50 protein-coding genes, 6 tRNA genes and 1 other RNA gene (2 of these 57 running past the window's edge) are annotated in these 55,580 nt (G+C 72.0%); 23 read left to right on the plus strand and 34 right to left on the minus strand.

Translation table 11 applies throughout. The features are described 5' to 3' along the window. Both ACIF6F_RS11215 and ACIF6F_RS11220 read right to left on the minus strand, forming a co-directional pair. Window positions 1-89 carry the start of an MDR family MFS transporter gene (locus ACIF6F_RS11215; RefSeq protein ID WP_399944407.1) on the minus strand. 1,504 nt of this gene lie to the left of the window's left edge, so 89 of the gene's 1,593 nt are visible here — the first part of the coding sequence; it begins with the start codon at window positions 87-89; its stop codon lies beyond the left edge, outside the window. A 26-nt stretch (window positions 90-115) separates the two neighbouring features. Beyond that, complete coding sequence (locus ACIF6F_RS11220) at window positions 116-535, minus strand: MarR family winged helix-turn-helix transcriptional regulator (RefSeq protein WP_399944409.1); 420 nt, start codon at window positions 533-535, stop codon at window positions 116-118. Window positions 536-689: 154 nt separating this feature from the next. Here ACIF6F_RS11220 and ACIF6F_RS11225 point away from each other — a divergent pair, with 154 nt between their 5' ends. Further along, entirely contained in the window at window positions 690-893 is a 204-nt protein-coding gene (locus ACIF6F_RS11225; protein WP_399944411.1) for a hypothetical protein, read from the plus strand. Window positions 894-926: 33 nt separating this feature from the next. On the opposite strand, the gene ACIF6F_RS11230 is transcribed toward ACIF6F_RS11225, so the two are convergent. The 9 genes from ACIF6F_RS11230 to ACIF6F_RS11270 all read right to left on the minus strand — a co-directional run bounded on the left by ACIF6F_RS11230 (window position 927) and on the right by ACIF6F_RS11270 (window position 6,692). Further along, entirely contained in the window at window positions 927-1,790 is an 864-nt protein-coding gene (locus ACIF6F_RS11230) for a hypothetical protein (protein ID WP_399944413.1), read from the minus strand. A gap of 60 nt (window positions 1,791-1,850) precedes the next feature. Beyond that, the gene (locus ACIF6F_RS11235) at window positions 1,851-2,690 is read right to left on the minus strand and encodes an RNA polymerase sigma factor SigF (RefSeq protein ID WP_399944415.1); all 840 of its coding nucleotides are present in this window, start codon (window positions 2,688-2,690) and stop codon (window positions 1,851-1,853) included. Window positions 2,691-2,910: 220 nt separating this feature from the next. Then, complete coding sequence (locus ACIF6F_RS11240; RefSeq protein ID WP_399944418.1) at window positions 2,911-3,744, minus strand: RNA polymerase sigma factor SigF; 834 nt, start codon at window positions 3,742-3,744, stop codon at window positions 2,911-2,913. A gap of 194 nt (window positions 3,745-3,938) precedes the next feature. Beyond that, window positions 3,939-4,100 (minus strand): hypothetical protein, encoded by a 162-nt coding sequence (locus tag ACIF6F_RS11245; protein ID WP_399944421.1) that lies wholly within the window; start codon window positions 4,098-4,100, stop codon window positions 3,939-3,941. A gap of 419 nt (window positions 4,101-4,519) precedes the next feature. Further along, a complete protein-coding gene (locus tag ACIF6F_RS11250) occupies window positions 4,520-4,798 on the minus strand; it encodes a hypothetical protein (RefSeq protein ID WP_399944424.1) in 279 nt (92 codons plus the stop codon). An 80-nt stretch (window positions 4,799-4,878) separates the two neighbouring features. After that, window positions 4,879-4,963, minus strand: a tRNA-Ser gene (locus tag ACIF6F_RS11255). A gap of 102 nt (window positions 4,964-5,065) precedes the next feature. Next, complete coding sequence (gene tadA / locus ACIF6F_RS11260; RefSeq protein ID WP_399944599.1) at window positions 5,066-5,494, minus strand: tRNA adenosine(34) deaminase TadA; 429 nt, start codon at window positions 5,492-5,494, stop codon at window positions 5,066-5,068. 53 nt (window positions 5,495-5,547) lie between these two features. After that, the gene (locus ACIF6F_RS11265; RefSeq protein ID WP_399944602.1) at window positions 5,548-6,096 is read right to left on the minus strand and encodes a hypothetical protein; all 549 of its coding nucleotides are present in this window, start codon (window positions 6,094-6,096) and stop codon (window positions 5,548-5,550) included. 395 nt (window positions 6,097-6,491) lie between these two features. Further along, window positions 6,492-6,692: a hypothetical protein gene (locus tag ACIF6F_RS11270; protein WP_399944427.1), complete on the minus strand. Its 201-nt coding sequence runs from the start codon at window positions 6,690-6,692 to the stop codon at window positions 6,492-6,494. Window positions 6,693-6,832: 140 nt separating this feature from the next. On the opposite strand from ACIF6F_RS11270, the gene upp reads away from it, so the two are divergent. Beyond that, a complete protein-coding gene (gene upp, locus ACIF6F_RS11275; protein WP_365042905.1) occupies window positions 6,833-7,468 on the plus strand; it encodes a uracil phosphoribosyltransferase in 636 nt (211 codons plus the stop codon). A 48-nt stretch (window positions 7,469-7,516) separates the two neighbouring features. Here upp and ACIF6F_RS11280 read toward each other — a convergent pair whose 3' ends face one another. Together ACIF6F_RS11280 and ACIF6F_RS11285 are read right to left on the minus strand one after the other, a co-directional pair. Further along, entirely contained in the window at window positions 7,517-8,155 is a 639-nt protein-coding gene (locus ACIF6F_RS11280; RefSeq protein ID WP_399944430.1) for a LytR C-terminal domain-containing protein, read from the minus strand. 134 nt (window positions 8,156-8,289) lie between these two features. Then, entirely contained in the window at window positions 8,290-8,586 is a 297-nt protein-coding gene (locus tag ACIF6F_RS11285; RefSeq protein WP_003955420.1) for a type II toxin-antitoxin system VapB family antitoxin, read from the minus strand. Window positions 8,587-8,674: 88 nt separating this feature from the next. Here ACIF6F_RS11285 and ACIF6F_RS11290 point away from each other — a divergent pair, with 88 nt between their 5' ends. Then, window positions 8,675-10,273, plus strand: a complete 1,599-nt coding sequence (locus ACIF6F_RS11290) for a helicase HerA-like domain-containing protein (RefSeq protein WP_399944432.1) — start codon at window positions 8,675-8,677, stop codon at window positions 10,271-10,273. A 160-nt stretch (window positions 10,274-10,433) separates the two neighbouring features. Here ACIF6F_RS11290 and opcA read toward each other — a convergent pair whose 3' ends face one another. Continuing rightward, window positions 10,434-11,354 (minus strand): glucose-6-phosphate dehydrogenase assembly protein OpcA, encoded by a 921-nt coding sequence (opcA, locus tag ACIF6F_RS11295; protein ID WP_399944436.1) that lies wholly within the window; start codon window positions 11,352-11,354, stop codon window positions 10,434-10,436. Between the two features lie 20 nt (window positions 11,355-11,374). After that, the gene (locus tag ACIF6F_RS11300; protein ID WP_399944438.1) at window positions 11,375-11,974 is read right to left on the minus strand and encodes an HhH-GPD-type base excision DNA repair protein; all 600 of its coding nucleotides are present in this window, start codon (window positions 11,972-11,974) and stop codon (window positions 11,375-11,377) included. Between the two features lie 112 nt (window positions 11,975-12,086). Here ACIF6F_RS11300 and ACIF6F_RS11305 point away from each other — a divergent pair, with 112 nt between their 5' ends. Then, window positions 12,087-12,887: a VOC family protein gene (locus ACIF6F_RS11305; protein ID WP_399944605.1), complete on the plus strand. Its 801-nt coding sequence runs from the start codon at window positions 12,087-12,089 to the stop codon at window positions 12,885-12,887. A gap of 92 nt (window positions 12,888-12,979) precedes the next feature. Here the strand turns inward: ACIF6F_RS11305 and ACIF6F_RS11310 are convergent, their stop codons facing one another. Beyond that, window positions 12,980-15,811: an NACHT domain-containing protein gene (locus tag ACIF6F_RS11310; protein ID WP_399944441.1), complete on the minus strand. Its 2,832-nt coding sequence runs from the start codon at window positions 15,809-15,811 to the stop codon at window positions 12,980-12,982. 171 nt (window positions 15,812-15,982) lie between these two features. Between ACIF6F_RS11310 and ACIF6F_RS11315 the strand changes: the two genes are divergently transcribed. After that, complete coding sequence (locus ACIF6F_RS11315) at window positions 15,983-16,267, plus strand: hypothetical protein (protein WP_399944443.1); 285 nt, start codon at window positions 15,983-15,985, stop codon at window positions 16,265-16,267. Here ACIF6F_RS11315 and ACIF6F_RS11320 read toward each other — a convergent pair. Next, window positions 16,260-17,243 (minus strand): DUF5937 family protein, encoded by a 984-nt coding sequence (locus ACIF6F_RS11320; protein WP_399944446.1) that lies wholly within the window; start codon window positions 17,241-17,243, stop codon window positions 16,260-16,262. The genes ACIF6F_RS11315 and ACIF6F_RS11320 overlap by 8 nt on opposite strands. Window positions 17,244-17,370: 127 nt before the next feature. Between ACIF6F_RS11320 and ACIF6F_RS11325 the strand changes: the two genes are divergently transcribed. Continuing rightward, complete coding sequence (locus ACIF6F_RS11325; RefSeq protein WP_399944449.1) at window positions 17,371-18,552, plus strand: MFS transporter; 1,182 nt, start codon at window positions 17,371-17,373, stop codon at window positions 18,550-18,552. 120 nt (window positions 18,553-18,672) lie between these two features. Here ACIF6F_RS11325 and ACIF6F_RS11330 read toward each other — a convergent pair whose 3' ends face one another. The 3 genes from ACIF6F_RS11330 to ACIF6F_RS11340 all read right to left on the minus strand — a co-directional run bounded on the left by ACIF6F_RS11330 (window position 18,673) and on the right by ACIF6F_RS11340 (window position 21,978). Beyond that, window positions 18,673-18,855, minus strand: a complete 183-nt coding sequence (locus ACIF6F_RS11330; RefSeq protein WP_399944451.1) for a hypothetical protein — start codon at window positions 18,853-18,855, stop codon at window positions 18,673-18,675. Between the two features lie 1,345 nt (window positions 18,856-20,200). Then, window positions 20,201-21,673, minus strand: a complete 1,473-nt coding sequence (locus ACIF6F_RS11335; protein WP_399944454.1) for an ATP-binding protein — start codon at window positions 21,671-21,673, stop codon at window positions 20,201-20,203. A gap of 220 nt (window positions 21,674-21,893) precedes the next feature. Beyond that, a tRNA-Ser gene (locus ACIF6F_RS11340) sits at window positions 21,894-21,978 on the minus strand. A gap of 108 nt (window positions 21,979-22,086) precedes the next feature. On the opposite strand from ACIF6F_RS11340, the gene ffs reads away from it, so the two are divergent. The 6 genes from ffs (at window position 22,087) to ACIF6F_RS11370 (ending at window position 30,682) form a co-directional block, all read left to right on the plus strand. Further along, window positions 22,087-22,185, plus strand: an RNA gene (gene ffs, locus ACIF6F_RS11345) — signal recognition particle sRNA small type. Window positions 22,186-22,320: 135 nt separating this feature from the next. Further along, window positions 22,321-24,570 carry a DNA polymerase III subunit gamma and tau gene (locus tag ACIF6F_RS11350; protein WP_399944456.1) on the plus strand — a complete coding sequence of 750 codons (2,250 nt, stop codon included), beginning with the start codon at window positions 22,321-22,323 and terminating at the stop codon, window positions 24,568-24,570. Window positions 24,571-24,629: 59 nt separating this feature from the next. Continuing rightward, window positions 24,630-25,883, plus strand: a complete 1,254-nt coding sequence (gene purD / locus ACIF6F_RS11355) for a phosphoribosylamine--glycine ligase (RefSeq protein WP_399944458.1) — start codon at window positions 24,630-24,632, stop codon at window positions 25,881-25,883. A 324-nt stretch (window positions 25,884-26,207) separates the two neighbouring features. Then, a complete protein-coding gene (locus ACIF6F_RS11360) occupies window positions 26,208-27,878 on the plus strand; it encodes a hypothetical protein (RefSeq protein ID WP_399944461.1) in 1,671 nt (556 codons plus the stop codon). Window positions 27,879-28,129: 251 nt separating this feature from the next. Next, the gene (locus tag ACIF6F_RS11365; protein WP_399944463.1) at window positions 28,130-29,623 is read left to right on the plus strand and encodes a N,N-dimethylformamidase beta subunit family domain-containing protein; all 1,494 of its coding nucleotides are present in this window, start codon (window positions 28,130-28,132) and stop codon (window positions 29,621-29,623) included. Between the two features lie 156 nt (window positions 29,624-29,779). After that, window positions 29,780-30,682 (plus strand): phosphoribosylaminoimidazolesuccinocarboxamide synthase, encoded by a 903-nt coding sequence (locus ACIF6F_RS11370; protein ID WP_399944465.1) that lies wholly within the window; start codon window positions 29,780-29,782, stop codon window positions 30,680-30,682. 130 nt (window positions 30,683-30,812) lie between these two features. On the opposite strand, the gene ACIF6F_RS11375 is transcribed toward ACIF6F_RS11370, so the two are convergent. The 8 genes from ACIF6F_RS11375 to ACIF6F_RS11410 all read right to left on the minus strand — a co-directional run bounded on the left by ACIF6F_RS11375 (window position 30,813) and on the right by ACIF6F_RS11410 (window position 35,593). Continuing rightward, window positions 30,813-30,885, minus strand: a tRNA-Gly gene (locus ACIF6F_RS11375). A gap of 22 nt (window positions 30,886-30,907) precedes the next feature. Next, window positions 30,908-31,519 carry a response regulator transcription factor gene (locus ACIF6F_RS11380; RefSeq protein WP_399944468.1) on the minus strand — a complete coding sequence of 204 codons (612 nt, stop codon included), beginning with the start codon at window positions 31,517-31,519 and terminating at the stop codon, window positions 30,908-30,910. Next, complete coding sequence (locus ACIF6F_RS11385; protein ID WP_399944471.1) at window positions 31,516-32,751, minus strand: sensor histidine kinase; 1,236 nt, start codon at window positions 32,749-32,751, stop codon at window positions 31,516-31,518. The genes ACIF6F_RS11380 and ACIF6F_RS11385 overlap by 4 nt, the downstream gene beginning before the upstream one ends. 59 nt (window positions 32,752-32,810) lie before the next feature. Next, window positions 32,811-33,758 (minus strand): ABC transporter permease, encoded by a 948-nt coding sequence (locus ACIF6F_RS11390; protein WP_399944474.1) that lies wholly within the window; start codon window positions 33,756-33,758, stop codon window positions 32,811-32,813. Next, window positions 33,755-34,696: an ABC transporter ATP-binding protein gene (locus ACIF6F_RS11395; protein WP_399944476.1), complete on the minus strand. Its 942-nt coding sequence runs from the start codon at window positions 34,694-34,696 to the stop codon at window positions 33,755-33,757. The genes ACIF6F_RS11390 and ACIF6F_RS11395 overlap by 4 nt, the downstream gene beginning before the upstream one ends. A gap of 199 nt (window positions 34,697-34,895) precedes the next feature. Next, window positions 34,896-34,968, minus strand: a tRNA-Gly gene (locus ACIF6F_RS11400). 94 nt (window positions 34,969-35,062) lie between these two features. Then, a tRNA-Gly gene (locus tag ACIF6F_RS11405) sits at window positions 35,063-35,134 on the minus strand. A 141-nt stretch (window positions 35,135-35,275) separates the two neighbouring features. After that, window positions 35,276-35,593: an Lsr2 family protein gene (locus tag ACIF6F_RS11410; RefSeq protein WP_399944607.1), complete on the minus strand. Its 318-nt coding sequence runs from the start codon at window positions 35,591-35,593 to the stop codon at window positions 35,276-35,278. A gap of 344 nt (window positions 35,594-35,937) precedes the next feature. Here ACIF6F_RS11410 and purS point away from each other — a divergent pair, with 344 nt between their 5' ends. The 6 genes from purS to ACIF6F_RS11440 all read left to right on the plus strand — a co-directional run bounded on the left by purS (window position 35,938) and on the right by ACIF6F_RS11440 (window position 42,230). Next, complete coding sequence (purS, locus tag ACIF6F_RS11415) at window positions 35,938-36,183, plus strand: phosphoribosylformylglycinamidine synthase subunit PurS (protein WP_352197884.1); 246 nt, start codon at window positions 35,938-35,940, stop codon at window positions 36,181-36,183. Between the two features lie 2 nt (window positions 36,184-36,185). Then, window positions 36,186-36,866, plus strand: coding sequence for a phosphoribosylformylglycinamidine synthase subunit PurQ (gene purQ, locus ACIF6F_RS11420; protein WP_399944479.1), 681 nt, complete (start codon window positions 36,186-36,188; stop codon window positions 36,864-36,866). Continuing rightward, window positions 36,863-39,112, plus strand: coding sequence for a phosphoribosylformylglycinamidine synthase subunit PurL (gene purL / locus ACIF6F_RS11425; RefSeq protein WP_399944481.1), 2,250 nt, complete (start codon window positions 36,863-36,865; stop codon window positions 39,110-39,112). Before purQ ends, purL begins: the two co-directional genes overlap by 4 nt. Window positions 39,113-39,208: 96 nt before the next feature. Beyond that, window positions 39,209-40,483 (plus strand): hypothetical protein, encoded by a 1,275-nt coding sequence (locus ACIF6F_RS11430; RefSeq protein WP_399944484.1) that lies wholly within the window; start codon window positions 39,209-39,211, stop codon window positions 40,481-40,483. An 18-nt stretch (window positions 40,484-40,501) separates the two neighbouring features. After that, window positions 40,502-41,281 (plus strand): sterol carrier family protein, encoded by a 780-nt coding sequence (locus tag ACIF6F_RS11435; RefSeq protein WP_399944487.1) that lies wholly within the window; start codon window positions 40,502-40,504, stop codon window positions 41,279-41,281. Window positions 41,282-41,426: 145 nt separating this feature from the next. Then, complete coding sequence (locus ACIF6F_RS11440) at window positions 41,427-42,230, plus strand: META domain-containing protein (RefSeq protein WP_399944489.1); 804 nt, start codon at window positions 41,427-41,429, stop codon at window positions 42,228-42,230. Window positions 42,231-42,307: 77 nt separating this feature from the next. Here the strand turns inward: ACIF6F_RS11440 and ACIF6F_RS11445 are convergent, their stop codons facing one another. Further along, window positions 42,308-43,744 (minus strand): sulfatase, encoded by a 1,437-nt coding sequence (locus ACIF6F_RS11445; protein ID WP_399944492.1) that lies wholly within the window; start codon window positions 43,742-43,744, stop codon window positions 42,308-42,310. Between the two features lie 115 nt (window positions 43,745-43,859). Next, entirely contained in the window at window positions 43,860-43,955 is a 96-nt protein-coding gene (locus ACIF6F_RS11450; RefSeq protein WP_399944495.1) for a putative leader peptide, read from the minus strand. A gap of 147 nt (window positions 43,956-44,102) precedes the next feature. Between ACIF6F_RS11450 and purF the strand changes: the two genes are divergently transcribed. Together purF and purM are read left to right on the plus strand one after the other, a co-directional pair. After that, entirely contained in the window at window positions 44,103-45,620 is a 1,518-nt protein-coding gene (gene purF / locus ACIF6F_RS11455) for an amidophosphoribosyltransferase (protein ID WP_399944497.1), read from the plus strand. Window positions 45,621-45,657: 37 nt separating this feature from the next. Next, entirely contained in the window at window positions 45,658-46,752 is a 1,095-nt protein-coding gene (purM, locus tag ACIF6F_RS11460; RefSeq protein WP_399944500.1) for a phosphoribosylformylglycinamidine cyclo-ligase, read from the plus strand. Window positions 46,753-46,843: 91 nt separating this feature from the next. Here the strand turns inward: purM and ACIF6F_RS11465 are convergent, their stop codons facing one another. Both ACIF6F_RS11465 and ACIF6F_RS11470 read right to left on the minus strand, forming a co-directional pair. Further along, window positions 46,844-47,104 carry a DUF3073 domain-containing protein gene (locus ACIF6F_RS11465; RefSeq protein WP_399944503.1) on the minus strand — a complete coding sequence of 87 codons (261 nt, stop codon included), beginning with the start codon at window positions 47,102-47,104 and terminating at the stop codon, window positions 46,844-46,846. Between the two features lie 294 nt (window positions 47,105-47,398). After that, complete coding sequence (locus tag ACIF6F_RS11470; protein ID WP_399944506.1) at window positions 47,399-48,490, minus strand: Leu/Phe/Val dehydrogenase; 1,092 nt, start codon at window positions 48,488-48,490, stop codon at window positions 47,399-47,401. Between the two features lie 166 nt (window positions 48,491-48,656). Between ACIF6F_RS11470 and ACIF6F_RS11475 the strand changes: the two genes are divergently transcribed. Next, window positions 48,657-49,511 carry a hypothetical protein gene (locus tag ACIF6F_RS11475; RefSeq protein ID WP_399944509.1) on the plus strand — a complete coding sequence of 285 codons (855 nt, stop codon included), beginning with the start codon at window positions 48,657-48,659 and terminating at the stop codon, window positions 49,509-49,511. Window positions 49,512-50,008: 497 nt separating this feature from the next. After that, a complete protein-coding gene (gene bldC / locus ACIF6F_RS11480; RefSeq protein ID WP_003949541.1) occupies window positions 50,009-50,215 on the plus strand; it encodes a developmental transcriptional regulator BldC in 207 nt (68 codons plus the stop codon). A 512-nt stretch (window positions 50,216-50,727) separates the two neighbouring features. Here bldC and ACIF6F_RS11485 read toward each other — a convergent pair. Then, window positions 50,728-50,801 (minus strand) — tRNA-Asp (locus ACIF6F_RS11485). Window positions 50,802-50,908: 107 nt separating this feature from the next. After that, window positions 50,909-54,856 (minus strand): ATP-dependent RNA helicase HrpA, encoded by a 3,948-nt coding sequence (gene hrpA / locus ACIF6F_RS11490; RefSeq protein WP_399944512.1) that lies wholly within the window; start codon window positions 54,854-54,856, stop codon window positions 50,909-50,911. A gap of 121 nt (window positions 54,857-54,977) precedes the next feature. Between hrpA and ACIF6F_RS11495 the strand changes: the two genes are divergently transcribed. After that, window positions 54,978-55,580, plus strand: partial view of a DsbA family protein gene (locus ACIF6F_RS11495; RefSeq protein WP_399944514.1) — the 5' portion only. Its footprint extends 255 nt past the window's final position; the window shows 603 of its 858 coding nt (coding positions 1-603); its start codon is at window positions 54,978-54,980; the stop codon falls past the right edge of the window.

The following is a 55,580-nucleotide window of genomic DNA, read 5'->3' on the forward strand; positions in this document are numbered from 1 at the left end:
AGCGCCTTCATGATCTGCGGATGGGTCATCGCGGGTGCGGTGGCGTCGGACTGGCCTCCCCGCACGTCCGGGGACGTGGTTGTCGCCATGCTCTTGGCTTTCCTTCTCTCGTGTCTCAGAAGCTCGACCGCAGCCGGGCCAGCAGGGTGTTGAGTACGTCGACCTGGTCGTCGGACCAGTCCGCCAGCGCGGTCTCCAGCGCGGCCGAGGCCCGCGCGGACAGCACGCCCAGCAGTTCGCGGCCGGCCGGGGTGAGCCGCAGGATGCGGCAGCGCCCGTCCGCGGGATCGGGCAGCCGGTCGAGCCAGCCGTGCTCGGCGGTGTGGGCCACATGGCGGCTGGTGACCGACATGTCGACACCCAGCAGCTCGGACATTCGGCTCAGCCGCATGTCGCCGTGCCGGTCGAGCACGGTGAGGACGGCGGCGGAACCGGGCGGGCAGTCGAAGGGGAGGGTGCGGGCGAGCCCGCGTTTGACCGCGCCGATCGCGGACAGCTGGCGGGCCAGTTCCTCGTACCGGGGCCGGGTGGCCATAGGGCGGCTCCCCCATCTTGTTGCTTAGAGCAACCATATGATCTGTTGGTTGCTACAGGCAAACGAATTCGGTGAGGAAGCGGTAAAGGGATCGGAAAGGTTGGCCCGGGACGGGCTTGGGCGGGGCGGTTCCGGTTCGCTAGGGTCCTTGCCCATGTCACACAACGCTCAGGGCCCCGACGCCCACTACGACCCGGCGGGCAACACCCAGATGTTCCGCGCGTTCGTCGACGAGGGCGAGCCGCACCGTCCGGCCGCCGCCGTGCAGGGCTCCTCCGGCCCCCGCGTGGGCCTGATCATCGGTGTCGTCGCCGTCATCGCGGTGCTGGCAGGGGTGGCCTGGCTCGCACTGGCCTGAGGCCGCGGGGGCGCCCGGCGCCCCCACCGGCCCTCACGTCCAGGTGGCGGTCACGTCCCTGGTCTCGACGTGCATGCCGAGCGGCACCCGCCAGGCCTCCACGCAGACCAGGTACGTCTTCTCCTTCGAGGACCCGGCCGCGACGGGAGCCGCCACCGGCTGCTGCGTCTCGATCGTGGCCCAGTCCACGCCGAGCGCGCCGATGATGTGCGTGTAGAAGGTCACGGTCCCCGAACGCACCGCCGTGCCGCCGCTGTTGCGGAAGGTGACGGTGACGTTCTCGCACCACCGGTCCTCCGCCGCGGAGCGCTCCGGCGCGCCGAGGGTGAGCCTGGCCGGGCTGACCGGGTCGGTGCTCCCGCCGGTGCTCCCGCCGCCGGTGCCGCCTCCGCCGGCGCTGCCCCCGCCCGTGGTGCCGCCCGTGCCGCCGGAGCCGCCCGATCCGCCGGATCCTCCGCCGGTGCCGGAGCCGCCCGAGCCCCCGGAGCCGCCTGACCCTCCTGAGCCGCCCGTGCTCCCGCCGGTGCCGCCCGAGCCGCCCGCGTCCCCCGCGCCCGCGCTCGTACCGCCGCTCCCGCCGCCCGCGTCACCGCCGGCCGAGCCGGCCCCGCCAGGCTGTCCTGCACCCCCGGCCGCCGTCCCGCCCGTGGTCCCCGTCGGGCTCGGTGCGGCGGGCGCGGTGGCGGACGCCGTCGGTCCCGGGGCGCCGGGCAGCGGCTGGAACTCCACCTTCCCCTTGGGCGCCACCGGTACGGACGACCCCGCGGCGTCGGACAGGGCGACGTACCCCGTACGCCCCTCGGAGCCGCAGCCGGCCAGCGCCGCGCACAGCACGGCCGCCGAGGCGAGCAGAGCGCCCCGGCGGCCGGTCATCCAGGCCTTCGGCATCGCTGACATCGCGCCAGTGTTGCTGACGGCCCGTCAATTGTGAAGCGTGCGGACGCGGTCAGGGTCGGGTCAGTCCCCGATCAGTCCCTGCCGCAGCTGCGCGAGCGTCCGGGTCAGCAGCCGGGAGACGTGCATCTGCGAGATCCCGACCTCCTCGCCGATCTGCGACTGGGTCATGTTCGCGAAGAAGCGCAGCATGATGATCTGCCGCTCCCTGGGCGGGAGTTTGGCCAGCAGCGGCTTCAGCGACTCGCGGTACTCGACGCCCTCCAGCGCCGTGTCCTCGTACCCCAGGCGGTCGGCCAGGGAGCCCTCGCCGCCGTCGTCCTCGGGCGAGGGCGAGTCCAGCGAGGACGCGGTGTACGCGTTCCCCACCGCGAGGCCGTCGACGACCTCCTCCTCCGACACCCCGAGGACGGCGGCCAGTTCGGTCACCGTCGGCGAGCGGTCGAGCTTCTGGGCCAGCTCGTCGCTCGCCTTGGTGAGGGCCAGCCGCAGCTCCTGGAGCCGCCGCGGGACGCGGACCGACCAGGAGGTGTCGCGGAAGAAGCGCTTGATCTCGCCCACGACGGTCGGCATCGCGAACGTCGGGAACTCCACGCCGCGTTCGCAGTCGAAGCGGTCGATGGCCTTGATCAGGCCGATCGTGCCGACCTGGACGATGTCCTCCATCGGCTCGTTCCGGCTGCGGAAGCGGGCCGCGGCGTACCGGACCAGCGGCAGGTTCAGTTCGATCAGGGTGTCGCGTACGTAGGCCCTTTCGGGGCTGTCCGCGTCGAGAACGGAGAGCCTCAGGAACAGGGAGCGGGAGAGGGTGCGGGTGTCGATGGCTTCCGAGCGGTCGAGCACTGCAGGAGCCTCGCTCTTGACGAGCGTAAGCACCTTGGAGCTGCCCTGTTCTGCGGACATGCCACCCCCTTGAGGTCGCGGACGGTCGCGTACGGCGCGCCCGTCGGAGGAACGCAGCCTCCACCTGAATACCGGAGGCGGGGCTGCGGCAAACGCGGTTCCAGCAGAATGTCACATGTCGGCAACACGCTGTAGCGCCAAGTCGACATATCTGTGCAGCAACAAAGGGGTATGTGCCGGAACTGTCGGAAAGACGTCCCGCGATCTCCACCCGTTCTGATTACGCTTCGATCCGGTTTGCGGATCTGAGCCGGGCGAAGCTCCGGGCGAGCAGCCGGGACACGTGCATCTGCGAGACGCCGAGCTCCGCGCTGATCTGGGACTGCGTCAGGTTGTTGTAGTAGCGCAGGAGCAGGATGCGCTGCTCGCGCTCCGGGAGCTGGACGAGCAGGTGCCGTACGAGGTCCCGGTGTTCCACGCCGGCCAGCTCCGGGTCCTCGTACCCCAGCCGGTCCAGCAGCCCGGGCAGCCCGTCGCCCTCCTGGGCGGCCTCCAGGGAGGTGGCGTGGTACGAGCGTCCCGCCTCGATGCAGGACAGCACCTCCTCCTCGGTGATCCGCAGCCGCTCGGCGATCTCCGGGGTCGTGGGGGTGCGCCCGTGGGCCGTGGTGAGGTCCTCGGTGGCCGCGTTGACCTGGACCCACAGCTCGTGGAGCCGGCGCGGCACGTGCACGGTGCGGACGTTGTCCCGGAAGTACCGCTTGATCTCGCCGACGACGGTCGGCATCGCGAAGGTGGGGAACTGCACGCCCCGGTCCGGGTCGAACCGGTCGATGGCGTTGATCAGGCCGATCGTGCCGACCTGGACCACGTCCTCCATCGGCTCGTTCCGGCTGCGGAAGCGGGCCGCCGCGTACCGGACCAGCGGGAGGTTCGCCTCGATGAGGGCCCCGCGCACCCGGTGGTGCTCGGAGGTGCCCGGTTCCAGGCATTTCAGCTGCCCGAAGAGCACCTGGGTGAGGGCCCTGGTGTCGGCGCCCCGGCTCTGGGTCCGCTCCCGGGTGGGGGGCTCGTCCTGCTGGGGCGGCACCTGAGGCGCTGTACTGGCCGGCACGGTCACGCCACCCCTTCATGTCCACTCATCGATCAAAAGCGGTCATAGCATCACAAGAGATGTGCACTGTGTGCAAGCACCGTATATAGCCGTGTTGAGGGCAAGTTGGACATATCGGGAAGGGGGTACGCGGAAAGGCCCCCCACCCGTCGGATGGGGGGCCCGAAGTCCGGAAACCGCTTCAGCGTACGGGTTCAGCGCACCAGTTCGGTCATGAACTCGCCGATGCCCTGGGCGGCGTCCGAGATGCCTTGGAAGCCTATTAGGACGAAATCGGCAGATTTGGCCGGCTGGGTGATGATCGTGTACAGCACGAAAACGACGAGGGCCCCCAAGATGATCTTCTTGGTGTCCATGATCGATTCGGCCTCCCCTGCCGCGCCCTGCAAAGTGGCGTGAGTCTATCGGGTCTGGTAACGGACCTCACCAGACCTTTAAGGACCAATGACCTGGCGGTCCAGGCCCTTTGCCGCCGCTTCTCGGGGTGTGGCAGGAGCAGGATTGTTGACGAGCCCCCCGGTTCTGGCAGGAAACCGGAGGGTGGAGGGACTGGGCCTCACTGCGGGGTCCGAGCCGCAAGCTTCCCCCCTGACTGCGGCCCGGACTGGCAGGTCCGTCCTCATCGGGGGGAGCGGCTTGTCCCCCCGATGCCGCTCCCCCCGCCCCCGCGCCAGAAGGCCCCGGCCCCCAGGTCGGGGCCTTCTGCACGTCTCGGGGAGGGACTGGAGGGGTGGGAGCGGCGGGGCGGGGAGGGCGGCCCGGGAGGGAGCGGCCGCTACTCGAAGGCGCCCAGCAGGTTGAGCACCGGCGCCACGGGCTCGACCACCGGCATCAGCTGGTCGGGGGCGCTCATCAGCTGGTTCAGCTCGTTGAGCTTGTTCAGCTGGCCGCCGATGTCCTGGACGGACGGCGAGGCCTCGGCCGGCATGTCGGGTGCCGAGGTGGGGAGGAGTTCCTCCACCGGCAGGGGCGAGGCCGAGGCGGCGGGGGCGGCGAGGCCCGCTGCGGCGCCCGCGAGGGCGATGGCGGCCAGGATGCGCTGGGTCTTCGTCATGCCGTGACAACGCGCCGACGGGGTCCCCGGAAACGGAAGAGAGCCCCGATTCGTCCGAACCGGGGCTCTCGTTCACAGAGCGGTGGTGGAGGGATTTGAACCCCCGATGGGTTGCCCCATACTCGCTTTCGAGGCGAGCTCCTTCGGCCACTCGGACACACCACCGAGAGAGATCCTAGCCCACGATGGGGAGTGCTCCGCAACTTTGCCCCCCGTGGCCCTCCTCACGGCCCGCCGTGGCCCCTCTTCCGGCAGGTGGAGCCCGGGTCAGCGGTCCCTGAAGAAGGCCGTGAGCAGGCTGGAGCACTCCTCGCCGAGCACTCCGGTGATCACTTCGGGGCGGTGGTTGAGCCGGCGGTCGCGGACCAGGTCCCAGAGCGAGCCGGCCGCCCCGGCCTTCTCGTCGGCCGCACCGAAGACCACCCGCGCCACCCGCGACTGGACGAGCGCGCCCGCGCACATGACGCAGGGCTCCAGGGTCACGACGAGCGTGCACCCGTTCAGCCGCCACTCCCCGAGCCCTGCGGCGGCCCGCCGCAGGGCGAGCACCTCGGCGTGGGCGGTCGGATCGCCGGTCGCCTCGCGTTCGTTGTGCCCCGTCGCGAGTACGGATCCGTCGGCCGCGAGCACGACGGCGCCGACCGGTACGTCACCGGTCAGCGCCGCCTTCGCGGCCTCGTCCAGGGCCTGGCGCATCGGTGCGCGCCAGGGGTCCCGTACGGGATCGGGCCGGTCCTGCTCAGCGGGCACTATCGGACGGTCTCCAGCACCTCGGAGGCACCGAGCGCGTCCGCGATCTCCGCGAGCGCGTCGGAACCGAAGGAGAACAGCTCGCGGGCGGAGACCCCGAGGTCGGCCAGGATCCCCGGGTCGCCGAGCGGCCCGGCCGGCACCGCCGGGGTGTCCGCCGGCCCCTCGGCCGCCTCGTCCTCGGCGAACCCGGCGGCCGGCTCCGGTTCGCCGTCCTCCGTGCCGTCGAGGTCGACGAGTTCGTCGAGGTCGTCGTCGGACGCCGGCTCACGGCCCAGCAGTTCGTCGGTCAGCAGGATCTCCCCGTACGAGCTGCGGGACGCGGCGGCCGCGTTCGACAGGAAGATGCGGGGGTCGTCCTCGCCGTCGACGCGGACGACGCCGAACCAGGAGTCCTCCTGCTCGATGAAGACGAGGACGGTGTCCTCGTCGGCCGAGGCTTCACGGGCCAGTTCAGTCAGATCGGACAGCGTCTCGACGTCGTCGAGATCCGTGTCGCTCGCTTCCCACCCGTCTTCGGTGCGCGCGAGCAGTGCGGCGAAGTACACCGTGACTCTCCCACTGGTCATAGGCGTGCCGGTTGGGGGTCCCCCCGGCCGGAGGTGGGAGAGGTGGAACGGCCTTCGCGCCGTTCTGTGCCCCGCCCAATCGGCATCGTGGCAGAAACGGCGGCTTTGCGAGAGGTCTTCCGCGCTTGCGTCGCGTGGCGCCGTCCGGGGCTCCGGCCGGATCAGGGCAGGTCGGGCGCGGCCCAGGGCCACGGGAAGGGGTCCGAACGGCGTGCGAAAACCTTTCGGCGGACGGCTCGGGGACGGTTCGTCACGCCGTGCCGCACGGCGTGGCGGGGCGGGCCGCACCCGCGCGGCGGTGCCGGCGCGCGGAGTTCAGGTGTCCGGGATCATCGGCGCGGCGGTGCCGGGCGTGCGCCCGCGGCGCCCCTGCCTCACCAGCGGAAGGTGCGCATCCGCATCTGCTGGCGCATCCGGGCGGCGCGGGCCCGGCGCGGCTGGACCCGGTCCCGCAGCTCCCGGGCCTCGTGGAGCTCGCGGAGGAACTGGGCGCGCCGCTGTCTGCGCTGCGCGGCCGTCTCCTCCGGATCCGCCTCCGCGGTTCCCCGGTCTTCCCTCAGTTGCTCGTCGGGCATCGGCACCACCCCGGGCTGGTCCGTCGTCCTCCTCCGCGACGCGAGGGAGACCCCCGGCTCCCACCTTCCCCCGGACAGCCCCGTTGATGCCAGTGCCGGAGAGCACTCGGCGGGCTTCCCGCCCGGTTACTGTTGGGTCCATGCGGATCCATGTCGTCGACCACCCGCTGGTGGCGCACAAACTCACCACCCTGCGCGACAAGCGCACGGACTCCCCGACCTTCCGGCGGCTCGCCGACGAGCTGGTCACCCTGCTCGCGTACGAGGCCACCCGTGACGTGCGCACCGAGCAGGCCGACATCGAGACCCCGGTCGCGCCGACTACGGGCGTGAAGCTGTCGACCCCGCGCCCCCTGATCGTCCCGATCCTGCGGGCCGGCCTGGGCATGCTCGACGGCATGGTCCGGCTGCTGCCGACCGCCGAGGTGGGCTTCATGGGCATGGTCCGCAACGAGGAGACCCTGGAGGCCTCCACGTACGCGACCCGGATGCCCGAGGACCTCTCCGGCCGCCAGGTGTACGTCGTCGACCCGATGCTGGCGACGGGCGGCACGCTGGTCGCGGCCATCCAGGAGCTGATCAAGCGCGGCGCCGACGACGTCACGGCCGTGGTGCTGCTTGCCGCTCCCGAGGGCATCGAGGTCATGGAGCGCGACCTGGCCGGCCAGCCGGTGACCGTCGTGACGGCCTCGGTCGACGAGCGGCTCAACGAGCACGGCTACATCGTGCCGGGCCTGGGCGACGCGGGCGACCGCATGTACGGCGCGGCCGAGTAGCCGTACCGTCCTGCCGTCCCGGTGCCCGTCAGGCGTGCCGGGACGGGTTCAGCACTTCCGGGAGGGCGCGGGAGCGGGGTGGGCCAGTGCGGCCAGGACCCGGTCCGCGTCCTCCTTCTTGCTGAGCTCCTTGAAAGCGGTGCCCAGGATCAGGTCGACGTCCGTGCCCTCGCGGGTGTCGGTCTGCTGGGTGACCCCGGCGAGCTGGGCGCCGAGCACGGAGTACATGGCCTTGTCGGTCCTGGGCGAGCCCAGCAGTATCCCGGTGCCGGCGACCTTCTTGTCGAAGGTGGCGGGGGCGTTGCCGACCTTGCCCACCCGGAAGCCGCGCTTGCGCAGCTCGTCGCCGACGGCCTTGGCGAGGCCGCTGCGCGGGGTGGCGTTGTAGACGTTGACCGTGATCCGGCCGGGCTTGGGCAGCACGACGGCCGGGACGGCGGAGGCGGCCGGTTTCCCCGGCTTGCCCGTGAGGCAGTCCTCGGCGTGCCCGGCGGTGGTCTTCTTCTCGTCGCCCCTGAACACCCCGATGAGCTGCAGCGTCCCGTATCCGAGCAGGCCGAGGGCCAGTATCGAGCCGAGGAGTGCGAGCACGATCCGGCGGCGGCGCCGGGGGCGGCGCATGCGGGGGTATGCGGTACCCGTGACGCGGTACTTTCCGCCCATGCCAGGGGGAGTGAGCATGCTCATGGGCGCAGCGTAGTGCGACCCGGTGACGATGCCTACTAAATGATCTATGAATAGCCCAGGGCCGACCCGAAAGGATCAATCGGCCTGCTCGGAGGGGCGGACCGAGTGGTTCCGGGGGCGGCTCCCGCGGCCTCTCAGCCCAGTTCGAGCACGCGCGCGTGCAGCACCTGGCGCTGCTGCAGGGCGGCGCGGACGGCGCGGTGCAGCCCGTCCTCCAGGTAGAGGTCGCCCTGCCACTTCACGACGTGCGCGAAGAGGTCGCCGTAGAACGTCGAGTCCTCCGCGAGGAGGGTCTCGAGGTCCAGCTGGCCCTTGGTGGTCACGAGCTGGTCGAGCCGTACCGGGCGCGGCGCGACGTCCGCCCACTGCCGGGTGCTTTCCCGTCCGTGGTCGGGGTAAGGCCGCCCGTTTCCGATGCGCTTGAAGATCACACGGAAAGCCTACCGGGCAAGAGCCTGCGGGCGCAGCCTCGGGACGTTGGTGCAAAGGTGGCGAATAGCGCCAATTCGGGAGTGATAGATGACGGGAAGCACCCCCTCGGCCGAGCCGGTGGCCACTCCGGGGCCGGCCGGAGAGATCGCCGCCGGGTACGCGTTCACCGGACCCGCCCTCGACCTGGGCGCCCTGCTCTGGGACGGCGCCTGCCTGCCGGAGCACCGGATCCGCATCCCGCTGGCCGTGCTGAACCGGCACGGACTGGTCGCGGGAGCCACCGGCACCGGCAAGACCAAGACCCTCCAGCTGATCGCCGAGCAGCTGTCCGGCCACGGGGTGCCCGTCTTCCTCGCCGACATCAAGGGCGACGTCTCCGGCGTCTCCGCCCCCGGCGTCCCGAACGACAAGGTCGCCGAGCGCGCCCGCGAGGTGGCCCAGGAGTGGGCGCCCGCCGGCTGCCCGAGCGAGTTCTACTCGCTCGGGGGAATCGGGCCGGGCATCCCGGTCCGCGCGACGGTCACCAGCTTCGGCCCCGTGCTGCTCTCCAAGGTCCTGCAGCTCAACCGGACCCAGGAACAGTCGCTCGGCCTGATCTTCCACTACGCCGACGCCAAGGGCCTGGAACTGGTCGACCTGAAGGACCTGCGGGCCGTGGTCGCCTTCCTCGTCTCCGACCGGGGCAAGGCCGAGCTCAAGGGCATCGGCGGGCTCTCGACCGTCACCGCCGGGGTGATCCTGCGGGCGCTGACCGCCTTCGAGCAGCAGGGGGCGACGCAGTTCTTCGGCGAGCCGGAGTTCGACACCGGCGAGTTCCTGCGCACCGGCCCGGACGGCCGGGGCGTGGTCTCCGTCCTGGAGCTGCCCGCCGTCCAGGACAAGCCGCAGCTCTTCTCGACCTTCCTGATGTGGCTGCTGGCCGACCTCTTCAACGACCTCCCGGAGGTCGGCGACCTGGACAAGCCCAAGCTGGTCTTCTTCTTCGACGAGGCGCACCTGCTCTTCAACGGCGCCTCCAAGGCCTTCCTGGAGTCGATCACGCAGACCGTGCGGCTGATCCGCTCCAAGGGCATCGGCGTCTTCTTCGTCACCCAGACCCCGAAGGACGTCCCGGGTGACGTGCTCGCCCAGCTCGGCAACCGGGTGCAGCACGCGCTGCGGGCCTTCACCCCGGACGACGCCAAGGCGCTGAAGGCCACGGTGCGGACCTTTCCGCACTCGCCGTACGACCTGGAGGAGCTGCTCACCCGGCTGGGCACCGGCGAGGCCGTGGTCACCGTGCTGAGCGAGAAGGGTGCCCCGACGCCGGTCGCCGCCACGCGGCTGCGTGCCCCGCAGTCGCTCATGGGGCCGGTCGAGGCGGCCGCGCTGGACCGGGCGGTCAAGGCCTCGCCGCTCTGGTCGCGCTATGCGGAGGCGGTCGACCGGGAGTCGGCGTACGAGAAGGTCAGCGCCGAGCAGGCCGCCGCCGAGGCCGCGGCGGAGGAGGCGGCCCGGGCGGCCGAGGCGGAGAAGCAGGCCAAGGCCGCGGCGCGGGCCGCTCCCAGGGCGCCGAAGGAGGACCGGTCGCTGGCCGAGCAGGTGGTCGGCAGCGGTCTCTTCCGCTCGCTGGCCCGCTCGGTCGGCACCCAGCTGGGCCGGGAGATCTCCCGCTCGATCTTCGGCACGGCGCGCCGCAGGCGCTGAGCGCGGGGGCCGACCGCAGGCGCTGGCCCTGGGCGCTGGCCACCGGCGCCGACCGCGGGTGCCGGCCCGGGCCCGGGTCGGCACCCGCGGGGTCGTGGCAGAGGCCCCGTCCGGTGACCGGGCGGGGGCCTCTCGTGTCCCTCGGGGCTCTGCGGCCGGGTTACGCCGGCACCCGTCCCTTCCGTAGCGCCGAGCCGTAGGTCTCGTCCGCCGTCAGCCGGCGCAGCTCCTCCGAGATCAGCTCGGCCGTCGTACGGATCTTCAGCGCGACCTTGCGGTCGGGCTGGCCCGGCACGCCCAGCGTGGCGAGCGCCCCGCCGGGCCGGTCGACGGATATCTCGCCGGCCGCCGTGGTCATCCGTACGCAGGTGATCACCGGCCCGTCCGTGGCCACCCGCTCCACCCGCACCCCCAGCCGGTCCTCCAGCCAGCGCGCCAGCAGCTCCGCGCTCGGATTGTCCGCCTCGCTCTCCACGGCGGCACCGGTCACCTGGTCGTGCCGCTGGTCGAGCGCGGCCGCCAGCAGCGAGCGCCAGGGCGTGAGCCGGGTCCAGGCGAGGTCGGTGTCCCCCGGCGCGTACGAGGCGGCGCGGTGCTCCAGCACCGACAGCGGGTCGAGGGCCGCGTACGCGTCGGTGATCCGGCGCTGCGCCAGGGCGCCCAGCTCGTCCCGCGCCACGTCGGCGGGCGCGTCCGCGGGCCACCAGGCCACCACCGGCGCGTCCGGCAGCAGCAGCGGCAGCACCACGGAGCCGGTGTGCGAGGTCAGCTCCCCGTGCAGCCGCAGCATCACGATCTCGCCGCTGCCCGCGTCCGAGCCGACCCGCAGCTCGGCGTCCAGCCGGGTCTGGCGCAGCTTGTGGTGGCCGCGGGCGGTGCGCTTGATGACGGCGAGGATGCGACAGGGGTGTTCGCGGGATGCCTCGGAGGCCGCCTTGACCGCGTCGTACGCGTTCTCCTCGTCGGTGACCACGAGGAGGGTGAGGACCATGCCCAGGGTGGGGCTGCCGATGGCCTGGCGGGCCTGCAGCAGGGCGGCGTTGACCTTGCTTGACGTCGTATCGGTGAGTTCGGTCTTCATGATCTGGGAGTCTCGCAGCCCTAGGAGGCAGGCTTGGTGGTCTTGGCGGCTTTGGCGGCGGCCTTGGCCTGCTGTTTGTACGCGCGCACCTTCGCCAGCGACTCGGGGCCGGTGATGTCGGCCGCGGAGCGGTAGCAGTCCTTCTCGCCGTAGGCGCCGGCCGCCTCCTGCCAGCCGCGCGGCCGTACGCCGTACTGCTTGCCCAGCAGCGCGAGGAAGATCCGCGCCTTCTGGTCGCCGAACCCGGGCAGCTCCTTCAGCCGAGCCAGCAGGTCGGCCCCGCTGCCGGCGCCCTCCCAGACCGCCGCCGCGTCACCGTCGTAGTGCTCGACGAGGAACTGGCAGAGCTGCTGGATCCGCTTGGCCATCGAGCCCGGGTAGCGGTGCACGGCCGGTTTCTCCGACAGCAGCGCCGCGAAGGCGTCGGGGTCGTACGCGGCGATGGCGTGGGCGTCGAGATCGTCCGCGCCCATCCGGGTGGCGATCGTGTACGGCCCGGAGAAGGCCCACTCCATGGGCACCTGCTGGTCCAGCAGCATCCCGGTCAGCGCGGCCAGCGGGCTGCGGCCGAGCAGGGCGTCCGCGTCGGGCTGCTGGGCCAGGTGGATCTGGATGTCCATAGCTCCATGTTCGACTGATTTCGGTTTCCACGCGCGGGAGGGGCTCCGGATGGATAGCGTGTGAACCCGGACACACCCACCCATGGTGATCAAGCGAGACGGAGTCATGATCATGACGGCTTTCCCCGAAGGCACGCCGTGCTGGGCCGACGCCATGTTCAAGGACGTCGAGGGCGCCAAGGCGTTCTACGGCTCGGTGCTGGGCTGGACCTTCACCGAGGCCGCTACGGAGTACGGGGGCTACACGCAGGCCTACTCGGACGGCAAGGCGGTCGCGGCCGTCGTCCCGCCGATGCCGGGCCAGGAGGAGGAGGCGCACTCGGCCTGGTGTCTCTACTTCGCCTCGCCGGACGTCGCGGCGACGGCGGAGAAGGTCAAGGCCGCGGGCGGCGAGATGCTGATGGAGCCGATGCAGGTCGGCCCCTTCGGCTCGATGATGCTGGCGAAGGAGCCGGGCGGCGCGGTCTTCGGCGTCTGGCAGGGCGGTGAGCACACGGGCTTCGAGAAGCAGAACGAGCCCGGTGCGTTCGCGTGGGCCGAGGTCTTCTCGCGCGAGCCGGGCAAGTCGGACGCCTTCCTGACGTCGGTCTTCTCGTACCGCAAGCAGAAGATGGCCGACGAGACCATGGACTACGCGGTCTTCGACCTCGGTGAGCAGCCGGTACTGGGGCGGATGCAGATGGGCGACGACTTCCCGCCGCACATGCCCTCGTACATCTGCGTGTACTTCGCGGTCGAAGACTGCGACGCGGCGGTCAAGAAGGCCACGGACCTCGGCGCGAAGCTGCAGTTCGGCCCGATGAGCAGCCCGTTCGGGCGCTTCGCGGCCCTGACGGACCCGCAGGGGGCGAACTTCTCGGTCATCGACCTGAACACGACCGAGGGCGAGATGCCGAAGTTCTCGGACGCGTAGGGGCTGCGCCGCCGCGGTGTGCGGTGGGCCGCGCCCGGGTCGTACGGACGACCCGGGCGCGGCCCTCGTGCAGACGCGGCCGGCCCGGCCGGTCAGAGCAGAGGCTCCGTGCGGATCACGCCCTTGGCGAAGCCGAGGTCGCCCGGGACGCCGGGGACCCCTCGCAGGGTGAGCCGGCGCAGCGTCGGAATGGCGGCGAGCGCGGACACGTCCGGCACCTGCCCCGTCCTCGTGGGGCGCAGCCGCAGGGACCGGGCGCCGGGGAACAGCGCCGCGAGGGCGGCCGGCGGGCCGTCGTACCCCTCCACGTTCACGTGGGTGACCCAGGGCATGGCCGTGATGAAGGAGACGGCGGGGTTCGCCAGGTCGAGCGAATCCAGGGTGAGGTGCTTGAGGCGCGGCAGGCGGAGGGCATCGGCCTGCTCCAGGAAGACGTCGCCGGGGATGCCCAGGTGCCGGAGCGCGGGCCAGCGGTTGAGGAAGTCGAGCCGTCCCGGGTTGTCCATGCTCAGCTCGCGCAGCCCCGGGTGCGGAGGGACGTCGGACAGCAGGGTGAGCGCGTCCCTTATCTCCAGGGTGCGCAGGCTTTCCAGGTGCTCCAGCACGCTCAGGTCCAGCAATCCGGTCGTCGCTCCCACCGCCAGGGCGACGAGGCCCGTGCCGAGCAACCCGCCGAGGTCCTCGAAGTACGGGCAGCGGAGCACGTCGAGGACGCGCAGACGGGGGAAGGCCTGGCCGAGCCAGTCCAGGTCGGTGATGAGGTCGTTGTTCTCCAGGACGAGGGCGGTGACCGCCTCCGGCCGGGGAAGCCCCGCCATCAGCCGGGGCGGGTGGCTGCCGGTGAAGCCGACCGCCGACATCCGTACGGGCCCCAGCGCGCCCACCTGGCCCTCGTCCCCGATCTCGACCTGCCGCAGCCTGCCCAGCGGCGCCAGCACCTCGGCCACGTAGTCCTGCGGGTCGAACCGGGTCCACTCCTCTGCCAGCACCCGTCGCACCTGGGCGTTGGCGGTGCCGACGAACGACTTGAGGTACGCGAGGGCGCCGTCCCCGCCGATGCGCTGTGCGGTCTGGATCGAGCGGACGGCCGTCAGGGTGGAGAGGCGGCCGGGCTCCGGCAGCAGGTCGAGTGCCAGCGGCCCGATCTCGGCGAGTGCGTCCACCTCCTGGTGGGTGCGGGGCGGCATGAGGGACTGGGCGCGCGACTCCACCCGCTCCCGAGTGGCGGGCGGCAGCTCGGTGGCGTGCTGGAGGCAGGCGAGGGCCAGGGCGCGCAGGCGGCGCTCCAGCCTCGGCTCGCTGTCGGCCCGTTTGGTGATCGCCTCCAGCACCTGAGCCCGCTCGTCCGGCCGGGCGTGCGCGACGGCCATCCGGACGACGTCCTCCCACTTCTCGTCGTGGGCGTTGCGGACGATCAGCCCCAGGTCCAGGGACTCCACCGCCGCTTTGGCGCCCAGGAAATCCTGGAAGGTCCGGTGGACGAAGTCGACGGTGTCCAGGGTCGGGGCGCGCAGCAGCCCGCTCCGGGCGATCAGGTGGTTCAGCACCGCCGTGGCGTCGCCCTGGGCGGCCACCGCGTGCATCGCTTCGAGGGCTTCCTCGATCTTGGCGAGTGCGGTCTCCCTGCGCAGCTCGACCTGGTCGTTCCTGATGAGCCAGTAGGCCAGCTTCTGCAGGAGCTGGACGCTCTCCTTCTCGCTCAGCTCGATGCCCTCGGGGGCGATCACCTCGCGCTCCTGGTCCCGCCGGGTGATCAGCATCGAGAGGGCCGCCTGGTAGAGCTCCACCCGGTCGGAGGGCAGCCGTCCGCGCCGGTCCCGGTGCAGCGCGCAGACCAGCGCGCACAGCAGGGGGGTGGTGGTGAGGAGGGCGAGGTCGCGCTTGACCCGCACCTTGTCCTTGAGGTCGGACTCCAGCGTGTCGAGGTGGGCCGCCACTTCCGGGTCCGTCGTCCCCGCCCGGGCCGCGGCGTGCCAGCGGGACACGAAGATCCCGACGTCCCGGCGGCCCATCGGGCGCACGGTCAGCTCCCGGAAGCCCGCCTCGAAGAGCCAGCCCTCGGCCACGGCGCTGGGCCGCGTGGTGACGACGTACCGCGAGTGCCCGTAAGCCGACACCAGCTCCCGCAGCCAGTCCCCGGCCCGGTCCCGCAGCCCCTTCGGCACCTCGTCCAGGCCGTCGACGAGGACCAGGCCGCGCCCCTCCGACAGCACCCGGTGAGCCCAGCCGGCGGGCTGGTAGGCGGCGAGGGAGCAGTTCACGGCGGCCAGGAACCCCGCCGGGTCCGCGGGCAGGCCGCCCGTCCGCGCGAGGGTGCGCAGCGGCAGCAGGAAGGCGATGCTGCCGCTCAGCTCGATGAGCGCGTCGGGGAGTTCGCCCTCGGCCGTCGCACAGGCCAGCCACTGGAGCAGGGTCGTCTTCCCGCTTCCGGCCAGCCCCCTGACCAGGGTCCTGGGACGGCCGGCGAGCGCCCGCTCGGCCCGGTCCACGCCCTGCGACGGCCCGTCGTGCCCGGCCAGCTCCAGGCTGAGGTACGCAGTGTCCAGCGGCCAGCTCGCGGCGGCCGGGCCGCGCAGGTCCAGGCCGACGATGGTCAGCCGGCCGTGGCGCTGGAGGAGGTAGTCGCGGTACCGGGCCTCGAAGGCCGCGTCGATCTCGTCCTGTCCCTCGGGCTCGGTGGGGCCGTACCGCTGCGCCACCGCCTCCCTCCGAAGCTCCAGCAGCTCCTCGACGTGGAGGCCCAGCACCGGCGCCAGCTGGGCAAGGGTGTCCTCGGTGGGCACGCGCCGGGAGTTGAACGCCTGGCTCACGGTCGTCCTGCTGAGCCCGGAGCGACGGGACAGGGCCGTCATGCCGAGCCGCCGCTTCAACCGGGCCAGGTTCAGCGCCTGCTGCATGCCTTCCAGCGGATCCTCGTCGGTCATCCGATCACCCGTCGTCCCCAAGGCCCGTGGTGTTCAAGGACGTTCATTCTCGTTCGCCCGAACGCCGCTGAACAGCCGAACCCGCAAGGTCGGAGGTGAGCCGGGACGACGGCTCGCACCCGGACCGCAGGTTGCGCGCCGGTGCCCCAACTCGCAGGAAGCGGAACCGACATGACCACGGCGACCACCCTGACCACGGCGACGGCCACGGCGACGGCCACGGCGACGGCCACGGCCATGACCACGACCACCACCACCACGACCTGGCACACCGAGGACACCCTGCTCGCGATGGCCGTCGTCATCGCGCTGCTGCTCTCCCTTCTCGCGGCCGTGGTCGCCGGCGTCCTGGCCCGCTCCGACGGCGCCACCCTCCCGGCCGCCGCCTCCCGCGCCGGCGCCGCCTTCGCCGCGACGCTGGCGCTCGCGACGGGTCTGCTGGCCCTCCTCAGGTGAGGGGGCCCGCCGGGGCCAGCAGGGCGTCCGCGACCGCCGTGCGGGCGTACAGGACCGAGCGGCCGCTGCGGTGGGCCGTGACCAGGCCCGCGTCGCGCAGGGCGGTCAGGTGCTGGGAGACGCCCGCGGGGGACAGGCCGCTGGACCTGGCCAGCTGCGTCGTGGAGGCCGGGGTGTCCAGCTCGGCGAGCAGCATCGTGCGGGAGCGCCCCAGTACGGCGGCCACCGCCTCCGTGGCGGTGGTGCCCCGGGGCTCCCACAGGTTGCCCACGCCCCGCGCCGGGTACGCGAGCTGTGGCGGCTCCCCCGCGAGCGAGCGGGTCAGCACCCGGGGCCAGGCGAACGCGGAGGGCACCAGCAGCAGGCCGGAGCCCGGCTGGTCCCGGGTGAGCGAGCACTGGCGGTGGACCAGCCCCAGGGTGCCGTCGTCCCACCGGACGGTCTCGTGCAGCTCGTTGAGCACGTGCGCGGCGCCGTGCTCGGCCACCTGCCGGGCGCGGTGGAAGACGTCGGCCTCCAGCAGCTGCCGGACCCGGGCCCAGTACGGGGCGAGGGCGAGCTCCCAGTACGCCTCGATCTCCGCGGCCACCTTCTCCAGGCCGGCGTCCGGGTCCTCGTACAGCAGTTGCATCCGCGGGGAGGTGGTGCCGAGCTTGTCCAGGTCCCGGCGCAGCTGCTCCGGCGTACTGGCGCGGATCGCGCCGAGTTCGGCGGCCAGGGTGGGGAAGGGGGTGGCGGGGACCGGGTTGAGGAAGTCCGCGAGGTAGCCGCGGGGCGGGATCAGGTCGGCCAGCCAGCCCGCGTGGAGCCCGGCGCGTACCACGCGGGGGCGCACCTGGGCGGCCCAGCACTGGTGCAGCGGTGACGCCGCCGGGTCGCGGAGCAGGCGGAAGCCGGTGACGACCTCCCACATCGGGGACACCGCGAAGCGCATCTGCGCCAGGTCGGCGGCGGAGAAGTCGAGTACGTACTCCATGTCCCGTGCCCCCGTCCGGCCCGTGGCGGGCGCTGCGCGGCGGACGACCGCACGCCCTCGGGCCCGTTTGGATTCGGTCTGAGCTTAATCAATTCGCCCGCGGGCGCCCGGCGCGCAGGCTCCTCGCATGTTCTCGACCTTCCGCGGACTCCCGCCCACCGTCTGGACCGTCTTCGCCGGCTCGATCGTCAACCGGATCGGCTACCTCGTGACGCCGTTCCTCGTCTTCTTCCTCGCCGACCGCGGGGTCACCGGGTCCGGCGCGTCGTATGTCCTCGGCGCGCTCGGCGCCGGCAACCTGCTCGGCCCGGCCCTCGGCGGCGTGCTCGCCGACCGGTTCGGCCGCCGGCCGACGATGCTGCTGGGGCTGACCGGTGCGAGCGCGGCGCAGGGCGCGCTGTTCGTCGCCCCCGGGGTGGTCACGATGGCGGCCGCCGCGCTCCTGCTCAGCGCGGCCGGTGCGGTGGTGGGGCCCGCCGCGTACGCGCTGATGGCCGACACCGTGGACGCCGGGCGCCGGCGGCGGGCGTACGCGCTCTTCGGCTGGGGCGTGAACATCGGCACCGCCGTCGCGGGCGTCCTCGGCGGTTTCCTCGCGGAGCGGGGGTACTGGCTGCTCTTCGCCGTGGACATCGGCTCGATGCTGGTCTACGCGGCCATCGTGGCCACCCGGCTCGCCGAGCCGCCGCGCACGGTGAAGGAGGCGGACGGGGCCGGGTACGGCGTCGTCTTCCGCGACCGGCTCGCGCTGGTGCTGCTCGCGGTGCTCGGCGCACAGCTCTTCGTCTACTCGCTCACCGAGGTCGCCCTGCCGCTGGCCGTTCGCGACAGCGGGCTGTCCCCGGCGGTGTACGGCGCGATGGCGGCGGTCAACGCGGTGCTGGTCGTCGCCCTGCAGCCGTTGGCCACCGCCCGGCTGGCCGGGCTGCCGCAACTGCCGGTGCAGGCCGCGGGCGGGGTGCTGGTCGCCGCGGGCGTTGCGCTGACCGGGCTGGCCGACGGCGTCGTGGGGTACGCCCTGTCGGTCGTCGTCTGGTCGCTGGGCGAGCTGGTGGTGGCGGGGATCGCGGCCGCGGTGGTGGCCAACCTGGCGCCGGCCCACGCCCGCGGCCGCTACCAGGGCGCGTACAGCTGGGTCTGGGGCACGGCCCGCTTCGCCGCCCTGACCCTGGGCGTCGCCGTCTACACGGGCCTGGGCCCGGCGGTCCTGTGGTGGACCGCCCTGACGGTGGGCCTCGCGGCCGCCGCGGCCATCCTGGCCCTGACCCGCCGCATCACCGGCCGCCTCACCCACGAACTGGCGGCGTGACGGCCCGGGCGCCGGGGCGCGCTCCCGGTCCCGGCGCCGGAAAGACGGCCCGACGCCGGTCGAGCCGCCTCATGGGTGGTGCGTCCTCCTCTGCCGGAGGTCGGATTGCCTTCGGTCCCGCTACTTGCAGGCGCCTGCCTTGAATCCGGGCTGCGGGCTGCCGTGCTGGCCGGGGACGCACTGCTTGTCGCCCGGGCCGGGGCGGTCGGCCAGTGCCGGAGCCGCGGACGCGACGCTGGCGAAGCCGGCCAGGAACACGGCCGCGGTCAGCCTGCGGATCTTCGTCGCCCTGAAGGCCTTCATCTTCCTGGTTCCCTCTGCGGATGGACTGCGGTGCCGCGGGGTGCGCCCACCCCCGGGGAGAGGGGCCGCTCTCGGTGTCAGCGGGCTACTGGCACCTGCGTCCGGGTGGCCCGTCCCTTGCGGTCGTGCATGCCACCCCTCCACGCTAGACACTCCGGACAATCCAGATCAAGAGCCCGGCGGGCCGGGGCCGCCTGCCGGCCCCGGAGACGCCCCGGCGCCGAGCGGGCAAGCCGCCCCGCCCGGGGCCGGCCGAGACGGAAGCCGACACGGGAAAACGCCAGAGGACCGGCCCGCTTGAGCGGTCCGGCCCCGGCCTCGTGCGGACGGCCCCGGACGGAGGCCAATGGAACCGGAACCGCAGCTGCTGCTCGGCTACTTACGGCCCTGAGGTGGCCACATCCGAACAGGGCCGAACGGACGCGAATGAGACCAGAACCGAGACCAGCCCTGTCTCGGCTGCCGGTGGTCACTGCGAGGATCGGAACTAGTCAGGTGAGTGAGGATCCCGGCCTCGGAGAGATTGCTCCGCGATGGCAGAGATGCGTCTGACCTGCTCTCGTAGCCGGGCAAGCTCAGCGGCCTGTTGCGGTCGTGCCACGATCTCGGACAGGGCGGTGACGACGGTTTCCTGGTGGTCGCCGGTGCCCAGCACCTGGGCGGCACGGCCGAGCAGCATGGCATCCACTCTGACCAGGCGGCTCGAATCCGGCGCTGATGGAGTGGTGGGCGCGGGGGTCGGCCGGGTCCCGGGGCGGGGTGTGGCCGGTGCCGGAGCCGGTCGGGGCTCAGCCGTCGGCGAGGCTTCGGGCGCAACGCTGTCGGGGCTGCCGAGTACGGCGACCACAGGCTTCCGGTAGCAAACGTTTCTACCAGTCTTTGTTGTGTAGACGATGAGTTCCATGGCGAGGTCGCAGACGGCTGGGCCGCTGAGGCGCTCCAACGCGTCTGTCAGCTCGGAGAGCTGGGCCGCCACCTGCCACGAGCTCGTCATGAAGTGGAACGTGCCGAGCTTGGGTGCTCGTAGGCAAGACCGCCGCCTCCGCCTCCTCCTCCGTTCGGTTGAGGCTCGCCACCCAGTAGCCCGGCAACCCGGGCGGCCACATCGGCATCGTCGGTGGTGACACGCCAGGCATCCAGGGCTTGGGGCCGCCCGTCGGACAGCCGTCCCTGGTGGAAGCGTCCGGCTCGGGTGGTTGTGCTTTCCGTCATTCGGGAACCTTGGCAGAGCGGGCAACAGGCAAACGCGTCACCTCCCTGCCGGGCTGGATGCGGTGTGCCGCTACGCCACGGCAGGGTGGCGCTCCCCATGGTGCCCCGACGGTCACGGTTGCGTGGGCGTACATCAGGCCTGGTTGTAGAGGGTCGCCAGGTCGATCAGCCGGATGTCCGGGTCGGCTGCCGCTGCGACGTGTGCCTTGTCGTTGAATCCGGCTCCGCTGAAGCAGATGAGCCGGGTGTTGGTCGTGTCGTAGCGCCCGGCCTGGGCGGTGAGGTCGCGGATGTGCCGGAGGCGCTCGATGTGGGCGATGCCCATGGTGTCGTTCCACTTGGCCTCTCCGATGGCCAGCAGTGGTGGCTTGGCGCCGTCGGCGATTCCGATGACCGCCACGTCGACCTCGTGGCCGGTACGGGCCTTGGGGTCGTGAACGACACCGTGTCCGACGCGGGCGGGCAGACCGCCCAGGAGCTCGGGGTCGGCGTGATGCAGGGCCCAGTCGCGGCAGACCTGTTCGAAATGGGGCCCGAGGACGTTGCTGACGAAGCGGCGACGGCTGGCCTGCCAGACCCGTGGCGCGCTGCCGGGGCGTTCGAGCTGGTCCCAGACCGGTCGCATGATCGCGTGGTAGAAGCCGATCAGCGGTTCGGCGATGCGATACGTGGGCCGGTTGTCGCGGAAGGCGTCCGCGTCCCGGTGCAGCAGACCCGCGTCTTCGAGGACGTTGATGGGATGGGCGATGTCGGTGGCCTTGCGTTCCAGGTAGCCGGCCATGCCCCCGCGTGTGGCGTTGCCGTCGGCGACGGCGGCCAGGACGGACAGGTACAGGGCGGTGTCGCGGAGGTCGGGTTCTTCGGCCAGTAGGTAGCGGGCCTCGCGGAAGAGAGGGGTTTCGGGGTTGAGGACGGTGCGGACGACCCAGTCGTCGAAGTCATCCGGCCCCTTTGGGGTGTCGCCGCGCGCGAATTCGCGCCGATAGGCCGGGGTGCCGCCCACGATCGCGTTCACCTTCATGGCCAGGTGAGGGTCGGTGATGCCCCAGAACTCGGCGGCCAGGCGGTGGTCCAGGGGCCGGACAACCAGCTCCAGCCCGGCTCGTCCGCGCAGTGGGGCGTTACCTGAGAGCAGCCTGCCCATGAAGGACAGCGCCGAGCCGCACAGCAGCAGCCGGGTACGGGAGCCGGTGCGCTGGTCACGCAGAGGACGCAACGCCTCTTGGATGATCGAGGGCAGCTCCGGGTTGGCCTTGGCGAGGTACGGAAACTCGTCGATCACCACGGGGACGGGCCGCTCGGCGCCGAGCGCGAGGAGTGCGTCGACGGCCTCTGCCCAGTCGGCGAAGTGGAACGGGCTGGCGGGGCGGACGTGGGCGGTCAGCGCTGTGCTGATCCGCCGTAGCGACTCGGCATCGGCGGCCTCGGTCGCACCGAAATAGAACCCTCCGGCGGCACGGCAGGCGGCGTCCAACAGGAACGTCTTGCCCTGGCGGCGGCGCCCGGAGACCACGCCCAGAGTTGCGCCGGCCTGCGGATCGGTGATGAACCGGCTCAGCGCCGACCACTCGTAGTCCCGGTCGAACATCTCGGCAGGCTTGTCCACGAGGGCTCCAGATATAGAAGTACACCTACATAAAACATACCCCTAGTTCTGGCGTCCGCGGTGTGTCCCCGCCGTTCTCGACGTCGGCCGCTCCCAAGGGCGCCCTGGTGCACGCGGTTAATGTCGCAAGTGAATGAGACCGAAACTGAGACCAAGGCACGCCGAAGACCCCGGCCGCTGGAGCGGTCCGGGGTCTTCGTTTCGCCTGTTCAGGCGGCTGCGGAGGATACGAGATTCGAACTCGTGAGGGGTTGCCCCCAACACGCTTTCCAAGCGTGCGCCCTAGGCCTCTAGGCGAATCCTCCGCCGCAAACAATACAAGACGTTGAGGGGTGCTAGCGAACGTGATCGCCGACGGGGGCTCCCGGTGGGGAGCGGGGTCGATCGCCGGGCCCTCCATCCGCTACGCTGGGCCCAGCCCCTCACGTGGCGCTATCTCACCCAACTCCCCCAGGGCCGGAAGGCAGCAAGGGTAAGTGGGCTCTGGCGGGTGCGTGGGGGGCGCTTTGCGTTTCCGGCGCGGGTGCGGATGCCGGTCCACCTGCGGCCGCGGGTGTGTGCGGGGCGCGTGGTTCCGCCGCGGGGCCCCGTGGGCCGGGGGATGCGGCGGCGCCCGGTTGTCGGCGGGCCCGGATAACCTCGTAAACGTGTCGTCCCTTGCGCTGTACCGCCGCTATCGCCCCGAGTCGTTCGCCGAGGTCATCGGGCAGGAGCATGTCACTGCACCGCTGATGCAGGCCCTGCGGAACAACCGGGTCAATCACGCGTACCTGTTCTCCGGGCCGCGCGGCTGCGGCAAGACGACCAGCGCGCGCATCCTCGCCAGGTGCCTCAACTGTGAGCAAGGTCCCACTCCCACGCCCTGCGGGGAGTGCCAGTCCTGCCGGGACCTGGCCAGGAACGGGCCGGGCTCGATCGACGTGATCGAGATCGACGCCGCGTCCCACGGTGGTGTCGACGACGCCCGTGACCTGCGGGAGAAGGCCTTCTTCGGGCCCGCCTCCAGCCGGTACAAGATCTACATCATCGACGAGGCCCACATGGTCACGTCGGCGGGCTTCAACGCGCTGCTCAAGGTGGTCGAGGAGCCGCCGGAGCACCTCAAGTTCATCTTCGCCACGACCGAGCCCGAGAAGGTCATCGGGACCATCCGGTCGCGCACCCACCACTACCCCTTCCGCCTCGTGCCGCCCGGCACCCTGCGCGAGTACCTCGGCGAGGTCTGCGGGCGCGAGGGCATCCCGGTGGAGGACGGCGTGCTGCCGCTGGTCGTGCGCGCCGGCGCGGGTTCCGTGCGTGACTCCATGTCCGTCATGGACCAGTTGCTGGCCGGCGCGGCGGAGGACGGTGTGACGTACGCCATGGCGACGTCCCTCCTCGGGTACACGGACGGCTCGCTGCTCGACTCGGTGGTCGACGCCTTCGCCGCCGGGGACGGCGCGGCGGCCTTCGAGGTCGTGGACCGGGTGATCGAGGGCGGCAACGACCCGCGCCGGTTCGTCGCCGACCTGCTGGAGCGGCTGCGCGACCTGGTGATCCTCGCCGCCGTGCCCGACGCGGGCGAGAAGGGGCTCATCGACGCACCCGCCGACGTCGTGGAGCGGATGCAGGCCCAGGCCTCCGTCTTCGGTGCCGCCGAGCTGAGCCGTGCGGCGGACCTGGTGAACGCCGGGCTGACCGAGATGCGCGGGGCCACCTCGCCCCGGCTCCAGCTGGAACTGATCTGTGCCCGCGTGCTGCTGCCCGCCGCGTACGACGACGAGCGCTCCGTGCAGGCCCGCCTCGACCGCCTGGAGCGCGGCGGTGCCGCCCTCGCGGCGGCGGCAGCCACGGCCGGTGCCGTGCCCGCCGGACCGGCCATGGGGTACGTGCCCGGGCCCGAGGCGCACCAGATGGCGCCCGTGGCGCCCGGTGGCGGTGCCGCCGCGGCCCGTGCGGCGGTACGCGGCCCGGGTGCGGCCCCCACTGCGCCCGCCCCTGCCCCCGCCCCCGAGGTCCCGGCCGCCGCTCCGGCCGCCCACGCCGCCCCCGAGGCCCCGGCTCCGGCCGCCCAGCCCCAGCCCCAGCCCCAGCCCGCCGCGCCCGGCGCCTGGCCGGGCGCCGCCCAGCCGGGCTCAGGGCTCCCCGCCGCCCCGGCGGCCCCCGAGGCCCCGGCGCCGGCCGCGCCCGCGGCACCCGGGGCCCCCCAGCGGGGCGCCTGGCCCAGCGCGGCGCAGCCGGGCTCCGGCGTCCCCGCGCCCGCCCAGCCCGCCCCCGCTCCGCAGCAGGCCCCGGCGCAGCCCCAGGCCGCCGCCCAGCCCGCCCCGGCGCAGCCGTCGCCCGGCATGGCGCAGGGGGCCGGCCAGATCCAGGCCATGTGGCCCGGCATCCTGGAGGCGGTCAAGAACCGCCGCCGTTTCACGTGGATCCTGCTCAGCCAGAACGCACAGGTCACCGGCTTCGACGGCACGACGCTCCAGCTCGGCTTCCCGAACCCGGGCGCCCGCGACAACTTCTCCAGCAGCGGCAGCGAGGACGTGCTGAAGCAGGTCCTGGCCGAGCAGTTCCAGGTCAACTGGAAGATCGACGCCGTGGTCGGCGGATCCCCCGCCGGCGCACCCGCCATGGCGGCCGGGGCACCGTACGCAGCGCCGCCCGCGCCCGTACAGCCGCAGGCGTACGCCCCCGCCCCCGCGGCTCCCGGTCCCCAGGCCGCCCCGTACCAGGCCCCGTCGGCCCAGCCGCCCGCGGCCGAGCCGCCCCGCGCCCACCAGCCCCCCGCCCCCGTGCCGGTCGCCCCCGAGGACGACGTCCCGGAGGAGGACGACCCGGACCTCGTCGAGAGCGCCCTCACCGGCCACGACCTGATCGTGCGGGAGCTCGGGGCCACGGTGGTGGAGGAATATACGAACGAGTAGGGCGGCCCGCTTGGGTGCCCGCACAAAGATCTCCAGGCCAGGCGGGCTAGGCTGCACCCGTGAAGGTCCTCGTCATCGGCGGCGGCGCCCGCGAACACGCCCTGTGCCGCTCTCTGTCCCTCGACCCCGACGTCACCGCGCTCCACTGCGCCCCCGGCAACGCCGGGATCGCGGAGGTGGCGGAACTCCACCCGGTCGACGCCCTCGACGGCGCCGACGTGACGCGGCTGGCCACCGAGCTGGCGGCCGACCTGGTCGTCGTAGGCCCGGAGGCGCCGCTGGTGGCCGGGGTCGCCGACGCCCTCCGCGCGGCCGGCATCCCCGTCTTCGGCCCGTCCGCGAAGGCGGCGCAGCTGGAGGGCTCCAAGGCCTTCGCCAAGGACGTGATGGCCGCCGCCGGCGTCCCGACGGCCCGCAGCTACGTCTGCACCACGCCGGAGGAGATCGACGAGGCGCTGGACGCCTTCGGCGCCCCCTACGTCGTGAAGGACGACGGCCTGGCCGCCGGCAAGGGCGTGGTCGTCACCTCCGACCTCGCCGCCGCCCGCGACCACGCCCTCGCCTGCGACCGCGTGGTCATCGAGGAGTACCTGGACGGACCCGAGGTGTCGCTCTTCGCGATCACCGACGGCACCACCGTCCTGCCGCTCCAGCCCGCCCAGGACTTCAAGCGCGCCCTCGACGGTGACGAGGGCCCGAACACCGGCGGCATGGGCGCCTACTCCCCGCTGCCGTGGGCCGACCCCAAGCTGGTCGACGAGGTCATGGAGACGGTCCTCCAGCCGACCGTCGACGAGCTGCGCCGCCGTGGCACCCCCTTCTCCGGCCTGCTGTACGCCGGCCTGGCGATCACCGGCCGCGGGGTGCGGGTCATCGAGTTCAACGCCCGCTTCGGCGACCCCGAGACCCAGGTGGTCCTGGCGCGCCTCAAGACCCCGCTCGCGAGCGTCCTGCTGAACGCCGCGAAGGGCACCCTCGACACCGAGCCGCCGCTCAACTGGCGCCCGGACGCGGCCGTCACCGTGGTCGTCGCCTCGCACAACTACCCGGACACCCCCCGCACCGGAGACCCGATCGAGGGCCTCGCGGAGGTCGCCGCCGAGGACGGCCCCGAGGCGTACGTGCTCCACGCCGGCACCCGCAAGGAGGGCGACGCGGTCGTCAGCGCGGGCGGCCGCGTGCTGTCCGTGACCGCGACCGGATCCGATCTGGCGCAGGCTCGTGAGCGGGCGTATAAGGCCGTCGCCCGGATCCGGCTCGACGGCTCGCAGCACCGCACCGACATCGCGGAGAAGGCCGCCGAAGGCCGCTGATTCCACGGGCGACCCCGCTGAGCAGGGGTTCGGACGAACGAGGGCCCGGCCCGCGCAACGCGCGGCCGGGCCCCTTCGTACGACAGCATCAGGCCGCCTTCGAACGCACCCACCTTTACCCAAAGCCATTCCATCGGGTGAGCGATCCCCTATCCGGCTGACGCGGGCCGAAGCCCCAACTAGGGTGCCGCGCAGGCGTTCCGGCACTTGGCCCACCGGCATTGCGATGTCGGTGACGGGTGCCAGAGTGGGGGAGTGAGCAAAGTCGCCGCAGGGCAGAGGGGGTGACGTCCGGCCGTGTCCGGAACCGCTTTGGGTATCGAAATGGGCGCGCAGTCGGCGCGCCTCCGCGCCGTCTCCGTGCTGCGCCTGCGCGGCCGGGCGATGGGCGTCGCGCTGCTGCCGGCCGCCGTCGCGGTGGTGCTGGTGGCCGCGCGGGCCACGGGCCGGCTGGCCGGGGACCCCTGGCCGGCCGTGACGCTCGTGGTGTGCGGGGTCGCGGCGCTGGTGCTGCTGCTCGCCGGGGTCTTCGCGGCCGTGGTGCTGCGGGCCAGCCCGGCGACCACGCCGACGGTGCCGCTCTCCGAGGCCGCCGCGCCCGACCTCTACCGCCTGGTGCGGGACCTGGCCGAGCGGCTGGAGGTGCCCGCCCCCTCCGCCATAGCGCTGACGCCGGACTGCGACAGCTGGCTGGAGGACCGTACGCACGCCACGCACCGCCGCGCCATATCCGGTGATCCCCCGCCGCGTGACGCCGACGCGGGCTTCGGTACCGCACCCGTGCTGGTCATCGGCTCCCCTTTCCTCTGGTGGATGCGGGTGGCGGAGCTGCGTGCCGTGCTGGCCCCGGTGGTCGCGGGCACGGGCCCGTCGGCCCAGGTGGACATAGCCGCCGCCCGGCGGTTCGTCCGCGGCCTGGACGCGGCCGTCGCCGTCGGCCGGCGCCGCGGCCTCGGGTACGTCGCCTGGCTGGGCCGGCTGCTGCTGCGGCTGTGCCGGGACGACGCGGCCGAGATGGAGCGCGGCGTCGCCACGGCGGCTTCCGAGCGTGCACAGGCTGTGGACTACGGACTGAGGATCGTCGCCCAGGAGCAGGTCGGCCTCGCCTACGCGGGCTGGGACCGGCTGCTGACCCGGGTCGCGCTGCCCGCCTGGCGGCTGGGCCGCTGGCCCTCCCGGCTGGACGCGGGCGTGGTCTCCGCCCTCACCGAGCTCTCCCGGCGCGACCGGCTGGCCGAGGGGTTCACCTCGCGGCTGGGCGAGCGCCCCGCGTGCGACCTGCTGGAGGAGCCGGGGGTGGTCGACGAGGCCGCCTCGCTGCTGGCCGCGCGGCTCTTCCACGGCGGACCGGCCGAGCCGGGCCCCGACTGGTCCCCGGTGGACTGGTCGGCGTACCCGGAGGAGGTCGTGGACCGCAAGTGGCGCGTCGAGGCGGCCCGCCTGCACCGCGCCCTGGACGCCCTCCCCCTGCCGGGCGGCGGGTACGGCCCTCGGAACGCCGCGGGCACGAACGCCTCCGACACCGCCGGCCCGGTCCCGGACCCGCTGCGGGCCGTGGTCACCGCCGGCGCCCGTGCCGCGGCGCCCGGCCCCACCCTGGAGCGGGTGCTCGCGTACCTCTCCGGAGGCGAGGGCGACGCCCTGGCCGGCCGGATCGCGGCCGACGTGGCCCGCGAGGAGCTCGTCCCGGGCGAGGCCGAGCGGCCGAACGGCTGGGACGCCCTGCCCCTTTTCCCGCTCCAGCCGCCCCGCAGCGGCCGGGACCTGCTGGCCGACCACGTGACCGCGATGGTCTGCTGCGCGGCCGTCGACACCGCGGGCGCCGCCCCCGGCCTCGACTGGCTGGACGGACCCGCCCTCCTCGTGGACGGCGAGCGCCGCAACGATCTCTCCCCGCGGGTGCTCTCCCTCGTGGAGGACGGCGACCCGGAACCGCTGCGGTCCTGGCTGGCCGAACTCGGCGTGCGCGCCGAGAAGCCCGTCCGGCTGGTCTGATCGGCCCGTTCGGCCCCCTGAGCTGCCCGAACGGGCCGGCCCGGGCAGTCGTCAGGCGCGCCCCACCCCCCGCCCCAACCGGACGCCAATGTTCCGTTCACGTCAATTCGCGACGAACGGTGACGGAGTGCGTGCGTTATGTGATGTGCTGGGACCAGTCGTGGCCGACAGGCCACGCACCCGGCACACCCCGGCCCCAGCCGGAGGCAGGTCCGGGCGACGTCGGGGGAGCGAGGGAGGGGAGCAGCGGTATGGGTGGTGCGGACCAGATCCGGCGGTGGGAATCGGGTGCCCTCGCGCACGCGGTGTCGGACCCCTTCGGGCAAGGCCCGCTTCCCTGGTTCCGGGGCAGCGAGCTGTACTTCGGCGACACCGGGCAGGTCGTCCCCTGGTACGTCGACCCCGCGGCCCCGGGCCGGCTCGGCGACCAGGTCCCGGCCGCCCCGACCCGTAGCAGCGGCCCCCGGACGGCCGACGACGTCCACCGCCAGATCAAGGGCTTCACGTCCACCGGCGCGGTCGCCCCGGGCGAGGCCATCGACTTCCACATCACCGTCGATCCGCCCCAGCAGTTCTCCGTCGACGTCTACCGCATCGGCCACTACGGCGGCGACGGCGCGGCCAAGATCACCACCAGCCCGCGGCTCTCGGGCATCGTCCAGCCCGCCCCGCTGACCGCCGACCGCACGGTGTCCTGCCACCACTGGTGGCTCTCCTGGCGCCTCCAGGTCCCCTCGTACTGGAACCTCGGCGCGTACGTCGCCGTGCTGACCACGGCCGACGGCTACCGCTCCCACATCCCCTTCACGGTCCGCGACAGCCACCCGGCCGACCTGCTCCTGCTGCTCCCGGACGTCACCTGGCAGGCCTACAACCTCTACCCCGAGGACGGCCGCACCGGCGCCAGCCTCTACCACGCGTGGGACGAGCAGGGCCGCCTGCTGGGCGAGCGGGACGCGGCCACCACCGTCTCCTTCGACCGCCCCTACGCGGGTGCGGGCCTGCCCCTCCACGTGGGCCACGCATACGACTTCATCCGCTGGGCCGAGCGGTACGGGTACGACCTCGCGTACGCCGACGCCCGTGACCTGCACGCCGGCCGCGTGGACCCCACCCGCTACCGCGGGCTGGTCTTCCCGGGCCACGACGAGTACTGGTCCGTCCCCATGCGCCGCACCGCCGAGCGGGCCCGCGAGCACGGCACCTCGCTCGTCTTCCTCTCCGCCAACACCATGTACTGGCAGGTCGAGCTGTCCCCGTCCGCCTCCGGGGTCCCGGACCGCCTGCTGACCTGCCGAAAACGCCGCGGCCCCGGCCGCCCGGCCCTCTGGCGCGAGATGGACCGGCCGGAACAGCAGCTCCTCGGCATCCAGTACGCGGGCCGCGTCCCCGAACCGGCCCCGCTGGTCGTCCGCAACGCCGGCCACTGGCTCTGGGACTCCACCGGCGCCGGGGACGGCGACGAGATCGACGGCCTGGTCGCGGGCGAGGCCGACCGCTACTTCCCCCGCACCCAGCTCCCCGAGCACGAGGGCCGCATCCTCCTCGCCCACTCGCCCTACCGCGACGGCGACGGCGTCCTGCGCCACCAGGAGACCTCCCTGTACCGCGCGCCGAGCGGGGCCCTGGTCTTCGCGTCCGGCACCTTCGCCTGGTCACCGGCGCTCGACCGCCCCGGCCACGTCGACGAGCGGGTGCAGCGCGCCACCGCCAACCTCCTCGACCGGATCTGCAAGCGCGACTGATCTGCGGACCACGAGGACCGCGAGGACCGCGCGGACCGCGAGGACCGCGCGGACCGCGAGGACCACGAGAACCTCCCGCCGGACCGCCCCCTGTCCAAGATCACGGCCAGGTGCGCGAGAATCGGAGTGCTTCATACAGAACCACAGGGAGACACCGTGTCCGGATTCGTCGAAAAGCCCGAGCCGGTTCAGGTTCCGGGCCTTCTCCACCTCCACACCGGCAAGGTGCGCGAGCTCTACCGCAACGAGGCGGGCGACCTCGTGATGGTGGCCAGCGACCGCATGTCGGCGTACGACTGGGTGCTCCCCACCGAGATCCCGGACAAGGGCCGCGTCCTGACGCAGCTCTCCCTCTGGTGGTTCGACCAGCTGGCCGACCTCGTCCCGAACCACGTCATCAGCACCGAGCTGCCCGAGGGCGCCCCCGCCGACTGGGCCGGCCGCACCCTGATCTGCAAGTCGCTCGCCATGGTCCCCGTCGAGTGCGTGGCCCGCGGCTACCTCACCGGCTCGGGCCTCGCCGAGTACGAGCAGACCCGCACGGTCTGCGGCCTCGGCCTCCCCGAGGGCCTCGTGGACGGTTCCGAGCTGCCCGCCCCGATCTTCACCCCGGCCACCAAGGCCGAGGTCGGCGAGCACGACGAGAACGTCTCGTACGAGGAGGTCGCCCGCCAGGTCGGCGCCGAGACCGCGGCGCTGCTGCGCCAGACCACCCTCGCCGTCTACGGCCGCGCCCGGGACATCGCCCGCGAGCGCGGGATCATCCTGGCCGACACCAAGTTCGAGTTCGGCTTCGACGGCGAGACCCTGATCGCGGCCGACGAGGTGCTCACCCCGGACTCCTCCCGCTTCTGGCCGGCCGACCAGTGGCAGCCGGGCCGCGCGCAGCCCTCGTACGACAAGCAGTTCGTCCGGGACTGGCTGACCTCGGCCGAGTCGGGCTGGGACCGCAAGAGCGAGCAGCCCCCGCCGGCCCTGCCGCAGCACATCGTGGACGCCACCCGCGCCAAGTACATCGAGGCGTACGAGCTGCTCACCGGCACCGCCTGGCAGCACTGAGCCGACGCCCCCGCCGGCCCGGCCCCCCACACGGGCGCCGGGCCGGCGGGGCGGCGTGCCCGCACCCGGTGACCCCGGAGAGTCCGGACAACGCAGAAGGCCCGGTCTGATGACCGGGCCTTCCTTCACGAGCGGACGACGAGATTCGAACTCGCGACCCTCACCTTGGCAAGGTGATGCTCTACCAACTGAGCCACGTCCGCATGCGCCGTAGCGCGGGACCTACTATACCCAACCTTTGAGGCGGGCGAGACGCACGGCCGCGTGCCGGTTCTCGGCGCCCAGCTTCGCGGCCGCCGACGAGAGGTAGTTCCGCACCGTCCCGGGCGACAGCGCGGCCCGCTCCGCGATCTCCGCCACCGGCGCGCCGTCCGCCGCGAGTTCGAGAACCTCGGCCTCCCGTGCGGTCAGCGGCGAGTCCCCGGCACTGATCGCGTCGGCCGCCAACTCCGGGTCCACGTACCGGCCCCCGGCCTGCACGGTCCTGATGATCTCGGCCAGCCGACGGGCCGACACGGTCTTGGGCACGAAGGCCCGCACGCCCGCCTCCAGGGCCCGTTTCAGGTACCCGGGCCGCCCGTGACTGGTCACGATCATGGTCCGGCAGCCCGGGAGTTCGGCCCGCAGCGATGTGGCCACGCTCACACCGTCCGCCCCGGGCATCTGAAGGTCCAGCACGGCCACGTCGGGCCGGTGCGCGAGGGCCATCGCGAGCGCCTCCGGCCCCGAGGCCGCCTCGGCCACCACCAGCAGGTCGTCCTCCAGACCCAGCAGCGCCGCGAGCGCCCCCCGGATCAGGTGCTCGTCGTCGGCCAGCAGTACGCGTACGGGCGTCATGCCCCCACCCCTTCCCCGGCGACGGCCGCCGCCGGAACCACGGCCGTCAGCCGGAACCGTCCCCCCGCCACCGGCCCGGCCTCCAGCGTGCCGCCGAGCGCCGCCAGCCGTTCCCGCAGCCCGGCGAGCCCCGAACCCGGCGGGCCCGCGGGCGTCCCGGGCGCCCCGTCGTTCTCCACGGCCAGCACCACGCGGCCGCCCTCCCCCGGGCCGCCGGTGAGCCGTATCAGGCAGTCCCGGGCGTCCCCGTGCCGCAGCACGTTCGTGGTGGCCTCCCGCACGACCCAGCCGAGCGCGGACTGCACCTCGGCCGGCAGACCGCCGCCGGCCGCACCGACCACGCGGCATGCGATGCCCGCCGCGGCCAGCACGCCTCGCGCACCCTCCAGCTCCACGGCCAGATCCGCCTCGCGATAGCCCCGCACCACGTCCCTGACCTCCTTCTGGGATTCCCGCGCGATCCGCTGCACCTCGACCATCTGGTCCATTGCCTCCGGGCGCTCCCGCCGGGCCAGTTGGACCGCCAGCTCGCTCTTGAGGGCGATCACCGCGAGGTTCCGTCCCAGTACGTCGTGCAGGTCGCGCCCGAAGCGCAGCCGCTCCTCGGCGACCGCGAGCCGGGCCCGCAGCTCCCGCGACCGGTCCAGCTCCCGGACCACGCGCACCAGCCACGAGGAGAACCCGGCGGTGACGGAGAACAGCAGCCCGGTGAGCACCACCGCGACCCCGAACGGGACCGCCTCCACGCCCCGGCCGAAGGCGAGCGCCGACGCCGCCGTGAAGCAGGCCCAGCCCAGCACGAGGCAGGTCATCTCCCGCACCCGCCGCAGGCACAGCACGAGCGCGCAGATCCCGAAGCCGACCGGCCCGATCACCAGGGTGAGTCCCAGATCGACGTCGGTGATCAGCCCGCCCGCGGTCATCCCGAACACGCCGAGCACGATGGCCGCGGTCAGCGCCGTCAGCGCGTACGCGGTCCTGTCGGGGCGCTCGCGCCGCCCGGCCGCCCAGGCCAGTGCCCGGGCGGAAAGGGTGGCGCAGAGGCCCGCGTGCGCGCAGACCAGGATCCCGATGCCGACCGCGAGCGGGGTCGGCCCGAGCCGCCCGCCCGTCGAGCCCAGCGCGATGGTCAGCACCTCGATCAGGGCGAAGGAGTGGAAGGACCACCGGGTGTACAGCTCGACCTTGGCCGCGCTGCCCCGCCCCGCCCACCAGCCCGTCAGTCTGGACATCCCTGCTCCCCCCGTCGCGTCCGGCCGCACCGCGGACCGGGCGCCCGCCGTCCCGTACGTCAGCGCCGCGGCTCCCAGCGGAACCACCGCCCCACCGCCGACACGGTGATGATCGCCCATACGAGCGTCATCACGCCCGCCTGGAACAGGTCCCCCGCGCCGTCCGTGCCGAGCCAGCCCGCACGTACGAACTCCATCACCCCGCTGAAGGGCAGCAGTTCGCAGAGATCGCCGACGGGCCCGGGGAGCGCGTCCCGCGGGATCGTCATTCCCGACCCGAGGACGGTGACGAGGAAGAGCGGCAGCGTGGTGAGCCCCGCGCTCTCGACGGTGCGCGTGACCGCGGAGGTGAGCGCGGACAGCCCGGCCATGAGCGGTACGGCGGCCAGCACGCCCAGCAGCAGGAGCTCGGGCCGCTCCGGCCCGGGCACGCCCAGCACCGCCACCCCGCCGGCCGTCAGCACGGCGCACTGGACGAGGGCGATCACGGTGGCCGGCAGCGCGGCCCCGGCGAGGATCTCGGGGTCGGTCGCCTCCCCCGTACGCAGCCTCTTGAGCACCAGTTCCTCGCGGCGGGCGGTGTAGGTGGCGACCAGGCCCATGTAGACGACGAGCAGCAGGGTCATCCCGGTGCCGCCGACGAGGGTGGCCGTGCCGGCCCCCATGGGGAGGTCGCGCGACGGCATCCCGGCGACCACCGAGCGCAGCACGAACAGCATCAGCGCGGGCATGAGGAGGGCCGTGAAGAGCCCGTTGCGGTTGCGCAGCAGCAGGGTCAGCTCGGCTCGCCCCAGGGCGCCGAGCCGGGCGGGGCTGACGGCACCGAGCGCGGGGCGGTCCTGCGGGCCGCGGCCTCCGCCCTTCGCGTGCGGCAGGTGCGGGCCCCCGGTGGCGTGCCGGAGCAGGCGCCCGGCGGCCTCCCGGCCTCTGCTGCGCCCGCCGACGGAGGCCTTGCCGTCGGTGGCCTTGCCGGTGGTGTTGCCGCCGGTGGTGCGGACGGTGCTCATCGGACGGCCTCCGGGGTGCTCGCGGCGATGTCGAGGAACGCCTCCTCCAGGGAGGCGGAGCGGGCGTCGAGGCGGTCCAGCGCGACGCCGGAGTCCTCCGCCCAGCGCAGGAGTTCGGCGAGGGTCTGCTGGAGCGCGGTGGTGCGGATCTCCACGCGGGGCCCGTCGGCCGCGGCCCGCAGCGCCAGCGGCAGCCGGGCGGCCGGCACGCCTTCCGGCAGCCGGAACCTGATGCGGGCCGGGCGGGCCGCGGTGACCTCGTCGGGCGTGCCGGACAGCACGAGTTCGCCCGCGTGCAGGATGCCCAGGCGGTCTGCGAGCTGCTCGGCCTCTTCCAGGTAGTGGGTGGTGAGCAGCACGGTGGTGCCCTCGTCCCGCAGTTCGCGGACCAGGGCCCAGGTGTCGCGGCGGCCCTCGGGGTCCATGCCGGTGGTCGGCTCGTCGAGGAAGAGCACCTCGGGCCGGCCGAGCAGGGCGAGCGCGAGGTCGAGCCGGCGGCGTTCGCCCCCGGAAAGCTGCTTCACCCGTACGTCGGCCCGGGCGGCGAGTCCGACGCGCTCCAGCACCTCCGTACGGCGGCGGGCACCGGCGGGTCCGCGGGCGGCGGAGGTGACGCCGGCCCACATCCGGGCCGTCTCGGCGACCGTGAGGTCGGAGGGGAAGCCGCCGTCCTGGAGCATCACGCCGGTGCGCGGCCGGACCTCGGCCCGGCGGCTCCAGGGGTCGAGGCCGAGGACGCGGACCTGCCCTTCGGCGGGGCGCGCCAGGCCTTCGAGGAGTTCGACGGTGGAGGTCTTGCCGGCGCCGTTGGTGCCGAGGAGGGCGAAGACCTCGCCGCGTGCCACGGCGAAGGAGACGCCCCGGACGGCCTCGAAGCCGCCCGCGTACGAGCGGCGCAGCCGCTCGGCGGTGATGACGTGCTCGTCGGTTGGGGTCATGCCTCCAGACTTCCGGCGCCCCGCGGTGCCGGGCAGTGCGCGCTGTCACGGCCTCCGATGACATTTGTCATCGGGGCCGCGGAACCGGAGGCGGGAGGCACGACCGGGCCGATGGGCCGGGAACCGCTCGAAGCCGAGGGTCCGGGAACGACCGGGAAAACGCAGAAGGCCCGGTCTGATGACCGGGCCTTCTTTCACGAGCGGACGACGAGATTCGAACTCGCGACCCTCACCTTGGCAAGGTGATGCTCTACCAACTGAGCCACGTCCGCATGGTTCCGACCGTCGGCTTGGAAAACCGGAGCCGCCGGGCGGTGCGAGCACCACTCTACCTGATCCACCGGAGTGGTTGGCAAAGCGATGCAGAGCGGGTGACAGGAATCGCACACTGCGCCTTCCCCCTGGAAGGGGGATGTTCTGCTACTGAACTACACCCGCACGACCTTCGAGGCTTTGACCTGCGGTCTTGCCCGTCGGCGTGATCCACATACTAGCGGATCCCGGGGGGTGCTTGGCAAATCCGTTCCGGCCCGCCGGTCCACGGGCCCGGCCCGGACCCGCGGACCGGCGGGCGGACCGTCAGTGGGCCTCGCTGTACGCCTCGTAGACCTTCTTGGGGATCCGGCCCCGCGGGGGCACGTCGAGCTGGTTCGAACGGGCCCACGCACGGACGACCGCCGGGTCGGGTGCGAGGGAGGTGTGCTTGTAGGTCTTGCCCGAGCGCGCCTGCCGCCGGCCGGCCGCCACGTAAGGCGCCAGGCTCTTGCGCAGTTTCTTCGCGTTCGCAAGATTGAGGTCGATCTCGTACGACTTACCGTCCAGTCCGAAGACGACCGTTTCCGCCGCTTCTCCGCCATCGATGTCGTCGGAGATCGTGACTACTACGCGCTGCGCCACGGATATCGGCCCCTTCATGTCCCAACACCGCGTTGACGTGCGGCGATGAAGACTGTATGGATGTTTCGGAACAATGCGTCTTCACCGGGGAATCCCCGTGGATTCCTTTGTACCGCGATTCGCAATGAAGTGGGAAGCCCAGTTAATTGCCTCCGCGTGTCCCACCGCAATCCCGGACGCGGGGTTTTCCGGGCGATTTTGTGAAGTGTTGGTGCGTCCGAAACCCGCCGCGGGAACGGCGCCGTGATCTGCGCGTGATCGGGGCAGGCGATATCTACCCGCGTAGAAATTTCGGGCGGGTACGCTGAAGGAACCGCCGCACCAACCACCTTTCGGGAGTGCCAGTGGCACGCGTCGTAGTCGACGTCATGCTCAAGCCGGAGATCCTCGACCCCCAGGGCCAGGCGGTGCAGCGTGCACTGCCGCGCCTGGGCTTCGAGGGCATCGCCGACGTCCGCCAGGGGAAGCGCTTCGAGCTGGAGGTGGAGGGACCGGTCGACCAGGCCGCCCTCGACCGCATCCACGAGATGGCCGAAACGTTCCTCGCCAACACCGTCATCGAAGACTTCACCGTGAAGGTCGAGGCCTGACGGTGACCACTCGCATCGGAGTCGTCACGTTCCCCGGAACGCTCGACGACCGTGACTCGCTCCGTGCCGTCCGCCTCGCGGGCGCCGAGCCGGTCTCGCTGTGGCACCGCGACAAGGACCTCCACCAGGTCGACGCGGTCGTCCTCGCGGGCGGCTTCTCCTACGGCGACTACCTCCGGGCGGGAGCCATCTCCCGCTTCTCGCCGGTCATGGAGACGATCATCGAGCAGGCCAGGGCGGGCATGCCCGTCCTCGGCATCTGCAACGGCTTCCAGATCCTCACCGAGGCCCACCTGCTGCCGGGCGCCATGCTCCGCAACAACCACCTGCACTTCATCTGCCGCGACCAGAAGCTGCGCGTCGAGAACGCGCAGACCGCCTGGACCGGCGACTACGAGCAGGGCCAGGAGATCTCGGTCCCCCTCAAGAACATGGACGGCCGCTACGTCGCCGACGAGCGCACGCTCGACGAGCTGGAGGCCGAGGGGCGGGTCGCGTTCCGTTACGTCGACTTCAACCCGAACGGTTCGCTCCGCGACATCGCCGGCATCACCAACGCGGCGGGCAACGTCGTCGGCCTGATGCCGCACCCCGAGCACGCCGTCGAGCCGCTGGTCGGCACGGGCCGCACCGATGGCCTGCCGTTCTTCACCTCGGTACTGAAGAAGCTGGTAAGCGCATGACCCTCGACACCGTCAAGAACGCGACCGAGACCCCCGACGCGTCCCAGCCGTGGAAGGAGCTCGGCCTCAAGGAGGACGAGTACGCCCGGATCCGCGAGATCCTGGGCCGCCGTCCCACCGGTGCCGAGCTCGCCATGTACTCGGTCATGTGGTCCGAGCACTGCTCGTACAAGAGCAGCAAGGTCCACCTGAGGCAGTTCGGCGAGAAGGCCCCCGAGAACGACGCCATGCTCGTCGGCATCGGCGAGAACGCCGGCGTCGTCGACGTGGGCCAGGGCTACGCGGTCACCTTCAAGGTCGAGTCGCACAACCACCCCTCGTACATCGAGCCCTACCAGGGCGCGGCCACCGGCGTCGGCGGCATCGTCCGCGACATCCTCGCCATGGGTGCCCGCCCGGTCGCCGTCGTCGACCCGCTGCGCTTCGGCGCCGCGGACCACCCCGACACCAAGCGCGTCCTGCCGGGCGTCGTCGCGGGCATCGGCGGCTACGGCAACTGCCTGGGCCTGCCCAACATCGGCGGCGAGGTCGTCTTCGACTCCTGCTACCAGGGCAACCCGCTGGTCAACGCCGGCTGCATCGGCGTCATGAAGCACGAGGACATCCACCTCGCCAAGGCCTCCGGCCCCGGCAACAAGGTCATCCTCTACGGCGCCCGCACCGGCGGCGACGGCATCGGCGGCGTCTCGGTCCTCGCGTCCGAGACCTTCGACGACACGAAGCCGACCAAGCGCCCCGCCGTCCAGGTCGGCGACCCCTTCCAGGAGAAGCTCCTCATCGAGTGCACCCTGGAGATCTTCAAGGAGAAGCTGGTCGCGGGCATCCAGGACCTCGGCGGCGCCGGCCTGTCCTGCGCCACCTCCGAGCTGGCCTCGGCCGGTTCCGGCGGCATGCGGGTCGAGCTGGACACCGTCCCGCTGCGCGACGCGACGCTCTCGCCCGAGGAGATCCTCATGAGCGAGTCGCAGGAGCGCATGTGCGCGATCGTCGAGCCGCAGCACGTCGACCGCTTCATGGAGATCTGCGAGAAGTGGGACGTCATCGCCACCGTCATCGGTGAGGTGACCGACGGCGAGCGCCTGGAGATCTTCTGGCACGGCGAGCAGATCGTGGACGTGCCCCCGGGCACCGTCGCCCACGAGGGCCCGGTCTACCACCGCCCGTACGCCCGTCCGGACTGGCAGGACGCCCTCCAGGCCGACGACGCGAACAAGCTGCCCCGCCCGGCCACCTCCGAGGAGCTGCGCGCGCAGGTCCTGGCCCTGGTCTCGTCGCCCAACCAGGCGTCGAAGTCCTGGGTCACCGACCAGTACGACCGCTTCGTGCAGGGCAACACCGTCCTCGCGCAGCCCGAGGACGCCGGCATGGTCCGCATCGACGAGGAGACCAACCTCGGCGTGGCCATGGCGACCGACGGCAACGGCCGGTACGCCAAGCTCGACCCGTACACGGGCGCGCAGCTCGCGCTGGCCGAGGCGTACCGCAACGTCGCCGCCACGGGTGCCAAGCCGCTGGCCATCTCCGACTGCCTGAACTTCGGCTCGCCCGAGGACCCGGCCGTCATGTGGCAGTTCGCCGAGGCCACCCGCGGTCTCGCGGACGGCTGCCTGGAGCTGGGCACCCCGGTCACCGGCGGCAACGTCTCCCTCTACAACCAGACGGGCGACACCGCGATCCACCCGACCCCGGTCGTGGCGGTCCTCGGTGTGATCGACGACGTCACCCGCCGCACGCCGATGGCGTTCAAGGAGGAGGGCCAGCTGCTCTACCTCCTCGGCGACACCCGCGAGGAGCTCGGCGGCTCGGCCTGGTCCCAGGTCGTCCACGACCACCTCGGCGGCATGCCCCCGAAGGTGGACCTGGGCCGCGAGAAGCTGCTCGGCGAGATCCTGATCTCCGCCTCCCGCGACGGCATGATCGACGCCGCGCACGACCTGTCGGACGGCGGCGTCGTCCAGGCGCTCACCGAGTCCTGCCTGCGCGGCGGGAACGGCGCCCGCGTGGTCGTGCCCGAGGGGCTGGACGCGTTCACCTTCCTCTTCTCCGAGTCGGCGGGCCGGGCCATCGTGTCCGTCCCCCGCAGCGAGGAGCTCCGCTTCACCGACATGTGCGGCGCCCGGGGCCTCCCGGCCACCCGCATCGGTGTCGTGGACGGCGACGCGATCGAGATCCAGGGCGAGTTCGCCATCCCGCTGGCCGAGCTGCGCGAGGCCCACGAGGCGACCATCCCGGCGCTGCTCGCGTGACGCCGGTCCGGGAGCGCACCCGGCCCGAGCGGCCGTAGCGATTCCGTTGCCCCCGCGGCCCTTCTGGGCCGCGGGGGCGCTTCGCATACTGGCGGCGTGAGTGACCACGTCAAGTTCCTGCCGCCCGCCGCGATACCCGAGGGCGGCGCCGCCACCTGGTCCGCCGAGGACGCCGAGCGCTGGCGCGCGGCCGGCCCGCCCGCCGTCTTCGCCCCGAACGCCGGGAGCTGGGTGCTCTGGGTGCTCGTGTTCGTCTCGATCGTGCTGGTGGCCTGGAACGAGCCCGAGGCCGCGGTGGGCGGCACCGGCTGGGAGGCCCACTGGGAGGGGTACCCCGAGGCCGTGCTGATGGTCGGCCTCCCGCTGGCCTATCGCCTCGCCCCGTGGCTGACGCTCGTGATGTCCGGCCTGCTCGGCGCCCTGATGCTGCTGTCCTGGGGCGGTGTTCCCGTCGACGACGCGCCGGCCCGGGCGGGCACGGTCCTGCTCCTCGCCCTCTCGGTCTGGACGGCCACCGGTGCCTGGTTCCGCCTGCGGGCCCGCCGGCGCCAGGGCGCGCTGGCCCTGGCCGCCGCGGGCGAGCGGCGCGTACCCGTGCCGGACGGACTGCCCGCCTCCCACCGCCTCCGGGGCCTTCCGCAGCTGCTGTCGGGGGTGCTGCTCTGCCTGGCCGGAGCCGGGCTCCTCGTCTGGGGAGCGGTGGCGGAGGCCGGCGCCGGCACGGCTCACCCGTACGACCCGACGGGCCAGCAGGTCATCGCCCTCCTGGCCCTCGCCCCCGGGATGCCGCTGCTCGCGCGGGGGATGTCCCGGCAGTGGGCGGCCCGCCGGCTGCACGCGGGGCCGCAGCCCGTCCTGGTCGTCGGCGTGCGGGCCGACACCTACGACCACAGCTGGCTCTACCCGAACGCCTCCGACACCACCGGCAGGCCGCTGATCGGCTTCCGCGACCGCTTCGAGGACATGGCCTTCACCGGCCGGACCCTCGTCGGCGGCGCCGAGGAGCGGCTGCGCGCCGACCACCACGACGTCAACGAGTACGCCGAGCCGTACGAGGCGCTGCTCTACGGCGTCCCGCGCGAAGGGGCGGAGGTGGTGATGGAGTTCGCGGACTTCTACGGCGACACCCGGATCGGGGTGCGGATCAAGGCGGTCCCGCTGCTCGCGCGCCGCCGCCATTCCCTGTACGGGTGGCAGCCGGCGGGCACCTCGTACACCCTGGCGCAGCGTGCGGAGCGGGAGGCCCGCCGCGAGCGCCAACGGGCGTCCTCCTCCTCGTCCTCCGACAGCGGCGGCTGCGGGTCCTCCGGGGACTCCTGCGGGAGCAGTTGCGGCAGCAGCTGCGGCGGTGGCTGCGGCGGCGGTGACTGATCGGGCAGACTCGCCGGCATGGCACCCAAGACGCGCAGCTACGACCCGGCGAAGACCAGGGCGGCGGTGCTCGCCCAGTTCCGGCACGTCGCCGAGGCGGTGGACCGCCTGACCGAGGAGCAGCTCGCCGCGGACGCGGGCGTCGGGGAGTGGACCGTACGCGACCTCGCCGAGCACATCGCCTGGGCCGTCGGCTCGCTGGCCGGGGCCGCGGGCCGGCCTCCGGCGGAGAAGGCCGAAGTCACCGTACGGACCTGGCCGTTCACCACCGAGCCCATCGCGGACCGGATCGTGGGCGCGCACCGCGGGGACGAGCCGCTGGACCTCGGGGAGCTGTACGCGCGGACCGGCGAGCGCCTCACCGAGCTGCTGGCCGTGCTGCCCGGCGACCGGCTGCTCGCGCTCTGGATCGGCGGCATGTCCGTGGCGGACTTCGTCGTGACCAGGACCGTGGAGCTCGTCGTCCACACCGACGACCTCAACCGCGCCCTGGGCCTTTCCGTGCCGCTCGACCGTCAGGCCCTGGCCACCTGCGTACGGGTGCTCGCCGATGCCCTCGCGGCCAAGGCCCCCGGCGGCTCCGTCGAGGTCCGCGTGCCGCCCTTCGCCGTGGTCCAGTGCGTGGAGGGGCCCCGGCACACCCGCGGTACGCCGCCCAACGTGGTGGAGACCGACCCGCTCACCTGGCTCCGGCTGGCCACCGGCCGTACCGGCTGGGCGGCGGCGGTGGCGGACGCGGCGGTCAGCGCGAGCGGGGAGCGGGCCGACCTGAGCGCCATCCTGCCGGTGATGAGCTGAGCCGCACCGGGCCCCCGGGCGCCGAACAGGCGGAATTCCAGGGCGTATCCGGAGCAACCGGGCGTGCTGCGGGGCCGATCCGGAACGGATCCGGGAATCGGCGGATCCAGGGGAACCGGCCCGCCGTCCGCCACGTCAGAGCGGCATGCGTACCCATCACGTCATCACCGCGGCCCTCGCCGCGTCCCTGGCCCTGACGGCCTGCGGTGCCACCGAGACCGCAGGCACGGCCCCGGGCGGCAAGGGCGTGTCCGGAGTCAAGTGGACCGTGGAAACACTCGACAACGACGGCAAGCGTGAGGCGGCCCCCGCCGGTGCGGGTGCCCACCTCCTGATCGAAGACGGCAAGGTGCAGGGCAACAACGGCTGCGCCGACTTCACCGCCCCGGCCGAGGCCGACGGCAACAGCCTCACCGTGAAGGACGCCGAGGTCACCGACATCGGCTGCGACCCGGCCGCCATGAAGTTCGGCGAGGCCTTCCAGAAGCTGATCACCGGCAAGCTGACCACCGCGGTCTCCGGTGACCGGCTGACCCTCACCACCGCGGGCGGCGACAAGATCACCCTGACCTCGAAGCCCGAGACGCTCACCCCGCTCAACGGCACCCGCTGGACGGTCGACTCGCTGGTCGAGGGCCAGGCCGTGACCTCCGTCCCGCAGGACGCGAACGGCAAGGCCTGGTTCGTGATCGGCAAGGACGGCGCGGTCCAGGGCAACCTCGGCTGCAATAACTTCACCAGCAAGGCGACCGCGGCCGGCGGCGAGGTGACCTTCGGTCCGCTCGCCTCGACGCGGATGGCCTGCACCGGCCCCGCCGGCGAGGTGGAGAAGGCGGTCTCGGCCGTCCTGAAGGGCAAGGTCGCGTACTCCGTCGAGAGCGGCGTGCTGACGCTGACCGCCCCGAACGGCAAGGGCCTGCGCGCCGACGGCCGGCCGGCCGCCTCCTAGCGGCCCGCACGCGTCCCGTACCGGCCCCGGGTGGGCCGGGGCCGGTACGGGACCCACTCCCCTCAGGGGGACACGGCTCAGTACGGGAGCAGCCCGGCGTCGGTGCGCTCCCAGGCCGACCTCAGCTCCACCAGCAGGTCGGGCCGCAGCGCGGCCCGGTCCGCCTGCTCGCGCACGTCCGCCGACAGGTCGAAGAGCTGGTCTCGACCGCTCTTGCCGCGGTAGTACTTCCAGTCGCCGCGCCGCAGCGCCCGCTCGCCCCGCACCCGCCAGAACAGGTCCCGCTCGGGCAGCTCCTCGCCGCGCAGCAGGTACCCCGCCAGGCTCGTCCCGTCCAGCGGGTACGCCGGGTGCGGCCGGGCCCCGGCCACCTCCAGCAGGGTGGCCGTCCAGTCCGGCGTGAACACCGGCTCGTGGCTGATCTGGGCCCCGTCGAGCCGGGCCGGCCAGCGCACGATCGTGGGGACGCGGATGCCGCCCTCCTGGAGCGAGCCCTTGTTCCCGGCCAGCGGCCAGTTGTACGAGAAGCGCTCGCCGCCGTTGTCGCTGGCGAAGAACACCAGCGTGTCCCGCTCCTGGCCGGACCGCTTCAGGGCCTTCAGCACCTCGCCGACCGACCGGTCGAGGTCCTCGACCAGCTCCTTGTACTTCTCGATCGAGCCGCCGTCCTGGTGCCACAGCGCCCGGTTGTCGCCGGCCCTGATCCGGCGGGCGATCTCGGCCCCCTCCGCCTCGTCGCCATCGGCGATCCAGGGCCAGTGCGGGGTCGTGAAGTTCAGGTTGAGCAGCCAGGGCCGGTCGTGGTCGCGCCCGATGTACTCGCTCGCCCGCTCGGTGAGGATCCGCGTGTAGTACCGCAGGTCCTTGTACTCGGCGTCGCCCTCGTAGAGGTCGTACTCGCCGGTGTTGCTCAGCTTGGAGTAGTACTCCAGGGCCCCGCCGAAGTTGCCGAAGAACTCGTCCCAGCCGGACCGGGTGGGGCTGTGGTCGGGCAGGTAGCCGCAGTGCCACTTGCCGATCAGCGCGGTCGCGTAGCCGGAGTCCCGCAGCAGCGAGGCCAGCGTCGGGTGGGTGGGCTCCAGGCCCGCCGACCTGTCGGCGATCGGCTCGGCCAGCCCGCCCCTGGTACGGCCCGGGAAGCGCCCGGTGTAGAGGCTGAAGCGGGTCGGGGAGCAGGTCGCGGAGCCCGAGTAGGCGTCGGTGAACCGCACGCCCTGCCGGGCCAGCCGGTCGAGGTGGGGGGTGCGGATGTGGCTGGATCCGTACGACGAGAGGTCTGCCCAGCCGAGGTCGTCGCCCAGGATGAACAGGATGTTGGGCCGCCGGGAGTGGCGTCCGCGGGCCGCCCGGAAGGCGTGCTCGGCCGGGGCCCCGCCGGTGGCCGGGGAGGCCTCGGCGGCACCCGCGGAAGGGGCTCCGGCGAGGCCCGCGGCGGCCGCGGCACCGGCCGTGACGGCCCCGCCGAAGGCCCGGCGGGACAGGGGGGAGGCGGAACGGGAATCGGAGGAAGACACAAATGCTCCAGGGCGCAGCCGGCCGGCCCCTCGGCCGGGTGGCGCGCGGGACGGCGCGCGGCGGCCCCGGGCAGGGCTGGGCGGAGAAGAAAGGGAAAAGGGAAAAGAGTTGTGACTACGCGGAGCAGCGACAGATGGCGCTCGCGACACGGACCAGGTCCACGTGCCGGCGCTCGACGAGGGTGACGACTCGGTCACCGAGGGGCTGCATGGGGCGAGAGCCTCCACGAATTCCCTTGTAGATGTCAACAAACGATCCGAATACCGAGACGGAGGGGCTCCGTCACCCTCTGTGCTGTGACATTTCCCGGCCCTCCCCAATTCGGACCAGTGGTCGACGTCGCCTAGACTCGGTGTCGTGCCTCGTGGTGATGGACGACTCAACCACGACCTGCTCCCCGGCGAGAAGGGCCCCCAGGACGCTTGCGGCGTCTTCGGTGTCTGGGCTCCGGGTGAAGAGGTCGCCAAGCTCACCTACTTCGGACTGTATGCACTGCAGCACCGTGGACAAGAGTCCGCGGGCATCGCTGTGAGCAACGGTTCCCAGATCCTCGTCTTCAAGGACATGGGCCTCGTGTCCCAGGTCTTCGACGAAACCTCCCTCGGCTCCCTCCAGGGCCATATCGCGGTCGGTCACGCCCGTTACTCGACCACCGGTGCCTCGGTGTGGGAGAACGCGCAGCCCACCTTCCGTGCCACCGCCCACGGCTCCATTGCCCTGGGCCACAACGGCAACCTGGTGAACACCGCCGAACTGGCCGAGATGGTCGCGGACCTGCCGCGCCAGGACGGCCGCGCCACTCAGGTGGCGGCGACCAACGACACCGACCTGGTCACGGCCCTGCTGGCCGGACAGGTCGATGCCGACGGCAAGCCGCTGACCATCGAGGAATCCGCGGCCGTGGTCCTGCCCAAGGTCCGCGGAGCCTTCTCCCTCGTCTTCATGGACGAGAACACCCTGTACTGCGCCCGTGACCCGCAGGGCATCCGCCCGCTGGTCCTGGGCCGCCTGGAGCGCGGCTGGGTCGTCGCCTCCGAGACCGCCGCACTCGACATCTGCGGTGCCAGCTTCGTCCGCGAGGTCGAGCCGGGTGAGATCGTCGCCATCGACGAGAACGGTCTCCGTACGTCCCGATTCGCGGAAGCGAAGCCCAAGGGCTGTGTCTTCGAGTACGTGTACCTGGCCCGCCCGGACACGGACATCGCCGGCCGGAACGTGTACCTCTCGCGTGTCGAGATGGGCCGCCGCCTGGCCAAGGAAGCTCCGGTCGAAGCCGACCTGGTGATAGCGACGCCGGAGTCGGGCACCCCCGCCGCCGTCGGCTACGCCGAGGCCAGCGGCATTCCGTACGGCTCCGGCCTGGTGAAGAACGCCTACGTGGGCCGGACCTTCATCCAGCCGTCGCAGACCATCCGCCAGCTGGGCATCCGCCTGAAGCTCAACCCGCTCAAGGAAGTCATCCGGGGCAAGCGCCTGGTGGTCGTCGACGACTCGATCGTCCGCGGCAACACCCAGCGCGCGCTCGTGAAGATGCTCCGCGAGGCCGGTGCGGCCGAGGTCCACATCCGGATCTCCTCCCCGCCGGTGAAGTGGCCGTGCTTCTTCGGCATCGACTTCGCCACCCGTGCGGAGCTGATCGCCAACGGCATGTCGATCGAGGAGATCGGCAAGTCCCTGGGCGCCGACTCCCTCGCGTACATCTCGCTCGACGCGATGGTCGAGGCGACCACGATCCAGAAGCCGAACCTCTGCCGCGCCTGCTTCGACGGCGAGTACCCCATGGAGCTGCCCGACCCGGAGCTCCTGGGCAAGCAGCTGCTGGAGACCGAGCTGGCGGGCGGTGCCGACGCCGCCGACGCGCTCCGTCGCCCGTAACCCCTCACGCAGTACGAACACGAAAGTTCTCAACCCCATGTCTGCTGAGTCCTTCGAGCCTGCTCCGCAGGCGGGCACCGGTGCCTCCTACGCGTCCGCGGGCGTCGACATCGAAGCGGGCGACCGCGCCGTCGAGCTGATGAAGGAGTGGGTGAAGAAGACGCAGCGCCCCGAGGTCCTCGGCGGCCTCGGCGGTTTCGCCGGCCTCTTCGACGCCTCCGCCCTCAAGCGCTACGAGCGCCCGCTGCTCGCCTCCGCCACCGACGGCGTCGGCACCAAGGTCGACATCGCCCGCCAGATGGGCGTGTACGACACCATCGGCCACGACCTGGTCGCGATGGTCATGGACGACATCGTCGTCTGCGGTGCCGAGCCGCTGTTCATGACCGACTACATCTGCGTGGGCAAGGTCCACCCGGAGCGGGTCGCGTCGATCGTCAAGGGCATCGCCGAGGGCTGCGTCCTGGCCGGATGCGCCCTGGTGGGCGGCGAGACCGCCGAGCACCCGGGCCTCCTGGGGCCGGACGACTTCGACGTCGCCGGTGCCGGCACGGGCGTGGTCGAGTACGACCGCCTGCTGGGCGCGGATCGCATCCGTACGGGGGACGCGGTCATCGCGATGGCGTCCTCCGGCCTTCACTCGAACGGGTACTCGCTGGTCCGCCACGTGCTCTTCGACCGCGCCGGCCTGTCCCTGGACCGCGAGGTCCCGGAGTTCGGCCGGACCCTCGGCGAGGAGCTGCTGGAGCCGACGAAGATCTACTCGCTCGACTGCCTGGCGCTCACCCGGACCTCCGAGGTGCACGCGTTCTCGCACATCACCGGCGGTGGCCTGGCCGCGAACCTGGCCCGGGTCATCCCGGACCACCTGCACGCCACGGTCGACCGTTCGACCTGGACGCCGGGCGCGGTCTTCGACCTGGTCGGCAAGGCGGGCCGGGTCGAGCAGCTGGAGCTGGAGAAGACCCTGAACATGGGCGTCGGCATGATGGCCGTCCTGCCCCAGGAGTCGGTGGAGGTCGCGCTGACGACGCTGGCCGACCGGGGCGTGGACGCCTGGGTCGCCGGTGAGATCGTCGAGCGCGGCGAGCACGCCGAGGGCGCGACCCTGACCGGCACCTACGCGAGCTGAGCAGCACGAAAACCCGGTCCGGGGTTCGCCCTGGACCGGGTTTGGTGTTGTGGTCCTTGCCGGCGGTGGAACCGCCGGCGGACCGGATGCGTCAAGCGCCGCGACGCTGCGACGACGGGTCGGACTCTTCGTCCTCGTCATCGTCGTTGTACAGATCCGCGTAGCGGGCGTACGGGTCGTCGTCCTCGTCGTCGTCCTCGAACGGCTCGCCGTTAGGCGGCTGGTTCGAAACCGGCTGCGAAGTCGATGCGCCCAGCTCGTTGGCCAGACGCGACAGGTCAGTCCCGCCGCTGTTGTACTTCAGCTGGCGGGCGACCTTCGTCTGCTTGGCCTTGGCCCGGCCGCGCCCCATGGCTCGACCCCCTCGGTGACGGGGCTCGACGGCCCCAGAGTCTTGACACGCGTTCATGATTCGGAACGGACTCCCCGTGGAGAGACCGTGTCCGTAGGGCTTTAACGGTACCTGTTTCCGCGGCCATACGGTACGTCGCCCGCATGACGTGCCTCGGAGCAGTGCCGGCGAGGCGCCCCGTACTCGCTGGTCAGCTGCGATTTTAGCCCCTAATCGCGGGCCGACCCGCCGAAGTGCAGTGAGTCTTGTCTCGCTGCGCCCCGGCGGGCCGTGCGGTTGCCCGTTTTCAGGCCTTTACGCCGTACGGGCGGAGCGGGCCTCCGCCATGCGCTGCTCGGCGATCCGGTCCGACGCCGCGGCCGGCGGGATGCCGTCGGCCTTCGCGCGAGCAAAGATCTCCAGGGTGGTGTCGAAGATCTTGGTCGCCTGGATCTTGCAGCGGTCGAAGTCGAAGCCGTGCAGCTCGTCCGCCACCTGGATCACGCCGCCGGCGTTCACCACGTAGTCGGGGGCGTACAGGATGCCGCGGTCCTCGAGGTCCTTCTCGATGCCCGGGTGCGCCAGCTGGTTGTTGGCCGCGCCGCAGACGATCCTCGCGGTGAGGACGGGGACCGAGTCGTCGTTCAGGGCGCCGCCCAGCGCGCACGGGGCGTAGATGTCCAGGCCCTCGGTGCGGATCAGGGCGTCGGTGTCGGCGACGGCCGTGACCTGCGGGTGCTTGTCGACGATGCGCTGCACGGACTCCTGGCGGACGTCCGTGATGACAACCTCGGCGCCGTCCTCCAGCAGGTGCTCGACCAGGTAGTGGCCGACCTTGCCGACGCCCACCACGCCGACCTTGCGGCCGCGGAGGGTCGGGTCGCCCCACACGTGCTGGGCGCTGGCGCGCATGCCCTGGAAGACGCCGTACGCGGTCAGCACGGAGGAGTCGCCGGCGCCGCCGTTCTCGGGGGAGCGGCCGGTCGCCCAGCGGGTCTCGCGGGCCACCACGTCCATGTCGGCGACGAAGGTGCCGACGTCGCAGGCGGTCACGTACCGGCCGCCGAGGGACTCGACGAACCGGCCGTAGGCCAGCAGGAGTTCCTCGGTCTTGATGACGTCCGGGTCACCGATGATCACGGCCTTGCCGCCGCCGAGTCCGAGACCGGCCATGGCGTTCTTGTACGACATGCCGCGCGAGAGGTTCAGCGCGTCGCGGACGGCCTCCTCGTCGGAGGCGTACGCGTGGAAGCGGGTGCCGCCGAGGGCCGGGCCCAGCGCGGTGGAGTGGATGGCGATGACGGCCTTCAGGCCCGTGGCGCGGTCCTGGCACAGCACGACTTGCTCGTGGCCGCCCTGCTCCGTGCGGAACAGGGTGTGCAGGACGCCGTCGGTCATTTCGGTCACGGTGGTGACTCCCATGGAAGAGATGCGGCGGGGGCCCTCCTGCGGGTGGGGAGGGCGTGTGAGAGCAGCGTAAGTCCAAAGGGGTGCCCCGAAGGGCCCAGTGCCGAGGATCACCCTCTCCCGGAGTACCGGAGTAGCCGGGGCGGGCAGCGGGGAGGAGGTGGGGGTGACCGAATCCTCCGAGCGCAGGGCACCTTCCGCGCGGTCGGCGCTGACCGTCCCGTACGCCTCCTACCTGCGCGTGTACGAACCCCTCGCGGCCTTCGACGAGCCCGAGCGCAGCCACTGGGCGGAGTACGCCCGGCGCGGCGAGATCCCCACGTACCAGGACGAACTCCGCCGGTGCCTGGCGGACTTGGTGCCGGTGCCGCCGGTCGGGGTGCCGGTGCACGAGAGCCCGGACGCCTTCGTCGAGCGGGTCGGCGGGACGCTGCTGGTGTGCCCCTGGCGGACCAGGCTGCGGGGCTGGCTGGCGCTGGAGGAGCTGACCGAAGAGTTCCCGGCGCCCGTGCTGGACGCGGCGCTGCCCCCCGTGGTGCGGCTCCAGGCGCTCGCGGACTTCGAGCGGTGGCGGGAGCGGCACCCGGACGCGCGGCCCTGGATCAGGTCGGCGGTGTGGCAGGTGCCACTGCGCTGGTTCGTGCTTTTCGCGGACGATGAGCGCGAGTACGTTCCCGGGGAGCGGCTGCGGTACCGGGCGCCGATGGTCCAGGGCCGGCGGCGGCTGGCCCTGGCGCTGCGGGTGCTGCGCCGGGCGGAGGGCTACGGACCGCTGGCCGAGGCCTTGGTCGACGTCGGTAAGTGGCTGGAGGAGTTCCACCCGCGCTCGATGCTCGAACTCGACTACGGCGGTCTGGTCCACGCCCTGCCGAAGGCGCGCCTGGCGGCCGACCGGTCGGCGGCGGACCTGGCGGCCGGGATCGCCGCCCTGCGGGACGGTGACGAGCGGACGGCGGAGGAGCGGTACGAGGTGCTGGCGGAGCGTTGGCGCTCGGTTCGGGAACGACTCTTCGCCAACTAGTGACTTCGGCCACGGAATCAGAGATCGTTTACACGCTTCGGGTCCTTGGGTCGGGACCTACGTCCCGATCCGGGCCATTGGCTCAAGCGTGACGGACCGCACTAAGCACACCCTTGCGCCGTTCCCCTACCCTCGTGCCAAAATAGGACAAGGAGTCCGGGGAGGGTTCCATCCGTCCAAGTAAGGGCGGAATGCTCGGTATTGCACTCTATGGGGGGTCGAATGGCTCCCGATCGCTGTGTGACTGATCGTCACTGTGGGGTGACTGTCCGTTATGGGCGGGTCCGGCGTCTTCCGTCTTGGATGAACACCTCAGAGGGCAATTCCATCGGTTTGGCCGACGTGGCTGGACAGATGGTGTAGTTGTAGTGCCGAGGACAAGCCGTTCGTCCTATAACCGACTCGGCCCGCGTATGTCCATTTCGGGCAACGCGGGCCAAGGTGCAGAATTTAGAGGAAAGAACCGAGATGGTTCGGTTCTCCCGAGGAGGCCGCTCATGACCGCTCGCACCCCTGATGCCGAGCCGCTGCTGACCCCGGCTGAGGTCGCCACGATGTTCCGCGTGGACCCGAAGACGGTCACCCGCTGGGCCAAGGCTGGCAAGCTCACGTCCATCCGCACCCTGGGTGGACACCGCCGTTACCGCGAGGCTGAGGTCCGCGCCCTGCTTGCGGGAATTCCGCAGCAGCGCAGCGAGGCCTGAGTTTCCGCAGCACCCCGTATTGCCGGGTCTTAATCGGGTCCCCCAACCCGATTAACCCACACAGCTCCATACGACGGGACCTGCCCCAACAGGTTCTCAGCCCCTGCTCGGCAGGGTGTGAAGTCGTCTGATCGCGCTGGACTCCGCCGGGTCCAGCGCGATCTTTTTGTGTCCGGCGCCGGCGGTCGCCATGAGGTGCAATTGCACATATAAAATGGACGGGGTGTAGGGGGGCCATAAATAAGAGGGTTCCGAAAACTCGTCTGGTGACACCTGTCACACTGGTCCACTCTTGTCATTCCGGCAATGCACCCGTAAAGGGACTCCTCGGGTGAGACCGGTCATGCGAACGGGCGACTTTTGGCCCGACCTGTCGGAATTGGTCATTCCACTTTCGGGTGACAGTCAAACCCGGAAACTCGAACACGCGACTGAGGGCGTCTGTGGGCGTCTGTGGGGCGCGCGAATACGAAGAAGCCCGCATCCAGGGGATGCGGGCTTCTTCGGTAGGGCGATCCTGACGGGACTTGAACCCGCGACCTCCACCTTGACAGGGTGGCGAGCTAACCAACTGCTCCACAGGACCTCGTTGCCGCCGAATGCTCGGCTGCGAATCAGACTGTACAGCAGTTCCCGGGGTGCGGTCGAACCCGCTCCCCGCGGGGCTCCGGCCGGGCTCCGGCCGGAGCGCGGTCAGGGCGCCGCGGCGTCGATGGCCTTCACGATCCGCTTGTCCGAGACGGGGTACGCCGTGCCGAGCGCGTGGGCGAAGTAGCTCACCCGCAGCTCCTCGATCATCCAGCGGATGTCCAGCACCTCCTGCGGCACGGGGCGCCCCTGCGGCAGTTGTTCCAGCAGCCAGGCGTACTCGTCCTGCATCTCGTGGACCTTCTCCATGCGGGTGGTGTCCCGCTGCACGCCCGTGGGCATCTGCTGGAGGCGCCGGTCCACGGCCACCAGGTAGCGCATCAGGTCCGGCAGCCGTCCGACGCCGGTGAGCGTCACGAAGCCGGCCGGCACGAGCGCCGCCAGCTGCGTCCTGACGTCCTGGACGTTGTTCAGGAGGGCGAGGCTGTTCGTGGCCTTCAGACGGCGCTCGCAGGCCTGCCAGGCGGCCAGGATCTGCCTGACCTGGGAGACCGTGCGGACGGTCAGCTCCACGAGGTCGGCGCGCACCTTGTCGTAGAGCTTCCGGAAGGACTCCTCGTCCCAGGCCGGGCCCCCGTGGTCGGCGATCAGCCGGTCGGCAGCGGCCGTGGCGCAGTCGTCGAAGAGGGCCTGGACGGAGCCGTGCGGGTTCCGGGAGAGCGCGAGCTTGTCCTGGTTGCCGAGCCGGTCCGAGGCGAACTTCGCGGGGTTGACCGGAATGTTCAGCATGATCAGCTTCCGGGTGCCCCGCCACATCGCCTGGCGCTGCTCCGCCTCGGTGTCGAAGAGCCGGACCGCGACGGTGTCGCCCTCGTCCACCAGGGCCGGGTACGCCTTGACCGGCTGGCCGGCCCGCCGGGTCTCGAAGACCCTGGTCAGCGTGCCGATCGTCCAGTCCGTCAGCCCGGCCCGCTCCACGGACTCGCCGCCGGAGCGCTCGGCGGTGGCCGCGGCGGCCTGGGAGAGGGCCTGGCGGGCCTTGGGCCGCAGCTTGAGGCGCAGGGCCTCCAGGTCCTTGCCCTCGGCGATCCTGCGGCGCCGCTCGTCGACGATCCGGAAAGTGATCTTGAGGTGGTCCGGGATCCGGGTGAGGTCGAAGTCCTCGGGGGTCACCGGGACGCCCACCATCCGCTGGAGCTCCCGCGCCAGGGTGACCGTCAGCGGCTCCTGCGGCGTCTGATCGCGGCCGGAGGCCGACGGGGCCGTGGTGTCGAGGAAGCGGCCGGCGAAGTTCGGCGCCGGCACGTAGTGGCGCCGGATCGGCTTGGGCAGCGAGCGGATCAGCTCGGTGACGACCTCCTCGCGCAGGCCCGGGATCTGCCAGTCGAACCCCTGGTCCGTCACCTGGTTGAGCACCTGGAGCGGAATGTGGACGGTCACGCCGTCCGCGTCCGCGCCCGGCTCGAACTGGTAGGTGACCTTGAACTTGAGGTTCCCCTGGCGCCACGAGTCGGGATAGTCGTCCTTCGTGACCCCGGCGGCCTTCTCCGTGAGAAGCATCTCCCGTTCGAAATCCAGGAGTTCGGGTTCATCGCGGCGCTTGTGCTTCCACCACGAGTCGAAATGGGCTCCGGATACGACGTGCTCGGGGATGCGCTGGTCGTAGAAATCGAAGAGCGTCTCGTCGTCCACGAGAATGTCGCGACGGCGCGCCCGGTGCTCCAACTCCTCTACTTCCGTGAGGAGTTTGCGGTTGTCGGAGAAGAATTTGTGATGCGTGCGCCAGTCGCCCTCGACGAGCGCGTTGCGGATGAACAGCTCGCGCGAGACCTCGGGGTCGATCTTCCCGTAGTTGATTTTGCGCTGGGCGACGATCGGTACGCCGTACAGCGTCACCCGCTCGTACGCCATGACGGCCGCCTGGTCCTTCTCCCAGTGCGGCTCGCTGTACGTGCGCTTGATCAGGTGCTGGGCGAGGGGCTCGACCCACTCGGGCTCGACCTTGGCGTTCACCCGGGCCCACAGCCGGGAGGTCTCCACCAGCTCCGCCGACATCACGAACTTCGGCTGCTTCTTGAACAGCGCAGAGCCCGGGAAGATCGCGAACTTGGCCGACCGGGCGCCGAGGTACTCGTTCTTGTCGGTGTCCTTCAGGCCGATGTGCGAGAGCAGGCCGGCCAGCAGCGAGACGTGGATGTGCTGCTCGGGGGCGTCGGCCTCGTTGAGGTGGATGCCCATGGTCTTGGCGACCGTACGCAGCTGCGAGTAGATGTCCTGCCACTCGCGGATCCGCAGGAAGTTCAGGTACTCCTGCTTGCACATCCGGCGGAAGGCGGACGAGCCGCGCTCCTTCTGCTGCTCGCGGACGTACCGCCACAGGTTCAGGAAGGCCAGGAAGTCGCTGGTCTCGTCCTTGAAACGGGCATGCTGCTGGTCCGCCTGGGTCTGCTTGTCCGAGGGCCGCTCGCGCGGGTCCTGGATCGACAGGGCGGCCGCGATGACCATGACCTCGCGGACGCAGTTGTTCTTGTCGGCCTCGACGACCATCCGGGCCAGCCGGGGGTCGACCGGCAGCTGGGAGAGCTTCCGGCCGAGCGGGGTGAGCCGCTTCTTCGGGTCCTTCTGGGCCGGGTCGAGAGCGCCCAGCTCCTGGAGCAGCTGCACGCCGTCGCGGATGTTGCGGTGGTCCGGCGGGTCGATGAAGGGGAACTTCTCGATCTCGCCCAGCCCGGCCGCCGTCATCTGCAGGATGACCGACGCCAGGTTGGTGCGGAGGATCTCGGCGTCCGTGAACTCCGGGCGCGCGTTGAAGTCGTCCTCGGAGTACAGCCGGATGCAGATGCCGTCCGAGGTACGGCCGCAGCGGCCCTTGCGCTGGTTGGCGCTGGCCTGGCTGATCCGCTCGATCGGCAGCCGCTGCACCTTCGTGCGGTGGCTGTACCGGGAGATGCGGGCGGTGCCCGGGTCGATCACGTACTTGATGCCCGGCACGGTGAGGGAGGTCTCGGCGACGTTGGTCGCCAGGACGATCCGGCGGCCGGTGTGCTGCTGGAAGACCCGGTGCTGCTCGGCGTGCGAGAGGCGGGCGTAGAGGGGCAGCACCTCCGTGAAACGAAGTTTCAGCTTGTTGAGGGCGTCCGCGGTGTCGCGGATCTCGCGCTCGCCGGAGAGGAAGACCAGGATGTCGCCGGGCCCCTCGGCCTGGAGCTCGTCGACGGCGTCGCAGATGGCGGTGATCTGGTCCCGGTCGGACTCCTCGGAGTCCTCCTCCAGGAGCGGCCGGTAGCGCACCTCCACCGGGTACGTACGGCCGCTGACCTCGACGATCGGGGCGTCCCCGAAGTTGCGGGAGAAGCGCTCCGGGTCGATCGTCGCGGAGGTGATCACGACCTTGAGGTCGGGGCGCTTCGGGAGCAGCTGGGCGAGGTAGCCGAGCAGGAAGTCGATGTTGAGGCTGCGCTCGTGGGCCTCGTCGATGATGATCGTGTCGTAGGCGCGCAGCTCGCGGTCCGTCTGGATCTCGGCGAGCAGGATGCCGTCCGTCATCAGCTTCACGAAGGTCGCGTCCGGGTCGACCTGGTCCGTGAACCGGACCTTCCAGCCGACCGTCTCGCCGAGCTCGGTCTTCAGCTCCTCGGCGATCCGCTCCGCCACCGTGCGGGCCGCGATCCGGCGCGGCTGCGTGTGCCCGATCATGCCGCGCAGGCCCCGGCCCAGCTCCATGCAGATCTTGGGGATCTGCGTGGTCTTGCCGGATCCGGTCTCGCCCGCGACGATCACGACCTGGTGGTCGCGTATCGCCTCGGCGATCTCGTCCTTCTTCTGACTGACCGGGAGCGTTTCCGGATACGTGATCTCCGGCCGCCGCGCGGCACGCGCGGCCACCCGCTCGGCGGCCTTCGCGGCCTCGGCGGCGATCTCGTCGATGACCGCCTGGCGTGCCTCCGGCTTTCGGATGCGCCGCGCGCCCTCGAGACGGCGGCCGAGGCGGTGCGCGTCGCGGAGCGGGAGCTCCGCGAGCAAGGTCTGGAGGGCGGCGAAGGAAGTAGACATACCTGATCGAGGATCTCACCGATGCCCTCCGGGTGGCGAACCCATTTCAGAGGGCGGGACGTACCATTTCGGGACGAGTTCTCCCGTCATCATCCCCTCGCGAAAGGCCCGAGCCCCCCGCATGCCCTCTCCCGCCGCCAAGCCGCTGCTGATCTCCGCCGGGGTCGCGCTCGCCGCCGTCACCCTGGGCCTGGTCTCCTGGCAGGCCACCGAGCGCACGGACGGGTCCGCGGAGGGCCCCGCCGCCTCCGCCTCCGCCCCGGCCACCGCGGGCGGCGGCGAGCAGCCCTCCCCCCAGACGCGGGAGCTGCTCAAGCTGGCGCGCCGGGACCGGGCCGACGGCCTCGCGCAGGGCAGCGTGACCGCGCCGGTCGTGATGATCGAGTACGCCGACTTCAAGTGCGGGTACTGCGGGAAGTTCGCCCGGGACACCGAGCCGGAGCTGGTCCGCAAGTACGTGCAGGACGGCACCCTGCGCATCGAGTGGCGCAACTACCCGATCTTCGGCGCCGACTCCGAGGCCGCGGCCAAGGCGGCCTGGGCGGCCGGCCGGCAGGGCCGCTTCTGGCAGTTCCACGCGGCGGCCTACGCCGAGGGCAGCAAGGAGAAGGGCTTCGGCGACGCCCGGCTGGTGGAGCTGGCCGAGGAGGCCGGGGTGCCGGACCTGGACCGCTTCTCGGCGGACATGAAGGGCGAGGCCGCCCAGCTGGCGCTGCAGAAGGAC

It is taken from the genome of Streptomyces sp. NPDC086023 (assembly GCF_044540325.1).
Classification (GTDB): domain Bacteria; phylum Actinomycetota; class Actinomycetes; order Streptomycetales; family Streptomycetaceae; genus Streptomyces.

Coding starts and splice junctions, on each gene's coding strand:
- ACIF6F_RS11320 (WP_399944446.1), bottom strand. CDS start 17,243: ATGGAGTACGTACTCGACTTCTCCGCCGCCGACCTGGCGCAGATGCGC.
- ACIF6F_RS11385 (WP_399944471.1), bottom strand. CDS start 32,751: ATGTCCAGACTGACGGGCTGGTGGGCGGGGCGGGGCAGCGCGGCCAAG.
- ACIF6F_RS11300 (WP_399944438.1), bottom strand. CDS start 11,974: ATGGACATCCAGATCCACCTGGCCCAGCAGCCCGACGCGGACGCCCTG.
- ACIF6F_RS11465 (WP_399944503.1), bottom strand. CDS start 47,104: ATGGGGCGCGGCCGGGCCAAGGCCAAGCAGACGAAGGTCGCCCGCCAG.
- ACIF6F_RS11280 (WP_399944430.1), bottom strand. CDS start 8,155: ATGAGCATGCTCACTCCCCCTGGCATGGGCGGAAAGTACCGCGTCACG.
- ACIF6F_RS11395 (WP_399944476.1), bottom strand. CDS start 34,696: ATGACCCCAACCGACGAGCACGTCATCACCGCCGAGCGGCTGCGCCGC.
- ACIF6F_RS11305 (WP_399944605.1), top strand. CDS start 12,087: ATGACGGCTTTCCCCGAAGGCACGCCGTGCTGGGCCGACGCCATGTTC.
- ACIF6F_RS11440 (WP_399944489.1), top strand. CDS start 41,427: ATGCGTACCCATCACGTCATCACCGCGGCCCTCGCCGCGTCCCTGGCC.
- ACIF6F_RS11235 (WP_399944415.1), bottom strand. CDS start 2,690: ATGTCCGCAGAACAGGGCAGCTCCAAGGTGCTTACGCTCGTCAAGAGC.
- purM (WP_399944500.1), top strand. CDS start 45,658: ATGTCTGCTGAGTCCTTCGAGCCTGCTCCGCAGGCGGGCACCGGTGCC.
- ACIF6F_RS11290 (WP_399944432.1), top strand. CDS start 8,675: ATGACGGGAAGCACCCCCTCGGCCGAGCCGGTGGCCACTCCGGGGCCG.
- purL (WP_399944481.1), top strand. CDS start 36,863: ATGACCCTCGACACCGTCAAGAACGCGACCGAGACCCCCGACGCGTCC.
- ACIF6F_RS11325 (WP_399944449.1), top strand. CDS start 17,371: ATGTTCTCGACCTTCCGCGGACTCCCGCCCACCGTCTGGACCGTCTTC.
- ACIF6F_RS11360 (WP_399944461.1), top strand. CDS start 26,208: ATGGGCGCGCAGTCGGCGCGCCTCCGCGCCGTCTCCGTGCTGCGCCTG.
- ACIF6F_RS11435 (WP_399944487.1), top strand. CDS start 40,502: ATGGCACCCAAGACGCGCAGCTACGACCCGGCGAAGACCAGGGCGGCG.
- ACIF6F_RS11310 (WP_399944441.1), bottom strand. CDS start 15,811: ATGACCGACGAGGATCCGCTGGAAGGCATGCAGCAGGCGCTGAACCTG.
- ACIF6F_RS11390 (WP_399944474.1), bottom strand. CDS start 33,758: ATGAGCACCGTCCGCACCACCGGCGGCAACACCACCGGCAAGGCCACC.
- ACIF6F_RS11220 (WP_399944409.1), bottom strand. CDS start 535: ATGGCCACCCGGCCCCGGTACGAGGAACTGGCCCGCCAGCTGTCCGCG.
- ACIF6F_RS11270 (WP_399944427.1), bottom strand. CDS start 6,692: ATGCCCGACGAGCAACTGAGGGAAGACCGGGGAACCGCGGAGGCGGAT.
- ACIF6F_RS11365 (WP_399944463.1), top strand. CDS start 28,130: ATGGGTGGTGCGGACCAGATCCGGCGGTGGGAATCGGGTGCCCTCGCG.
- ACIF6F_RS11315 (WP_399944443.1), top strand. CDS start 15,983: ATGACCACGGCGACCACCCTGACCACGGCGACGGCCACGGCGACGGCC.
- ACIF6F_RS11330 (WP_399944451.1), bottom strand. CDS start 18,855: ATGAAGGCCTTCAGGGCGACGAAGATCCGCAGGCTGACCGCGGCCGTG.
- ACIF6F_RS11450 (WP_399944495.1), bottom strand. CDS start 43,955: ATGCAGCCCCTCGGTGACCGAGTCGTCACCCTCGTCGAGCGCCGGCAC.
- hrpA (WP_399944512.1), bottom strand. CDS start 54,856: ATGTCTACTTCCTTCGCCGCCCTCCAGACCTTGCTCGCGGAGCTCCCG.
- ACIF6F_RS11230 (WP_399944413.1), bottom strand. CDS start 1,790: ATGTCAGCGATGCCGAAGGCCTGGATGACCGGCCGCCGGGGCGCTCTG.
- bldC (WP_003949541.1), top strand. CDS start 50,009: ATGACCGCTCGCACCCCTGATGCCGAGCCGCTGCTGACCCCGGCTGAG.
- ACIF6F_RS11225 (WP_399944411.1), top strand. CDS start 690: ATGTCACACAACGCTCAGGGCCCCGACGCCCACTACGACCCGGCGGGC.
- ACIF6F_RS11250 (WP_399944424.1), bottom strand. CDS start 4,798: ATGACGAAGACCCAGCGCATCCTGGCCGCCATCGCCCTCGCGGGCGCC.
- ACIF6F_RS11245 (WP_399944421.1), bottom strand. CDS start 4,100: ATGGACACCAAGAAGATCATCTTGGGGGCCCTCGTCGTTTTCGTGCTG.
- ACIF6F_RS11380 (WP_399944468.1), bottom strand. CDS start 31,519: ATGACGCCCGTACGCGTACTGCTGGCCGACGACGAGCACCTGATCCGG.
- upp (WP_365042905.1), top strand. CDS start 6,833: ATGCGGATCCATGTCGTCGACCACCCGCTGGTGGCGCACAAACTCACC.
- opcA (WP_399944436.1), bottom strand. CDS start 11,354: ATGAAGACCGAACTCACCGATACGACGTCAAGCAAGGTCAACGCCGCC.
- tadA (WP_399944599.1), bottom strand. CDS start 5,494: ATGCGCCAGGCCCTGGACGAGGCCGCGAAGGCGGCGCTGACCGGTGAC.